At 41.5% G+C, this 43,146-nt stretch carries 44 protein-coding genes; 30 read left to right on the forward strand and 14 right to left on the reverse strand.

Annotated elements, in window-relative coordinates; translation table 11 throughout:
- The first annotated feature begins 70 nt into the window (after positions 1–70).
- The gene (locus tag J7E32_RS20060; RefSeq protein ID WP_214911092.1) at positions 71–952 is read left to right on the forward strand and encodes an NAD(P)-dependent oxidoreductase; all 882 of its coding nucleotides are present in this window, start codon (positions 71–73) and stop codon (positions 950–952) included.
- A gap of 62 nt (positions 953–1,014) precedes the next feature.
- Positions 1,015–1,191: a hypothetical protein gene (locus J7E32_RS20065; protein WP_214911094.1), complete on the forward strand. Its 177-nt coding sequence runs from the start codon at positions 1,015–1,017 to the stop codon at positions 1,189–1,191.
- 40 nt (positions 1,192–1,231) lie between these two features.
- Here the strand turns inward: J7E32_RS20065 and J7E32_RS20070 are convergent, their stop codons facing one another.
- Entirely contained in the window at positions 1,232–2,377 is a 1,146-nt protein-coding gene (locus J7E32_RS20070) for an aminotransferase A (protein WP_214911096.1), read from the reverse strand.
- A gap of 141 nt (positions 2,378–2,518) precedes the next feature.
- Between J7E32_RS20070 and J7E32_RS20075 the strand changes: the two genes are divergently transcribed.
- Together J7E32_RS20075 and J7E32_RS20080 are read left to right on the forward strand one after the other, a co-directional pair.
- A complete protein-coding gene (locus J7E32_RS20075) occupies positions 2,519–2,989 on the forward strand; it encodes a DinB family protein (RefSeq protein ID WP_214911098.1) in 471 nt (156 codons plus the stop codon).
- A 204-nt stretch (positions 2,990–3,193) separates the two neighbouring features.
- Positions 3,194–4,096 (forward strand): chemotaxis protein, encoded by a 903-nt coding sequence (locus J7E32_RS20080; RefSeq protein WP_214911100.1) that lies wholly within the window; start codon positions 3,194–3,196, stop codon positions 4,094–4,096.
- A gap of 72 nt (positions 4,097–4,168) precedes the next feature.
- Here J7E32_RS20080 and J7E32_RS20085 read toward each other — a convergent pair whose 3' ends face one another.
- A complete protein-coding gene (locus J7E32_RS20085) occupies positions 4,169–4,639 on the reverse strand; it encodes a YkyB family protein (RefSeq protein WP_214911102.1) in 471 nt (156 codons plus the stop codon).
- Between the two features lie 292 nt (positions 4,640–4,931).
- The gene (locus J7E32_RS20090) at positions 4,932–5,429 is read right to left on the reverse strand and encodes a L,D-transpeptidase family protein (protein ID WP_214911104.1); all 498 of its coding nucleotides are present in this window, start codon (positions 5,427–5,429) and stop codon (positions 4,932–4,934) included.
- 161 nt (positions 5,430–5,590) lie between these two features.
- Here J7E32_RS20090 and J7E32_RS20095 point away from each other — a divergent pair, with 161 nt between their 5' ends.
- A complete protein-coding gene (locus tag J7E32_RS20095) occupies positions 5,591–7,750 on the forward strand; it encodes an EAL domain-containing protein (protein ID WP_286183621.1) in 2,160 nt (719 codons plus the stop codon).
- On the opposite strand, the gene J7E32_RS20100 is transcribed toward J7E32_RS20095, so the two are convergent.
- Positions 7,751–8,632, reverse strand: a complete 882-nt coding sequence (locus J7E32_RS20100) for a metallophosphoesterase (RefSeq protein ID WP_214911106.1) — start codon at positions 8,630–8,632, stop codon at positions 7,751–7,753.
- A 175-nt stretch (positions 8,633–8,807) separates the two neighbouring features.
- On the opposite strand from J7E32_RS20100, the gene J7E32_RS20105 reads away from it, so the two are divergent.
- On the forward strand, positions 8,808–9,032 hold the full coding sequence (locus J7E32_RS20105) for a hypothetical protein (protein ID WP_214911108.1): 225 nt from the start codon (positions 8,808–8,810) through the stop codon (positions 9,030–9,032).
- A 118-nt stretch (positions 9,033–9,150) separates the two neighbouring features.
- On the opposite strand, the gene J7E32_RS20110 is transcribed toward J7E32_RS20105, so the two are convergent.
- Positions 9,151–9,942, reverse strand: coding sequence for a C39 family peptidase (locus tag J7E32_RS20110; RefSeq protein WP_214911110.1), 792 nt, complete (start codon positions 9,940–9,942; stop codon positions 9,151–9,153).
- Between the two features lie 179 nt (positions 9,943–10,121).
- On the opposite strand from J7E32_RS20110, the gene J7E32_RS20115 reads away from it, so the two are divergent.
- The 3 genes from J7E32_RS20115 (at position 10,122) to J7E32_RS20125 (ending at position 12,545) form a co-directional block, all read left to right on the forward strand.
- Entirely contained in the window at positions 10,122–11,330 is a 1,209-nt protein-coding gene (locus J7E32_RS20115) for an EAL domain-containing protein (protein ID WP_214911112.1), read from the forward strand.
- 73 nt (positions 11,331–11,403) lie between these two features.
- Positions 11,404–11,649, forward strand: coding sequence for a hypothetical protein (locus tag J7E32_RS20120; protein WP_214911114.1), 246 nt, complete (start codon positions 11,404–11,406; stop codon positions 11,647–11,649).
- Between the two features lie 224 nt (positions 11,650–11,873).
- Positions 11,874–12,545, forward strand: a complete 672-nt coding sequence (locus J7E32_RS20125; protein WP_214911116.1) for a DUF3993 domain-containing protein — start codon at positions 11,874–11,876, stop codon at positions 12,543–12,545.
- A 45-nt stretch (positions 12,546–12,590) separates the two neighbouring features.
- Here the strand turns inward: J7E32_RS20125 and J7E32_RS20130 are convergent, their stop codons facing one another.
- Both J7E32_RS20130 and J7E32_RS20135 read right to left on the reverse strand, forming a co-directional pair.
- Positions 12,591–12,830, reverse strand: a complete 240-nt coding sequence (locus J7E32_RS20130; RefSeq protein ID WP_214911118.1) for a glutaredoxin family protein — start codon at positions 12,828–12,830, stop codon at positions 12,591–12,593.
- 1 nt (position 12,831) lies between these two features.
- Positions 12,832–13,794 carry an MBL fold metallo-hydrolase gene (locus tag J7E32_RS20135; RefSeq protein ID WP_286183623.1) on the reverse strand — a complete coding sequence of 321 codons (963 nt, stop codon included), beginning with the start codon at positions 13,792–13,794 and terminating at the stop codon, positions 12,832–12,834.
- A 183-nt stretch (positions 13,795–13,977) separates the two neighbouring features.
- Between J7E32_RS20135 and J7E32_RS20140 the strand changes: the two genes are divergently transcribed.
- From J7E32_RS20140 to J7E32_RS20185, 10 genes are all read left to right on the forward strand, one after another.
- Positions 13,978–14,214: a YkuJ family protein gene (locus J7E32_RS20140; RefSeq protein WP_041965604.1), complete on the forward strand. Its 237-nt coding sequence runs from the start codon at positions 13,978–13,980 to the stop codon at positions 14,212–14,214.
- A gap of 161 nt (positions 14,215–14,375) precedes the next feature.
- Complete coding sequence (gene cbpB / locus J7E32_RS20145; RefSeq protein WP_214911122.1) at positions 14,376–14,822, forward strand: cyclic-di-AMP-binding protein CbpB; 447 nt, start codon at positions 14,376–14,378, stop codon at positions 14,820–14,822.
- A gap of 138 nt (positions 14,823–14,960) precedes the next feature.
- Positions 14,961–16,466, forward strand: coding sequence for an MDR family MFS transporter (locus J7E32_RS20150; protein WP_214911124.1), 1,506 nt, complete (start codon positions 14,961–14,963; stop codon positions 16,464–16,466).
- A gap of 70 nt (positions 16,467–16,536) precedes the next feature.
- Positions 16,537–17,430, forward strand: coding sequence for a transcriptional regulator CcpC (locus J7E32_RS20155; protein ID WP_214911126.1), 894 nt, complete (start codon positions 16,537–16,539; stop codon positions 17,428–17,430).
- A 148-nt stretch (positions 17,431–17,578) separates the two neighbouring features.
- Positions 17,579–18,289, forward strand: a complete 711-nt coding sequence (gene dapD / locus J7E32_RS20160; RefSeq protein ID WP_214911128.1) for a 2,3,4,5-tetrahydropyridine-2,6-dicarboxylate N-acetyltransferase — start codon at positions 17,579–17,581, stop codon at positions 18,287–18,289.
- 61 nt (positions 18,290–18,350) lie between these two features.
- Positions 18,351–19,475, forward strand: coding sequence for an N-acetyldiaminopimelate deacetylase (locus J7E32_RS20165; RefSeq protein WP_214911130.1), 1,125 nt, complete (start codon positions 18,351–18,353; stop codon positions 19,473–19,475).
- 69 nt (positions 19,476–19,544) lie between these two features.
- The gene (locus J7E32_RS20170; RefSeq protein ID WP_214911132.1) at positions 19,545–20,000 is read left to right on the forward strand and encodes a TlpA family protein disulfide reductase; all 456 of its coding nucleotides are present in this window, start codon (positions 19,545–19,547) and stop codon (positions 19,998–20,000) included.
- A gap of 411 nt (positions 20,001–20,411) precedes the next feature.
- Entirely contained in the window at positions 20,412–22,160 is a 1,749-nt protein-coding gene (locus J7E32_RS20175) for an ABC transporter ATP-binding protein (protein WP_214911134.1), read from the forward strand.
- 75 nt (positions 22,161–22,235) lie between these two features.
- The gene (locus J7E32_RS20180; RefSeq protein WP_214911136.1) at positions 22,236–24,053 is read left to right on the forward strand and encodes an ABC transporter ATP-binding protein; all 1,818 of its coding nucleotides are present in this window, start codon (positions 22,236–22,238) and stop codon (positions 24,051–24,053) included.
- Between the two features lie 185 nt (positions 24,054–24,238).
- Positions 24,239–25,189, forward strand: coding sequence for a DUF4349 domain-containing protein (locus J7E32_RS20185; protein WP_286183626.1), 951 nt, complete (start codon positions 24,239–24,241; stop codon positions 25,187–25,189).
- A 36-nt stretch (positions 25,190–25,225) separates the two neighbouring features.
- On the opposite strand, the gene rnjA is transcribed toward J7E32_RS20185, so the two are convergent.
- Both rnjA and J7E32_RS20195 read right to left on the reverse strand, forming a co-directional pair.
- Positions 25,226–26,893, reverse strand: a complete 1,668-nt coding sequence (rnjA, locus tag J7E32_RS20190) for a ribonuclease J1 (RefSeq protein ID WP_214911138.1) — start codon at positions 26,891–26,893, stop codon at positions 25,226–25,228.
- Positions 26,894–26,896: 3 nt separating this feature from the next.
- The gene (locus J7E32_RS20195; RefSeq protein WP_214911139.1) at positions 26,897–27,109 is read right to left on the reverse strand and encodes a DNA-dependent RNA polymerase subunit epsilon; all 213 of its coding nucleotides are present in this window, start codon (positions 27,107–27,109) and stop codon (positions 26,897–26,899) included.
- Between the two features lie 696 nt (positions 27,110–27,805).
- Here J7E32_RS20195 and J7E32_RS20200 point away from each other — a divergent pair.
- Entirely contained in the window at positions 27,806–28,576 is a 771-nt protein-coding gene (locus J7E32_RS20200) for a Cof-type HAD-IIB family hydrolase (RefSeq protein ID WP_214911141.1), read from the forward strand.
- A gap of 716 nt (positions 28,577–29,292) precedes the next feature.
- Here J7E32_RS20200 and def read toward each other — a convergent pair.
- Positions 29,293–29,847, reverse strand: a complete 555-nt coding sequence (gene def, locus J7E32_RS20205; protein WP_214911143.1) for a peptide deformylase — start codon at positions 29,845–29,847, stop codon at positions 29,293–29,295.
- 258 nt (positions 29,848–30,105) lie between these two features.
- Positions 30,106–30,231: a YjcZ family sporulation protein gene (locus tag J7E32_RS20210; protein WP_167831891.1), complete on the reverse strand. Its 126-nt coding sequence runs from the start codon at positions 30,229–30,231 to the stop codon at positions 30,106–30,108.
- Between the two features lie 250 nt (positions 30,232–30,481).
- Between J7E32_RS20210 and J7E32_RS20215 the strand changes: the two genes are divergently transcribed.
- From J7E32_RS20215 to lpdA, 5 genes are all read left to right on the forward strand, one after another.
- A complete protein-coding gene (locus J7E32_RS20215) occupies positions 30,482–31,156 on the forward strand; it encodes a YkyA family protein (RefSeq protein WP_286183627.1) in 675 nt (224 codons plus the stop codon).
- Between the two features lie 604 nt (positions 31,157–31,760).
- Positions 31,761–32,876, forward strand: coding sequence for a pyruvate dehydrogenase (acetyl-transferring) E1 component subunit alpha (gene pdhA, locus J7E32_RS20220; protein ID WP_214911145.1), 1,116 nt, complete (start codon positions 31,761–31,763; stop codon positions 32,874–32,876).
- Between the two features lie 3 nt (positions 32,877–32,879).
- The gene (locus tag J7E32_RS20225; RefSeq protein WP_041965621.1) at positions 32,880–33,857 is read left to right on the forward strand and encodes an alpha-ketoacid dehydrogenase subunit beta; all 978 of its coding nucleotides are present in this window, start codon (positions 32,880–32,882) and stop codon (positions 33,855–33,857) included.
- Between the two features lie 51 nt (positions 33,858–33,908).
- Entirely contained in the window at positions 33,909–35,285 is a 1,377-nt protein-coding gene (locus tag J7E32_RS20230) for a dihydrolipoamide acetyltransferase family protein (RefSeq protein WP_214911147.1), read from the forward strand.
- Between the two features lie 3 nt (positions 35,286–35,288).
- Positions 35,289–36,698 carry a dihydrolipoyl dehydrogenase gene (lpdA, locus tag J7E32_RS20235; RefSeq protein ID WP_214911149.1) on the forward strand — a complete coding sequence of 470 codons (1,410 nt, stop codon included), beginning with the start codon at positions 35,289–35,291 and terminating at the stop codon, positions 36,696–36,698.
- Positions 36,699–36,827: 129 nt separating this feature from the next.
- On the opposite strand, the gene J7E32_RS20240 is transcribed toward lpdA, so the two are convergent.
- Positions 36,828–37,205: a small peptidoglycan-associated lipoprotein gene (locus tag J7E32_RS20240; protein ID WP_214911151.1), complete on the reverse strand. Its 378-nt coding sequence runs from the start codon at positions 37,203–37,205 to the stop codon at positions 36,828–36,830.
- 540 nt (positions 37,206–37,745) lie between these two features.
- Here J7E32_RS20240 and J7E32_RS20245 point away from each other — a divergent pair.
- Complete coding sequence (locus J7E32_RS20245) at positions 37,746–38,615, forward strand: polysaccharide deacetylase family protein (RefSeq protein ID WP_286183630.1); 870 nt, start codon at positions 37,746–37,748, stop codon at positions 38,613–38,615.
- 74 nt (positions 38,616–38,689) lie between these two features.
- Here J7E32_RS20245 and J7E32_RS20250 read toward each other — a convergent pair whose 3' ends face one another.
- Complete coding sequence (locus J7E32_RS20250; protein ID WP_214911153.1) at positions 38,690–39,124, reverse strand: DUF1885 family protein; 435 nt, start codon at positions 39,122–39,124, stop codon at positions 38,690–38,692.
- A 159-nt stretch (positions 39,125–39,283) separates the two neighbouring features.
- Here J7E32_RS20250 and J7E32_RS20255 point away from each other — a divergent pair, with 159 nt between their 5' ends.
- On the forward strand, positions 39,284–39,583 hold the full coding sequence (locus J7E32_RS20255) for a DUF3055 domain-containing protein (RefSeq protein WP_041966361.1): 300 nt from the start codon (positions 39,284–39,286) through the stop codon (positions 39,581–39,583).
- Positions 39,584–39,847: 264 nt separating this feature from the next.
- Positions 39,848–39,970 carry a GapA-binding peptide SR1P gene (locus tag J7E32_RS20260; protein WP_079508283.1) on the forward strand — a complete coding sequence of 41 codons (123 nt, stop codon included), beginning with the start codon at positions 39,848–39,850 and terminating at the stop codon, positions 39,968–39,970.
- Between the two features lie 92 nt (positions 39,971–40,062).
- Here J7E32_RS20260 and J7E32_RS20265 read toward each other — a convergent pair whose 3' ends face one another.
- A complete protein-coding gene (locus J7E32_RS20265) occupies positions 40,063–41,532 on the reverse strand; it encodes an aminotransferase class I/II-fold pyridoxal phosphate-dependent enzyme (RefSeq protein ID WP_214911155.1) in 1,470 nt (489 codons plus the stop codon).
- A 222-nt stretch (positions 41,533–41,754) separates the two neighbouring features.
- On the opposite strand from J7E32_RS20265, the gene J7E32_RS20270 reads away from it, so the two are divergent.
- Together J7E32_RS20270 and J7E32_RS20275 are read left to right on the forward strand one after the other, a co-directional pair.
- Positions 41,755–42,714 (forward strand): NAD(P)H-dependent flavin oxidoreductase, encoded by a 960-nt coding sequence (locus J7E32_RS20270; RefSeq protein WP_214911157.1) that lies wholly within the window; start codon positions 41,755–41,757, stop codon positions 42,712–42,714.
- Between the two features lie 108 nt (positions 42,715–42,822).
- The gene (locus tag J7E32_RS20275; RefSeq protein ID WP_214911159.1) at positions 42,823–43,110 is read left to right on the forward strand and encodes a UPF0223 family protein; all 288 of its coding nucleotides are present in this window, start codon (positions 42,823–42,825) and stop codon (positions 43,108–43,110) included.
- Positions 43,111–43,146 lie beyond the last annotated feature (36 nt).

Consider the following 43,146-nt stretch of genomic DNA (forward strand, 5'->3'; position numbering starts at 1 on the left):
GCGCTTGCGCTTTTTGTTCTGTCTAATGTTAAAATATAACTAAAATTTAAAAAGGGAAGAAGGAGTACATATGCTTTCTAAAGAAGATACGGTAATCGGCTTTATTGGTACAGGAGTTATGGGGAAAAGCATGGCAGGCCATCTGCTTGATGCGGGTTATCAGCTCGCCGTATATACCAGAACAAAGGAAAAGGCTGCTGACCTGCTTGAAAAAGGAGCGGTATGGTCCGAATCGCCGCGTGATGTAGCACAGAAGGCAGATGTTGTTTTTACGATTGTTGGCTATCCATCAGACGTAAAAGAAGTTTATTTGGGGGAGAACGGTCTGATTGACCATGCCAAGCCAGGAAGTTATTTAATTGATATGACAACCTCGACTCCTTCCCTTGCAAAAGAAATACATGAAAAGGCAAAAGAGAAGGGAATTCATGCAATTGATGCGCCAGTTTCCGGCGGGGACATCGGTGCCCGTGAAGCAAGGCTTGCTGTCATGGCGGGTGGCGATGATGAGGCTTTTCTTCAGGTAGAGCCCTTGCTAAATATCCTGGGCACTAATATTGTTTATCAGGGGCAGGCTGGTGCAGGTCAGCACACAAAGATGTGCAACCAAATTGCGATTGCTTCCAATATGATTGGTGTATGTGAAGCGATTATCTATGCTGAAAAATCTGGCCTTGACCCAGAAACCGTTTTGAAAAGCATATCGACCGGAGCAGCAGGCAGCTGGTCGCTTTCCAATCTGGCACCAAGAATAATTGACGGCAATTTCGAGCCGGGGTTTTACATCAAGCACTTTATCAAGGATATGAAAATCGCCCTGGATGAAGCGAAGCGTATGGACATGCAAGTGCCAGGACTTTCTTTGGCGTTGTCGCTATATGAGCAAATCGCGGAAAAAGGCGAAGAAAACAGCGGTACACAGGCACTATATAAGTACTGGAAACAATCATAATATTTTCTAGTCATAGTCCCCTCCTCAGGTAAAGATACTAAAACCTAAAGGAGGGGATTATTATGGCTAAAAGGACGAAAAAGAACGACACGCAGCAAAAGAACAAAAAGGGTTTTGACTCTGCTGTAATTGATTCTGAGTTTTCACATGAAATTGGCAGTGCTGCAACCAATAAGATCCATAAGGACAAGGCGAAAAAAGAGAAAGCTTCTAAGAATAACGGGAAATACAAGGCATAATGAAAAGCCGTTCCTGCCGATTTAGGAACGGCTTTCCACTTTACTTCCGCAAATAACTTTCCAAACGATGCAGCCCTTCTTTTAGCGTATCCATTGAGTACGCGTAGGAAAGTCTGAAATACCCTTCTCCTAATTCAGAGAATGCACTCCCGGGAACCACTGCCAGCTTCGCTTCATTGACCAATTCCATACAAAAATCAAATGATGAAATATTGGATGCCGGAATTTTGACAAAAAAGTAAAACGCGCCATCAGGCTTGATTACATTAAGACCCATAGATTGAAGCCTGTTGAATACATAATCTCGCCTTGAAGCATACTCCTGCTTCATTGGCAATGCGTCATCCACCCCGGCTGTCAATGCCTCTAAAGCAGCCATTTGTGAAATCGAAGTCGCACATGTCACATTATATTGATGCACTTTCAGAATGTGTTTTGCAAGATATTCAGGCGCAAATAGCATGCCTATTCGCCAGCCGGTCATCGAGTGGGATTTGGATAGTCCATTGATCACAATGGTTTTTTCTTTCATGAACTGGGCAATTGAAACATGCTGCTGTTCATAAACAAGCTCACTGTAGATTTCATCTGCCAGGACAAAGATTTCCCTGTCTTTTAGCAGCTGTGCGATTTCTTTCAGTTCCTCTTCATTCAAGCTGACCCCGGTCGGATTTGACGGATATGGGAGGACGATACACCTTGTTTTGTCGGTGATCAGGCTATCAATCAACTCGGCAGTCATCCTGAATTGTGTATTCCTGATATCCGCATAGACCGGTATGGCACCGCAAAGTTTGATAATTGGTTCATACCCTGGGTAAACAGGTCCCGGGATGATGACTTCACATCCTTCTTCAAGAATGGTCCTGAAAGTTATATCAATGGCTTCACTTGCTCCTGCAGTAATAATTGCTTCATGTTCTGCTGAATAATCGACATTATATTTTTTACGGTAAAAGTCCGCCGCTGCCTCCCTTAGCTGGATTAGTCCAGCGTTATGGGTATATGTAGTGATGTTATCATCTATCGCTTTCTTGCCAGCTTCTTTGACATGTCCAGGTGTCGGAAAGTCAGGCTGGCCTATGGTCAAGGAAACCATGTCTTTCACATCTGCAACCATATTAAAGAATTTCCTGATTCCTGAGATTTCTATATTTTTCACCCTATTGTTAATTAAATGTTCCACGTCTTTCATCCCTCCGATTGAATATCACTATTTTACCATGATGAATGAGAAAGATGTAAAATTCGTCATTACGGTCAAAAAGGTTATTTAGATTGAGCGGCGAATATTATTTTTAAGTAATAACTAAAAGGAGAGATTCAAGTGAATTTGGAAGAGATAAGACAACATTATAAAGAATTTAATGGATGGATCCATTCGCTCAAGGGCCTGTCAGAGGCTGAATGGAATAAGCCTTTAGGGGATGGAAAATGGTCGGTTGCTGCGGTTGTGTCGCATCTGCTTTTCTGGGATCAATACTCATTAAAGGAAAGGTTCCCTTATTTCATTGAAGGAGCTGAATTGCCTTCCTACCCTGATTTTCAAAGTGTCAACGAACGAGCACGCGAATACGCAGAAAGTACCACAAAAGAAGAGATTCTCAGTGGCCTTCTTACTGTTCGAGGAGAATTCCATAAGATGCTTGAAGCAATGGACAATGACAAGTTGGCTGTGTCATTTAAAATTTCCGATCACCACATGACGGTTGGCGCATATCTGGTCGATTTTATCCAGCACGACCTTCATCATCAAAAGCAAGTAGATGCAGCATTAGGCAGGACATTAGTGAATTGATTCAGAGGGCAAACCGAGCTTTCGGTTTGCTTTTTATTTAATCTCAAAACCTGGTTTGTATAAAGTAATCTTGCCGTTTTTGTGACAATAGAACATTTTTTCGTTTCAAGCACCTTGTTTCTCAAGTCTTTGACTAAACAGTTTAAATAGTCGTGCCGATAAGAGGTATATAGTACTAATTTTATATAGAGAAGGAAGAACAATATGAATGATAGCAGTATTTTATTAGAATCAGGCACGAATGAACTGGAAATTGTCGAGTTCGGCATTGGCCAGAATAAATTTGCGATAAATGTCATGAAAGTTAAAGAAATCCTCAATCCTGTACCTGTAGTGGCAATTCCGAACGCCCATCCATTTGTGGAGGGAATCATGGAACTTAGGGGAGAAGTGCTGCCGGTCATCAATGTCGCTGCTGCGCTGGGCCTAAAGGAGTCAACAAATCCACAGCAGGACAAGTTGATTGTCGCCGAATTCAATCAGATGAAGACAGTCTTCCATGTCCATACCGTTTCGCAAATTCACCGCATTTCCTGGGCTCAAATAGAGAAGCCGTCAGAAATGTATCAGGGACAGGAGAGCCAAATAATCGGAGTAATCAAGTTAGGCGGAGAAATGGTGCTTTTCCTGGACTTTGAGAAAATCCTTCTTGAAATCAATCCTGATTCTGGAATCAAGGTCAGCGATGTCAAGAAACTTGGTCCGAGGGAGCGATCATTGAAGAAAATTGTGATTGCAGAAGACTCTGCGATGTTAAGAAAAATGCTTCATGATACTTTGAGTGAAGCTGGATTCCAATACCTTGAATTTTTTGAGAATGGACAAGATGCCATTACATATCTTGAACACCTGGCAGAGAATGCTGATGATTTTTCAGAGGCAGTACAGCTTGTGATCACAGACATAGAAATGCCGCAAATGGATGGACATCACCTGACAAAAAGGATAAAAGAACATCCGGTTCTGGAAAAACTTCCTGTTATCATTTTTTCATCATTAATCACGAATGAATTGCGCCATAAGGGTAGTGTCGTCGGAGCAGATGCCCAGATCAGCAAGCCGGAGATAAGTGAATTAGTTCTTAAAATAGATGAATTGATTTTATAATCAAAAAGAGAAAGCTGGTTTTCAGCTTTCTCTTATGAAAAAAGGTCAATGTCCGGATCCAGCACTTGTCGGTTAAGGGTACCGTTCTCCAAGCTTCTTGAATACAGGTTTCGCATATTTCCTTGTCTTGCCTGCTCCGGCTGTTTCGGTGGATTCTTTCAACCCTGTGTAGGCTGACAATAACCTTTTCGCTGTAGTCAAGGAAATGGTGGCCTTCGGGTTCCTCACTGACTGATCCAGCTTACCTAAGTGGGGAAGGTGCTCGAAATCCTGTTTGGTCGGCGGGATATGGAATGTGTAATCACCGCAAACCACTAGTACGTCTGATTGCTGCTGGCTGTTTCTCGGGTTGTTTGAAAAATGGAGTCCTGTTTTTTTTGCTTTGCCTTCACGCAGCATTTTTTTAATCGCATCATGTTTTAACTGATATAAATACTTTGGATTGGGAGCAGTCTTGGCATGACGATTCACAGTGAAGATTGCTTGTGAGAGGTTCTCAATCGTTGGACGGAGTGAGGGGATCTTGTTCCTTTCATTATTCAATGGGTTAGGCTCCTTTCATTTTTGTTAAGCATGTCTTTTTTTACTATTTTTATTATACCCTTTATTTGGCTGATTGAGAAATAGAAGCCATTTAAGAGTGCTCTTTTCTCAAACTTTGTTGCTATTGAATACAAATAGGATTTCAAGATCTGTTTTTTTCGTAAAGTTGACTCTTTTTATGAGAAAAGAGCATTCAAACTTAGTGCCGACCTGCAAAATGGCTTTTTATTACGTTAAAATCGGCTTTAGGATCTTAACAACAATCTTTACGAAAACAGCGTTTAATAGAGAACTATCGGGTGATTCTGACTCTAGTTCCATTTGGAACTTGCCGAGCCAGCTCAAGAACATCTTTGTTATGCATCCGTATACATCCTTTCGAAACGGCTTTGCTAATCGAAGCAGGATTATTTGTTCCATGAATACCATACCCAAGTTTTGATAACGACAACCACATGGAGCCGTATGGGCCGCCGGGATTAGGTTCTCTGTTCACAATCACATATTCGCCAACCGGAGTTTGCGTCAGCATTTTTCCGATGCCAACGGGGTAGGATTTTATCAGCGTGCCTGAACGGAAAAGTGAAAGCCTTTTGTTGCCCAGTGAAACGGAAATCGAATAAGGAATAGAAGCTGGGTCTGGAAGTCCCGGAATTGCAATTCGCTGTCCAGGATAGATTAGTGCGGGATTCGTGATACCGGGATTGGCCGCAAGGAGTTGTTGAAGCGTCCTGCGATAATTAGCGGCAATCACCGCTAGCGTTTCTCCTCTTTTAACAATGTGATACATGGAATCTCCTCCTCTAATGCAGTCTATGCTGGATGATTGGAGAGGGCACCTTTCGAGAATCTTTTGTCGTTTTTTAGCGAAAGATTGTAAATTTTTAAAAAATAGTATCGTTTTTCCTTATTTTAAAGAGTAAAATAGGAATATAAAACTAGTTCGCAATCATGGACCAGGTACTATTGTACTTCTGGAATGAGGATGGTTTGATGAATCAGATGAAGCAATCAAGAATAACTAAAAGAAGAGGCATTTCTGCTTCGACAAAAATAGAACAGATGATTTTAGATATCATCTTTAAACATGTAAAAGATCTTGTTTTTATCATGCAGATCGAACCGGGTTACCAATTCCGTTATTTATTCGCCAATGAGAATGGTCTTCACCATGCAGGGATGACTGTTAGTGATATCGGCAGGACGATGGATGAGGTCCTATCTCTAAACCATCTGAATCCGTTAAAAACACAATATATTAAGGCAGTAAAAGAGGGCGTGGAAGTCGTTTTCCATGATGAAGTAGACATGGATAACGACAATCAGGTTCTTGGAGAGACGCTTTTGACTCCCATCAAGGATGAAGACGGAGAAGTAAAATATGTTGTAGCCGTAACCAGGGATATAACAGAGAATTTTAAAGAAAAAAATAGATTGATTGATAGCGAACAACGATATCGTTCGCTTATTGACCATAATCTGGATGCTGTTTTTTCAATTGATTTAAAGGGGAAGATCCTTGATGTCAATCCGGCCGCTCAATTATTGACAGGCTATACGGTCAAACAGCTTAAATCGAAGAGAATCACGAGCTTAATATGTGAAAGTGACCTGCATCCCTTTAAGGAAGTGTTATCCGATACGAAAATGGGTAATTCAAAGGAATCCCTCGATTGTCGGTTCATGCACCGAAAAGGAAAATTCCTGACGGTCCATTTAAAGACAATTCCGATCGTGATTCATTCTGAAATTAAGGGCATGTATATCATAATCAGAGATCTTTCCGAGCAGGCAAAAAGCACAGAACTGATTAAATACATGGCATTTCATGACCAGCTGACTGGATTGCGCAACAGGCGCGCCCTCCTTGATCAACTGGATAGTCTTGTCAAAAATAAAAAAAAGCAAAAGACCGAATTTGCCCTTCTGTTTCTGGATATAGATCGTTTCAAGTATTTGAATGATACACTTGGACATTTTGTTGGTGACCAGATTTTGAAGCAAGTTGCCGATCGATTGATTGACATCCAAAAAGAAAACTGTACTGTTTACAGACAGGGCGGCGATGAATTTATCATCGTACTAGAAAGAACAGGCAGAAAAGCTGCTGGGGAATTTGCGCAGAAAGTATTATGCAGATTCAATGAATCTTTTTATTTTAATTCCCAAGAGTACTATATTACACCGAGTATTGGAATCAGTCTTTTCCCGAATGACGGGAAGGATGCTGAAACACTGATTAAACATGCCGATGAAGCTTTATATAGCGTAAAAGAAAAAGGAAAGGCCCATTTTCAATTTTATCGCTCAGACATGCAGTCTACCGGGGTAAATATCATAGCGCTCGAGGCTCATTTGCGAAAAGCTATCGAACGGGACGAACTTGAACTCTATTATCAGCCGCAGATCAATCTGCTTACCAATGAAATATCAAGCTTCGAAGCATTGCTGCGCTGGAACAACAGTGAATTCGGCTTTATTTCACCAGCTGAATTCATCCCTCTTGCAGAGGACACAGGTTTGATTATACCTATTGGAAACTGGGTAATCGACCGGGCATGCCGGCAAGTCAAGGAATGGACGGAGAAGGCGGGAAAGCCAATCAGGATTGCTATCAATATATCTCCTAAGCAATTCATGCAGCTGGATTTAGTGCGGATCATCAAGAGTTCGATAGAGAAGTACAATATTGAGCCATCTCTTCTTGAAATCGAAATTACCGAGGGAGCAATGCAGGATACAAAGGAGACGATCCCAATTCTTAAGCGGTTGAAGGATTTGGGAATCAAAATTTCGGTTGATGATTTTGGAACTGGGTATTCGTCGCTTAGTTATTTGAAACAGTTTCCGATCGATGTATTGAAAATTGACCAAAGTTTTATAAGAGATATAAAGTATAACGGCAAGGATGCCGCAATCATAACAACGATCATCCACTTGGGCAACAGCCTTGGAATGGAAGTGATTGCCGAGGGTGTCGAGGAGCAGAGCCAGGTTGATTTCCTGACAAATGCCGATTGTGAAAAAGCGCAGGGTTTCTTTTTTGCAAGACCATTAAAAGCACAGGAAGCTGAGGAAAAGTTTATCCTGAAACAAAAAACAAGCAGCTGATCAGCTGCTTGTTTTTTCACTTTTCAATGTGAAAATCGCAAGTTCAGGCTGGGACAAAAACCTGAACGGGAGCCTGGTCGTTCCAAGACCGCGGTTCACATATAGAGTCAGACCGTCGTTGGGGCCAATAGTATAAAAACCCTCCACATATTTTTCGGCAAAAGGCGGGGTAACCAATGGCCCGTAGAAAGGAATCTGGATTTGTCCTCCATGGCTATGTCCGCTCATCTGCATTTGGATTGGATGTTGTGCAGCTTCTTCTGCCTTGTCTGGAGCATGGGATAAGAGGATTGTATATGAGTTTGCAGGTATTTTGGCCATGGACGCGTTCAGATCCGGTTTACCGAGCATAGCATCATCAATTCCGGCAATCCATATTGAACTGCCATCGAGAAGCTTAATGTTAGCTGAGGTGTTCAATAATAATGTGAATCCTGATTGATCCATTATTTGTTTATATAGATCTGACCCGTATCCCCCATGGTCATGGTTACCATACACCGCAAACTTTCCTAACGGGGCATCCAGGCTGCTCAAAATGGAAATAAGCTTGTTTTTTTCAGTGAAGTGTCGGGGATCGTCAAGTAAATCCCCAGTAAAAACAATCAGGTCAGGCTTCTGGTTATTGATCTTGGTAATCAATTGATTCAGCTGTTCCATTGTATACTGGAATCCAATATGGGTATCGCTGAACTGAATGACCCTGACTCCATCAAACCCGGATGGCAACGCGGCATTTTTAATAGTATGCCGGGTAATATCAAGCATGCGGGGTTCAACTTCACGGGCATAAAAATAGCTCCCTGTGCCGAGTCCTGCAGCAGTCAACAAGGTTCCGACTGCCCTTTTTATAAAAGTCCTCCGAGTGATTTGTTCAGACATGAAAAATACCAACCTATTCCCGAATTTTCTCTACTATACTAGCAAACAAACAAGGAAATTAGAAGTGCCATTTTAGGGAAGGGCCTGATTCATGATGTTTTTAATTAATTCTAGAAGGGAAGAGGAAGGAAATATGACAGGTCCTTAATAGGTAAATGTATTCGAGGTGTTGTTGATGGATGATTATGATAATAGGATGGAAATGATATTTATTCCCGCAAAAAATGGACATATAAAGGTTTTTGTATATGGTTTTAATCGTTTAGGAACATGGGGGAATTCAGTAGCTGTCTTTAATGGCGAGAGTGCTGTCGCGAAAGGTTTTAATAAAAAAAGGACGATCGTCCATTCGCTTGTAAAGCTTCACAGGTCACTTGAAAAAAAGAGGAGAGAAAATTAAAAGTCACTGTTATTGTTCCCATGCTTTCCGCCTGAATCGGCTTTCCTCCGGGCAATTCATTAGAAAAGATCCTATAAAAAAGACAAGGCCGGAATTAATTCCAGCCTTATCCCATATTTTAACGGTAACTGACTGCTCTTGATTGCATCGCTTTCCATGATGCAATAAAGCGATCTTTGTTTACTGACACTTGCTTTCTGCCAGATAGGGGGTCGTTCAGATAGACCGATGTTTCATTGAACCCGACCAGGACTACTGCGTGAAGGTCTAGTGGCGTTTTGATGACCTCATTGCCATGGTTCCAGGATTCCCACCGATCTGGCAGCCGATAATCACCGGTAGTCCAAACAACTGCTGGATAGCCATCGGATACATGCTCAAGTACTTCGCTAAAATCTTTGCCTGTCAAATTGACGGCTCTGCCTGGTAAATACCGATTAATTAAATCAACCATTGGTTTATCGAAGACCGCGTAACCTGCCTGCTTTCCGGTCATATCTCCAACAAAACCTTCCGCAGGATTCCCCCAGCTCAAAATATCACCGTTAGCTGATCTCTTTAGAGGATCATTATCTTTCTTTATCTCATTGAAAAGCTTCATTTTATCTGTATCAGCTCCGGCATATTTCAGCATCATCGCCAGGCTGGTTACTTCACAACCGTATTTCAACTCCGGATTTTGTTTGATCAAGGGTACATTCATTAACGCTTTACTTTTTTGTTGTTGCTCTTGTTTTTCTTGATTTTGAATAGGGTTTGGGACCGCAATATCCTGAATTGGCTCAGGATTTTCATTCGAGATGATTGGTTCATTCAAGGTTTTCTGCATTTGTGTTTCATTTTCGGCGGGCGAGCCGTGGCTGCATCCAAGCAATGGAAGAAGAATGCCGATGAAATGCCACGTTTTCATGTCATCATCCTTCCATAAGCCTATATTTATTTTTGGTTTAAAAGATGATTTTATGACATGAGGAAAATGGAAACAGTGTAACTGAGGGAATACTCATATTATGGTAAAATCATTCATATCACATTAGTGGGTTGTAATTTCTCAAGCAGTTGCATTTTGAAGGGAGGTTTCCGTTTTAATTGGACGCTCTGGATATCTTAACCAACCTTGAACATGTCGTTCCTTTTTTTCAGCCGATTTTTAATGCGGATGAGCATAAAATCATAGGGTATGAAGTTTTGGGCCGGTATATTGACGGAAAAGATGATATAAGTCTCGGGTCTTTTTTTCAGGATGATTCCATCCCGGAAGAGTATCGGCTCGAAGTTGAAAATGTTGTTTTTAACAAAGCGATGGAAGTTGCCTCTCACACCGTGGAGCAGGAGCTTTTATGGTTTGTAAACAGGGATGCAGGTTTACTAATGATGGATGATGGAGAAGGATTTTTGCAATTGATTCTTTCTTACCAGGAAAAGGGGATCAAACCTGAGCAAATTGTACTTGAAATTTCCGTCTCCAACGAACAAGGTCATATACAGCATCTAATCAACTATTACAAAACCTTTGGGATTAAAATAGCTATGGATAAAGTTGGAAATGAAAGCGGCTATTTTGAGCGCATTGCAGGGATTGAACCTGAAATCCTAAAAGTTGATATGTCCTCTCTTAGGTCCAATAACTCTGGTCCTGCTTATCTCGATGTCCTCCATTCTTTATCAATTCTCGCGCGCAAGATTGGCGCAACCCTATTGTTTGAAAACATCGAAACCCCTTACCAGCTGCAGTTTGCCTGGAAGAACGGAGGCAGGTTATATCAAGGGTTTTATCTGATTAAACCTCAAAGGGAATTAGTTAAAAAAGATATTCTCAGGGAAAAATTAAAGGCTGAAATTCATGGGTTTATTCTATCCGAGAAGAAAAGGCTTCATGCTTTTTTTGATTTGAGAATCGAGTTGCATACAAAGTTCCAGGATCTGATAAACCGCCATAAAAAATGGCCAAATCCAAGCGAGTTCCTCATGTCCCTTGGAGACAGCCTTGATGGAATTGCCTTCCGGATGTATATATGTGACGAAGATGGTTTCCAGCTATCGCCAAACCTTTATAAAACAGGAGATCAGTGGCTGCTGCAGCCAAAATACGAGGGTAAGAACTGGAGTTGGAGGCCTTACTTCCTCGAGAATATCATTAGAATGAGGACAGGAAAAAAAGGAATCCTGTCAGACCGCTACAGTGACATTGAAACGGGGGACGTCATTCGGACGTTTTCACTGCCTTTAAATGAAACAGAGTTTTTATTTGTTGATTTGAGCGCTTCCTTTCTTAATCAACGTGAAGGGTTATTTTAACAAGCCGAAAAGAGCATAGTAAAACGGAATATGCACAATTTATATATACAGCCTTCTATAAGGGGGAGATTAATTGAGCATATATACGACCATGCTTTTACTGGCAGGTGCAGGGATACTGGTTGCTGGCCTTTTCTATACCTGGACTTTCGGAAAGGGACAGAAAAGGGCTCAAGGCAATCTGGATTCCCAGATTCCTGGTGCTGTCCAGGAACACGCTTATATCCGCAACCCGATTTTTTTGACATATATAATTGTTCTCTCCATTGCCCTGTTGTTCGTCGTTTATTTTGCAGTGACTACTGGAACAGGGTATTAACCTCCAAATGGGGGTTATTTTTTTGGTTAAAATGAAATGTCACCTGATAAAACTACAATTTTTTTGACATATGCGTTAGTTCGAGTCATATGAGGGTAAATTGATAGTGTGAAACAGATTTTTCTGTCAGATGCTGATGTTATTTTACGAATGAATTTCGTAATCAAATAGGGTAAATGTTGGTAAAATTGTATTTACTAGTCATCACGGAGGAGGGGGAGAAAATGGACAAGCAATTCAAGCTATTATTTTTGATTTTATCGTTTTTATTATTTATGGTTCCCGCCAACGCATTTGCAAATTCAGATTTGGATGGCAGAGAAGAAGTTTTCGCATTCCTCGGTAAGGCGTTTGATTCACAGGTAACCTTAAGTGAAAAAAGCCGGAGTATGGAGGAAATTGAAGAAGTACTGGATCCTTATTTTACAGAGGACTATAAGTCCCGATTCATAGAAGAGAATGTGGTTGGACAGGAAAATGATTACCAGACTTACGGAACAGACTTCGCTCTATATTATATTCCGTTTTATGCCTTTTCAGAAAAAACAAAAGTCGTCGAAATGGAGAATGAAATTTATGTCATCGAGTTTTTCCCTGGCAACACGGAAGGACCTGTAGGCTATAAAGATCATTATGAAGGCTTGAAGCTCGTTAAAGAGACTGGTAAATGGAAGGTAGCAGATTACTTGTATGATGAGGTTCCACAGGGAGTAATCAATAAAGCCTATCCGGAAAAAGCGAAGGAGCAGGATCAGGCTGCAAACACTGAGAACGAAGAAAAGCCGACGATCGAAAAATTGGTGTTTGGACCGAATTTCTCAACGCTGAAGACGTTCATGGAGTTAGGAGTAATCTTCAAAAATGAGAGCAGGACATTGTTATTCGGTTTATTATAGAAATTATTAAGCGTGAAATCTGATAATAGATTTCACGCTTAATTTTTATTCTTGTATATCCAAGACCTTTTTCAACTTCTCAAGGTCAAAGCCTGTGATGATTTCTTCCTCAATCACGATCGTAGGTGTGGAATAGGAGTTGTAGATTTCAGTAAGTTCTTTCCTGCATTGTTCATCTTGGTTGATATTTTTTTCAGTATAGGCAAAACCGAATTCATTTAGGAACATTTTAATGATTTTACAGGGAGGGCAATCGTTCTGGGTGTAAACAATGATTTCGGTCATGTTAATGGGTTCCTCCAGGATTCTTGTTTAAATAATGAGCCAGCCCCATGGCGCTGACATTTACATCGAGATATAGCAGTTCGTATATCGGATGCTGATCTGACAGTCCCAGCTGGGTTAAGTGAGTTTTAATTTTATCATAAAGTTTCTGTGTAATGTACTCAACTTGTTTTTCTGGATGCTTTTCCTCTTGAACTGCCTGTTTTGCTTCTGTAACGAAAATTTCAAGCCAACTCTCCACTTGCCTGAAAGCTTCAGATGGTTTTTCTGACATGCCATAATGTCCAAAATAAATTCGCTCTAGCCCGAGGTCCTTAAAACGGCTTATGGAATGAAGCATTTTTTCCGGATCAAACTGGTTGGGTGAGGTCGTAGGCAGGTAAAATTCTATGCCTTCGCGATCAAGCTGCGGATAAAAAATCCCGGCGGTGTCACCAGAGAAAATCCCGTTTGTTAGCGGGTGATAGATACTGAAGTGGTGGTTTGCATGGCCTGGCGTATCTAAAAATTCAAGTGTCAGTGTCTCACTTATTTTTAGAGTGTCGCCGTCGCCTTTCACCACCAGGCGCTCTTTGGGAATCTCAACGATCGGGTCAAATAGCTGCGAAAACTTTTCACCATATACAGCCTTTGCTCCCATTATCAATCTTGAAGGGTCAGCTAGATGCCTGGCGCCCTTTGGATGAACGATTACTTTAGCATTAGGGCAATGCTGGAGCATCAATCCTGCTCCCCCTGCATGGTCTAGGTGTATATGTGTCACAATTATGTAGGAGATATCGGCTGGAGTTACACCTAGTGCTTGCAAGCCTTCAAGGATATAGGGAATGGAGGGACTTGCGGATGTTTCAATAAGCGTCACCTTTTCTTCGGTCAAAACATATGTACCTGTGCGTTCCGCCATATTTAAATCAAAATCATCAATCAGAAAGACATTTGCGGATAGTTTCAATGGTTTTTTCAAAAAATCACTCCTTTTCAAAGCTTTTACTTGTACATCGTCTGACATTATTTTATTCTGTTAATATTGACATGTAAAGAATTGTGTATAGAAAATTCTGAAATCATTTTACATGGATATAAATAGGCCAATTGCAAAATCTATTTATAAGTTATTGGTTTTTGTTTTGAAAGGAGAGGAAGCATAATGTCACAGCTTCAGGGAATAGTCACTCGTTTAAAGAATCTGCAGGAGCAGTCCAATGGAGGAGAACCTGCTCAACGCTTTTTTGAAGTTAATGGAGAGCGCAAATGCCAGGTTACATATCATCCAAAAACGGAAACATACGAATTGGAAGTATACACTGACAAAGAAAAGCCGAAGAAATATCAATTCGACAACATTGATATGATTACAATCGAGATTTTTGATCTTATTCAATAATCTGTAATCTTCAATAACAATGGGACCCATCTGTGGTCCTTTTTTGTTTTGAATTCTGTATTTAATATCCTCTTTTTCTTGAGGTAAACTAAATAAAAGCGCCTCCATTCGTTTTGTGATAAAATGTAATGGAAAGAAATCCATATTAGGGAGTTTTCGCCATGATTAGTCTTTACAGCGGTGAGTTTTTAGAAGTGTCAATTAGAGACGTGATGATACCTTCTGAACGCGTAGCCCATGTCCAAGTCGGCAATAGCCTTGAGCATGCTCTTCTTGTTTTAACCAAGAGTGGGTATACTGCGATTCCTGTCCTTGACCCTCATTATCGACTGATGGGTTTAATCAGTACACCTATTATAATGGATTCAATTCTCGGCCTGGAGAGAATCGAGTTTGAGCAGCTTGAGAAAAAACGAGTCGAAGAAGCTATGAATTCGAAAATACCAAGAATCAACATCCACTCAACTCTTCAATCCTCCTTAGACCTTCTTGTAGATCACCCTTTTCTCTGTATAGAAGATGATTCAGGAATTTTTGAAGGTATTCTGACAAGACGGACCGTATTGTTGAAATTAAGCAAGCAAGTTAAAAGGTATAATAAGAAATAGACCATAAGGCAGCTCCCGGATACGGGAGCTGAATTTTTTACTTTTTAAGAAATAATAACTTTACTTTAAATACTCGCCAGCTTCAGTACTTGTCTGGGCTGAGCAAGGCGCTTGCGCTTTTCTTTAAGAGGTGTGTAAATGGGACAAGCTGAACAAAAAATGAACAAGAAGGAAACAAAACGCCCTTTTGTACTGGCAACTGTCATGCTTGCCATGTTCATGGGTGCTGTTGAAGGCACAATCGTTTCTACGGCAATGCCGGCAATCGTCGGCGATCTGGGCGGTTTTGCGTTATATAGCTGGGTTTTCTCTGCGTACTTGCTTATGAATGCAGTTACTGTTCTTATCTATGGAAAATTATCCGATTTATTCGGCAGGAAACCAATTTTAACATTTGGGATTATCATTTTCTTGATTGGTTCGATTCTTTCCGGAACCGCCGAAACGATGGAGATGCTAATTTTATACAGGTTCATCCAGGGTTTTGGAGCCGGTGCGGTCATGCCGATTGCAACCACAATTGTAGGGGATATCTATTCAAGGGAAGAAAGGGCGAAGATACAAGGGTATCTTTCCAGTGTATGGGGAATTTCAGCAGTTTCGGGACCGGCGCTTGGAGGCTTGCTAGTGGAATATGCCAGCTGGAGATATGTTTTCTGGATCAATGTCCCACTCGGTATCCTTGCCATCGCTGGTCTCTGGCTTTATCTTCATGAAGATATTGAGAAAAAGAAACATAAGATTGATTATCCTGGAGCAGTGCTCCTTACTGTGGCGATAAGTTCACTGATGATTGTCCTGGTCGAAGCGGGAGCAAATTGGGCCTGGACATCCCCACAAACGATCGGCCTGATCGGCTTGAGTGTTCTGACCTTGATCCTCTTTATTATTCAAGAGAGAAGGGCAGAAGAGCCGATGATGCCATTTAATATTTGGCGTGAACGGTCTATATTCATTGCGAATATGACCTCCTTGACAACTGGTGTCATGCTGATTGGTATTTCAAGCTTTTTGCCTGCCTTTGTACAGGGGGTCATGGAGAGGTCGCCGATTGTAGCTGGCTTCACCTTGACGGCCATGTCAATTGGTTGGCCAATTGCAGCGGCGGTTAGCGGTCGCCTGCTCTTGAGTATAGGCTATCGCAAGACTTCTCTATTTGGTGGTGCAGCATTGATTTTTGGCAGTATCCTGTTTGTCACCCTAAAGCCTGAAGCAGGTCCATTATGGGCTGCGGCAGGGTCGTTTTTCGTTGGAGTGGGGATGGGTCTTACTAGTACGGCATTCATTGTTTTCATCCAAAGTACAGTTGCCTGGCAGCAAAGAGGCATCGCAACGGCAGCCAATATGTTCATGAGAAACCTTGGCAATACAGTGGGAGCTGCCTTGCTGGGTGGAGTTCTTAATAGCAGCATCTTGAGCTACATGAAAAAGAATGGAGCAGAAGATCAGGATCTGACGATCGATACAGCCAATGTTCTGCTCAATGAATCAGAACGGATGAAGCTCCCTGAAGGATTGAAGACAATCCTTCAGGATGCGCTGACAAATGCCCTTCATTCGGTTTACATTGTTGTATTTATTTTTGCTATTGTCAGTTTACTGTTCATCTTATTCCTGCCTAAAAAAGAGAAAACTGCAGAGTGATCTGCAGTTTTCTCTGTAAATGTAAAAAGTTCATTTATAATATAAGAAAATCTTATCAAGAGGTTCAGTTATGTCATCTATTTCAGAGTTTCACCTGTTATCTGTGCTTGCACAGGAAATGAATATGAGGAAGGCCGCGGAGAGATTATTCGTATCACAGCCAGCTTTGTCACAGCGACTCCAATCGCTTGAGAAGGATTGGGGTACTAAGCTTTTCCTCCGGTCTCAAAAAGGGCTGACTTTAACTCCTGCGGGAGAGATCGTCATCCAATTCGTCAATGAGACAATTGCCAGAGAGGAAAAGGCCAGGGAATCAATCCATGCATTAAATTCAGAGGTGTATGGAACCCTTAAAATAGCTGTAGCTTCGATTGTTGGTCAAAATTGGCTGCCGCAGGTACTGAAGAAATATGTAAACCGTTACCCTCAGGCAAAAATTTCGCTTGTTACTGGGTGGAGCAGTGAAATTTCAAAGGCACTTTATGAAGATCAGGTGCACATTGGAATCATCAGGGGCACACCAGACTGGAAGGGTGTCAAAATCCATTTATTCAAGGACAGTCTGTATTTGGTGGACACGGAAATTACGAGTCCTGAACAAGTATTGGAAACAGACCGTCCGTTTATCCAATTCAAAAGTGATTCAAATTACTACCAGGAAATCCAGGATTGGTGGTTAAGGCAATTCCAGACTGCGCCAAAAAGGACAATTATTGTAGACCAGATTGAAACCTGTAAACAAATGACTTTTAACGGCATTGGCTACGCAATCCTTCCCGCAATAACACTTAATGGGGCGGAGAAGGACATTTTCAAAGTCCCGCTGCACGACGAAAACAATCAACCATTGGGAAGGGACACCTGGCTTCTTGGCTATGAATCAGCCTTCCGGTTAAAGCAGGTCCAAGCCTTCATTGATATCGTCAAAGAACATATTGTTGAGTCCAAGAAAACAGATAAATAGTTTTTCTTGTTTTAAAAACTTTTGTTTGTTAAAGTAATTTTTAGAAAAGGCTGTTTTCGCGCTGTTGCTTTATCACATTAATTCTGTGTAAGAGCAACTTGTTAATGGGAATAGGCTGAGAATACATACATAATTGGAGGAATAATTTATGAAAATGATGGATGCTAATGAAATTATTTCGTTTATTCAAAATAGCAAAAAAGCCACACCGGTAAAGGTATATATTAAAGGCGACCTGGAAGGGATCGACTTTGGCGAGAATTCCAAGACGTTCATTACTGGCAACACTGGTGTAGTATTCGGAGAGTGGTCTGAAATCAATCCGGCAATCGAAGCAAATCAGGCAAAGGTTGAAGATTATGTCGTTGAAAACGACCGCAGAAATTCAGCTATTCCATTGCTGGACATGAAGAATATCAAAGCTCGTATTGAACCAGGTGCGATCATCAGGGACCAGGTGGAAATCGGTGATAATGCCGTTATTATGATGGGTGCTTCAATTAATATCGGCGCTGTTGTAGGCGAAGGTACTATGATCGATATGAACGTTGTACTCGGCGGCCGTGCAACAGTCGGCAAGAACTGCCACATTGGTGCAGGTACTGTGCTTGCTGGTGTGATCGAGCCACCTTCAGCGAAGCCAGTCATAGTTGAAGATGATGTAGTAATCGGAGCCAATGCTGTTGTCCTTGAGGGCGTAACAGTGGGCAAGGGTGCAGTTGTTGCTGCAGGCGCAATAGTTATCGACGATGTTCCTCCTTATACGGTTGTAGCTGGAACACCGGCACGCGTCATCAAGGAAATCGATGAAAAAACGAAATCAAAAACTGAAATCAAGCAGGAGCTTCGCCAGCTTTAATAGGAAGCAAGAAAGCGTGGATAAATGGTCCGCGCTTTCTTTTATAAGGGGAGAGAACTCTATGGATACTACTACTTTCGTAAAAATTAGAAGAGATTTGCATCAAATTCCTGAGCTGGGTTTCAAGGAATTCAAAACTCAGGCGTATCTCCTTAATTTTTTAAGCAGTCTCTCTCAGGACTCCTTGGAAATTAAGACATGGAAGACTGGAATCTTTGTAAGGATCAAAGGAAGAAATCCAAAGAAGACGATTGGTTACAGAGCTGATATCGATGGTCTTCCGATTTCAGAAGCAACCGGTTTGGAATTCAAATCCCTTCATGAAGGGCAAATGCATGCATGCGGGCATGACTTCCACATGTCCATAGCCCTTGGGCTGATATCCTACTTTGTTGCTCATCCAATTGATGACAATTTGCTGTTCATTTTCCAGCCTGCCGAAGAAGGACCGGGTGGGGCTGAGCCGATGCTTAATACTGAGATCATGCAGGAATGGAAGCCTGATATGATTATAGCTTTGCATATTGCACCCGAATATCCGGTTGGCACGATAGCAACTAGGGAAGGTCTGCTTTTTGCCAATACTTCCGAACTGTTCATTGACCTTGCGGGGAAGGGCGGGCATGCTGCTTATCCGCACCAGACTAATGATATGGTCGTGGCAGCATGTGCTCTTGTGAACCAGCTTCAGTCTGTTGTTTCCAGGAATGTTGATCCACTTGACAGTGCTGTTGTAACTATCGGCAAAATCACCGGCGGCACAGTGCAAAATATCATCGCTGAAACTGCGAGGCTTGAAGGTACAATCCGCACACTGTCTGTAGAATCTATGGCTAGAGTGAAGGAAAGGATTGAAGCACTCGTAAAAGGTATCGAAGTAGGCTATCAATGCAAGACTTCAATTGACTATGGAGCCATGTATCATCAAGTTTATAATCATGAAGAATTGGCACGTGAATTTATCGCCTTTGCTGAGGAAAGTGAAAATATCGACGTGATTGTTTGTAAAGAAGCAATGACTGGAGAGGACTTTGGTTATATGCTCAAACAGATTCCTGGCTTCATGTTCTGGCTCGGTGTTAATTCGGACCATGGACTTCATCATGCCAGACTGGATCCGAATGAGGACGCCATCGGGACAGCTATTAACTTGCTGACAAAGTATATTGAGTATAAAAGCAACTAAACTGATGATTTGTCAAACCCGGCTTTAAAGTGTCAGTTAAATAGATATATCAAAAAAGAGGTGTTCGATATGAGATTGCGTCAGCCTATGCCTGAGATATCTGGAGCTACTGAATGGTTAAACGGCGAGTTTACCAGGGAACAGCTGGTTGGTGAAAAGCCGACATTGATTCATTTTTGGTCGATCAGCTGCCATCTATGCAAGGTAGCGATGCCATCGGTGAATGAACTTCGTGAAAATTATAAAGATAGATTGAATGTAATGTCTGTCCATATGCCAAGATCTGATAAAGACATGAATATGGAAGAAATCAAACAAGTAGCAGCAGAACATCAGATTTCACATCCCACCTTCATTGATGGTGAACATAAATTGACAGCAGCCTTTGAAAACCAGTACGTCCCTGCTTACTATCTTTTTGACAGAAACGGTCTATTAAGGCATTTTCAGGCTGGAGGCAGCGGACTGAAAATGCTAGAAAAGCGCGTGGACAGAGTACTCGAAGAAATGGAAAAGGAAGAATAAAAGGGAGAATCTGTAGCTAACGGACACATTTCTTCAGGAAGACCGCGAGTTTGTCCGATAGAGCCCCTCTAACGGACACATTTCATAATAAAAATCACCTTTTTGTCCGTTAGAGTAATTCTAACGGACTTTTTTCTTGCTCACCATTGATTCTTGCATCCAGAACCATTGGAACTCCTGTTTAGTCATTAATATCAGATAATTCACATATACAAAAAAATAAAAAAATTCTAACAAAGTACTGGAAATATATTTCGAAACTCGATATATTAATGTATACGTGCATTTTCTTTTTGTTAGCTTTTGTTAAGGTTTTTGTAAAGTATTGACTATTACAAGCCGCTATTCGGAAAATAAACAAAAGCATTCTAGCCAAAAAAGAATCTCTAATTTTCCAAAGGGGGGAAATGAATGGAGACATTCAAAAAATTAAAAGAATATTATTGGCCTTTTAGAAATTATTTTATATGGTCAATATTATTTATGTTGATTGTAACAGCGATTACCGTAGTTTATCCGATGATTCTGCAGCTTACAATTGATGAAGCTGTCATTGGAGGACGGTATGACCTGATTCCGCTCCTGGCTGCCGGGTTTGTCGGATCGATGGTCGTGAAAGGAATCTGTACTTACATTTATCAATATACAGGGGACCTGTTCGGGATTCACTCTGTCTATAAGCTGAGAAATTCTCTTTATGAAAAGCTCCAGTTCCTTTCGTTCCGGTATTACGACAATGCGAAGACAGGGGATTTGATGTCAAGGCTTACCGCGGATGTGGAAGGCTTCCGCTTTTTCCTAAGCTTTGGCTTCTCTGAGTTGATTCGTTTTGTTCTCTTAATCGGAATAAGTTTTTCTGTTATGTTCTATTATTCTATTTCATTGACTTTTGTGACACTTGCCACACTGCCTTTCCTTGCAGTAGTTGTATATAAGTTTGACAGAGCAGTCCATCCGGCGTTCAGGGGCATCAGAAAATCGTTTGGGAAACTGAATACAAAAGTCCAGGAGAATATTAGCGGAATTAACACGGTAAAATCACTTTCTCGCGAAGACTATGAGATTGGCAGATTCAATGCTTCGAATGGAAATTATAAAGATCAATACTTATTCACTTCGGAAATTTGGGCTAAGTATTTTCCGTTAATGGAGTTCCTGGGAAATTTGAGTGTTGTCCTGCTTTTAGGATATGGCGGATTCCTTGTTATGAATGATTCTTTGCTCCCAGGAGAGCTGGTGGCATTTTACAGCCTCGTTTGGTACATCATGTGGCCAATCATGAACCTCGGTTTCGTGGTGAATCTATTTTCCCAATCAAAAGCTTCGGGTGAAAGATTGTTAGAAATACTTGAGGCTGATGAGGAGATTGAAGAGAAGCGTGGGGCATTGAAAGTAGAAAAGCTTTCTGGTGATGTAGAATTCAATGATGTAACACTCAGGTATGGAGATGACGAAAACGAAGCTTTATACAATATAACGTTTAAAGCACGTCCGGGTCAGACAATTGGACTGATTGGTTCGACAGGTTCAGGAAAAACAAGCATTACCCAGCTGATGACAAGGTTTTACGAGCCAGTCGCTGGCCAGGTTCTCGTTGATGGCCTGGATATCAAGGATTATTCTCTCCGTTCACTTCGCAGCAATATAGGGATTGTCCTTCAGGAATCTTTTCTGTTTTCATCTTCGATCAAAGCCAATATTTCTTATGGCAATCCTGACGCTACAATGGAGGAAATCATTGCTGCAGCAAAACGTGCCCAGGCACATAGTTTCATTATGGAGCTTCCGGATGGATACGATACGATTTTGGGAGAACGAGGTATGGGGCTCTCAGGTGGCCAAAAGCAAAGAATCGCGATTGCAAGGGCGATTTGTGTCAATCCAAGTATTTTAATACTTGATGATGCCACAAGTGCAGTAGATATGGAAACAGAGTTCAAGATTCAACAAGCATTACTGGAAGTCATGAAGGGGCGGACGACGTTTATCATCGCACACCGTATTTCTTCCCTTAAGCATGCAGACGAAATCCTTGTGCTTGAAAATGGATCAATTGCTGAGCGAGGGACACATGAACAACTGATTAAGAATGGCGGAACATATCAAAAGATTTATGATATTCAATTCAAAGATCGTGAAAAGGTATCGCAAACTGGCTGAGATAAAACTCAAAAAGATTGATATCTGTCCGTCATTTTGTTCATCGCTTATTTACAAAGTACAGGGGGGAAGGTTTTGAGTAAGAAAAGAAACTCTCAAGTTTTGAAAAGGTTTCATTATTCTACTGACCAGGTTATAGATAAGCCTTTTAACTGGAAGCAGATGTCAAGGCTTTTCGGTTATATGCTGCCATACAAGAAGAATCTCGTCCCGCTTTCCATTGCTATGGTATTAATCACGACAGCGGTAAGGCTGGTTATTCCAATTTTGATCGGAATTTACACGCTTGACAGAGCTGTTAAAAACAAGGATGCAACTATGCTGTTGTGGCTGGTCGCTCTAATCGCAGGGCTATATTTGGCTTCCTATATAGCGAATATTTTCAGGATCCGCTGGATGAACCAATTGGGCCAAAATGTGATATATGATTTGCGCAAACACTTATTCACACATGTGCAAAATCTCTCCCATCGCTTTTTTGACCAGCGTTCAGCTGGATCCATTCTTGTGCGGATCATGAATGATATCAATTCTCTCCAGGAGTTGTTCACTAACGGTGTCATCAACTTATTGATGGACATCGTACTGCTGGTAGGTATTTTCTTTATTCTGTTCTCGTTAAGTCCGCAGCTTACACTGGCAATCATGGTTATTTTACCGATCATGTTCTTGATTTCAACAAAGTTGAGAAAAAATATCAGACGTTCCTGGCAGGATGTCCGCATGAAACAATCAAAGTTAAACTCCCACCTGAATGAAAGTATCCAGGGAATCAGGGTTACACAATCTTTTACTCAGGAAAAGGAAAACATGGCGTTTTTTGACGGAGTCAACGATGAGACCTTCCAAAGCTGGAAATCTGCTTCACAGAAAAATGCGATGTTCCGTCCGATGGTTGAACTGACCAACGCGCTTGGAACAGCTGTCCTGATTTGGTATGGAGCGAGTTTAATCCAAAATGGAACAATTACAATTGGTGTATTCGTCTCATTTGCCTTCTATCTCGGTATGTTTTGGGAACCAATCTCAAGATTGGGCCAGGTATATAACCAGTTATTGATGGGGATGGCTTCATCGGAACGTATATTTGAATTTCTTGATGAAAAGCCAATTGTTTCTGAGGCAGATTATCCGGTTGAACTTGAAGATATGCGCGGTGAAATTAAATTTGAAAAAGTGGTCTTTTCATACGATGATAAGCGAACAGCGCTTAAGGGGATCAGCCTCGAAATGAAGGCGGGACAGACCGTTGCTCTCGTAGGCCATACGGGGTCCGGGAAGACGACAATTGCCAATTTGATCAGCCGGTTTTATGATGCAACCTCTGGAAGGGTATTGATTGATGGTCATGACCTAAAGGAAGTTTCAATTGGCAGTCTCAGGAAGCATATCAGTAGTGTGTTACAGGATACGTTTATTTTTTCTGGGACGATTTACGATAATATTCTGTTCGGCAGGCCGGATGCAACAGAGGAAGAAGTAAGAGCTGCAGCGGAAGCGGTAGGGGCGTCCGAGTTCATCCAGAAGCTGCCGAATGGATATAAAACGGAAGTGGAAGAGAGGGGTAATATCCTTTCGGTTGGTGAAAGACAGCTCCTTTCATTCGCCAGGGCATTGCTAGCGAATCCAAGAATCTTGATCATGGATGAAGCGACGGCAAGCATCGACACAGAAACGGAAATGAAAATTCAAAAGGCATTGAAAACCCTGCTGAAAGGCAGAACGGCAATCATCATTGCTCACAGACTGTCGACAATCAGGGAAGCGGATAATATCTTCGTACTGGAAAATGGTATGATCATCGAGCGAGGCAATCATGCTCAACTTATGGAGCTTGAAGGAGAATATCATGACCTTGTCAAAGCACAATTCAATATGCTAGATGCAGTGTAAATGTAGAAAGCCTTCATTGTGAAGGCTTTTTTTTTGATTAAAATTGGAAGCATTCTTTGTCGTTATGAACAGATAGGAGAACATGTGCCCGAGATGGGACGGGTCCAATTTCTTAGGTGAATTGTAACTTTTTAACAGAGTTACCGTCATATTCATAAATAGAAGTGTTTCAAGGGGGCTTTTCATTGTTAAAGAAGATGTCTTTTATGGGTCTTGTGTTTGTTTTGCTACTTGCCGGATGCAGTGGGGGGATGTCAGAAGAGAATAGTAAGATGAGTTCTGAAGGTGATATGAATTCTGCATCTGACATGGAAAATGTGAGTCAGGATATTGGTTTTTCGGAAGATGAAAAACAAGTTGCAGATGCTGGAGAGAAATCGAAAGCAGAGGGCCAAGCCAGTCAAGGGACAGATGAAGTGGCTGCTCAGCGGATGGTCATCTTTAATGCGGAAATGGATATAAGAGTGGACAACTTCGAAAAAGCGCGCAATGCTCTGGAACAGAAAGCGCAATCGTATAATGGATATATTGTACAGTCCAATTCAAATCGTTATGATGGCGAACAGCAAAGCGGTACGATGACGTTCAGGATTCCCCAGGAGCATTTTAATGCGTTCCTGAACGATGCTGAGGGACTTTCAGTACAAGTGAATAATCGCCACGTAAGCGGGCAGGACGTTACAGAGGAGTACGTTGACCTGGAATCTCGGCTGAAATCAAAGAAGGCCGTTGAAGCAAGGCTGCTTGACTTCATGAAGCAAGCGCAAAAAACTGAGGATCTTTTAAAGATTTCATCCGACTTAGCAGATGTCCAGGAACAGATTGAACAAATAGCGGGCAGAAAGAAGTTCCTCGAAAACCAGACTGCACTTTCGACTGTAACTATCACTCTGCAAGAAAACGAAGTGGCAGTTCCAAAAATAGATAATGACAGCCTGAACACCTGGCAGAAAATAAAAAAGCAGTTTGCTGATAATATTAACATCTTGCTGGCAGCAGGTTCTGGAATCGTTGTATTCCTGATTGGAAACCTACCAATCCTTTTAATAGTAGGAGTAATTGTTGCCGTTATCATATTCTTTATTCGAAGGAAGGCAGGTACAAAACAAAACAGCAATATTGATTCAAATAGCTAACAAAAAAACCGTTGCGACATTCGCAACGGTTTTTGCTTAAACTTCCATGATGATCGGCAGGATCATTGGACGACGTTTTGTTTTTTCATAAAGGAAAGGTGCAAGAGTATCAGTGATTTCATTTTTAATTTCTGACCACTGAGTCGTTTTTCTTTCCATCACTTTATTCAAATGCTTATTGATTAGGCTCTGGGCATCATTGATCAAGTCACCGGACTCTCTCATGTAGACAAATCCACGTGAAATCAGGTCTGGACCTGCTGCAATTTTGAATTCCTTCATATTGATGCTTACCACAACAACGACAAGGCCTTCCTCGGAAAGGATTCGGCGGTCGCGAAGAACGATGTTTCCGATATCGCCAACCCCGCTTCCATCAATGTAAACATTGCCGGAAGGAATTTTGCCTGCGACGCTGACTTCATTATCGCCAAGAGCAAGTACTTCACCGTTATCCATAATGAAGCAGTTCTCTTCTGGAACTCCACAATCAGTAGCGAGTTTCGAATGCATCTTCTGCATGCGGTACTCACCATGGATTGGCATGAAGTATTTTGGTTTGATCAGGCGAAGCATCAATTTCTGTTCTTCCTGGCCACCATGACCTGAAGTATGAATGTCATTCAAAGAGCCGTGTATAACATCAGCACCTGCGCGGGAAAGCATGTTGATGGTCCTGTTAACACTGATGGTGTTACCTGGAATTGGTGAAGACGAGAATACAACAGTATCTCCAGGCTGAATTTGGATTTGGCGGTGTGTACCATTCGCAATCCTTGATAAAGCAGCCATTGGCTCGCCCTGGCTTCCAGTACAAAGGATTGTAACCTGGTTAGCAGGGAGCCTGTTGATTTGCTGCGCCTCAATGAATGTATCCTTTGGCGCAGTGATATAGCCTAGTTCTTGTCCGATATTAATAGCAGATTCCATGCTGCGCCCGAAAACGGCAACTTTCCTGCCATTAGCAACTGCTGCTTCTACAACCTGCTGCAATCGATGGATATTGGAAGCGAAAGTAGCGAAGATGATCCGCCCATCCACTTTTCGGAAAATATCATGAATACTTTCGCCAACACGGCGCTCAGACATTGTGAAATGAGGAACCTCGGCGTTCGTGCTGTCCGAAAGCAGGCAAAGGACACCTTCCTTGCCGATTTCAGCCATCTTAGTCAAATTCGCTGGTTCGCCTACAGGTGTAAAATCAAACTTAAAATCGCCAGTGTGGACGACTTGGCCAGGAGGAGTTTTCACGACAATGCCATATGAATCAGGGATACTGTGTGTAGTCCTGAAGAAAGTGACTGATGTCTTACGGAACTTGATGACATCGTCTTCTTTGATTTCAATCAGCTTTGCTTTTCGCAACAGACCATGTTCTTCAAGTTTGTTTCTGATCAGGCCAAGTGCAAGCTTTCCGCCATAGATTGGTACATTGATCTCACGCAAAAGATAAGGAATGCCGCCGATATGGTCTTCATGGCCATGGGTAATAAAAAGGCCCTTGATTTTGTCTTCATTTTTAACTAAGTAGGAATAGTCAGGAATTACATAATCGATGCCCAGCAATTCGTCCTCTGGGAATTTTATGCCAGCATCAATCAGGACGATTTCATCCTGGAACTGCACACCGTACGTATTCTTACCGATTTCGCCTAATCCACCGAGCGCGAAAACGGCTGTTTGGTCATTTTTAACGAATTTCATAAATTATTCGATCTCCAATACTTCAAAGTCTTCTTTTTGCTTCTCATACTCGAAATAGTTACCCTCAACTGCCTCGACATATTCAATATTATATTGACGGTCAGCAACTTTTGTCCGTACATCTCTTTCAGAGTCACCTTTTACATAAATGGTTTGCGTTTTCTCGCGAACTGGTACTTGCTTGTTTGATTCCTGGAAGTATACTTTAAAAATCATTAAAAATCTCTCTCCTTAAATTTACATTTTCTATTTTATAGGCAATTTTCGTTGAATGTTTCGCAGGTTTATGCGATACCGAGTCTGAAAATCTAAAGGTAGACGAACTCAAATAAGCAGGTAAAGCATAATTCTGTCAAAACACTATTCGAAATCAGCCATATATAAAAATTAACAATGTTACCATTGTTATGATCCATCCTGCCATGTTTTCCGCTATTAACCAATTTACAATAAGGAAGGAGCCCTTCGCAAGTTTGAAGGGCTCAAAAAGTTAAGCGATTGTTTTTTTTCGAAGCAAATCTTTCCACTGTTTTAAAAGCTTCTTTCTTAGCTTCTTTAACATAGTGGATCATCTCCTTAGTTCTTATTTTAAACTATCCTTGTCCAAAGTAAAGTAAACAAGGAAAAGTTTAGCAAAGATTATTTTTCAAATTCCTATCTTTTTGTTTATATTATATGATGAAATAGCAAAATTTTTCATGGTTATTGATGGGATGTCATAAATTGTCATTGTTTTGACACAGTTTATCATTTCTTATTTCTGTACACGCACCAGTGAATTTGATAGACTACCGTGATTACTGTATATAAATCAAAATGTTGGTTTCTTTTTGTTTTCAAAAAATATTATGAAAAGGGCCATTGGGAAAAAATAAGAAAATACTTTCAAGAAAAGCATCAAAGGAGAAGATCATGAGTAAAATTGTATTTTTTGATATTGATGGTACATTGCTGGACCATGATAAAAATTTGCCGGCCTCAGCTAAAGAGGCGATTGAAACATTGAAGGAAAATGGAGTTTTCGTGGCTATTGCTACTGGACGAGCTCCATTCATGTTCGAAAGTCTTAGAAAAGAGCTGGAGATCGATTCATTTGTTAGTTTTAACGGACAATATGTTGTATTTGAAGGAGAGGCAATCTACCAAAATCCTTTGAACAGTAAAAAGATTGAAGAAATATACCAAGAGGCTTCTGGGAAGGGACATCCAGTCGTATTTATGAACCACAAGACGATGAAGTCCTCAGTAAAGCACCACAACTACATTGAAACAAGCCTTGGAGGCCTAAAGTTCGCCCATCCAGAACATGATGACCGGTTTTATGTAGACCGAGAGCTCTATCAAACACTCTTGTTCTGTGAAGAAGGGCAGGAAGAGTATTACCGGGAAACTTATCCGGAATTTACATTTATCAGGTGGCATCCATTTTCAGTGGATATTCTCCCTGCTGGAGGATCGAAGGCGGAAGGTATAAAGAAAATGGTGGAGCGATTAGGCTTTAAGCCGGAAGATGTATACGCTTTTGGTGACGGACTCAATGACCTTGAAATGCTAAAGGCAGTTGGCACTGGGGTAGCCATGGGGAATGCCGTTCCAGAATTGAAGGGACTGGCGAATAAAGTAACCCGAGATGTAGATGACGACGGTATCTGGCATGGATTGAAAGAACTGAAGTTGATTTAGACCAGAGAAATTCGAGAGTAAGTGAAACAGGTTCGATGTCAGGTGTCTGATGATGTATTGGTGTGCTTTAGTTATTATGACAAGATGAAAAGGGAAAACGGAAAAGCTGTCAAGAAAAGGCTGTTATTCTGACAGGTTTGAGCCCACCAAGCGAAAAGCTGTCAAGAAAAGGCTGTTATTCTGACAGGTTTGAGCCCACCAAGCGAAAAGCTGTCAAGAAAAGGCCGTAATTCTGACAGGTTTGGACCCACCAAGCGAAAAGCTGTCAAGAAAAGGCCGTAATTCTGACAGGTTCCAGCCCATCAAGCGAAAAGCTGTCAAGAAAAGGCTGTTATTCTGACAGGTTCGAGCCCACCAAGCAAAAAGCTGTCAAGAAAAAGCATTTATTCTGACAGGTTTGGACTCACCAAGCAAAAAGCTGTCAAGAAAAAGCATTTATTCTGACAGGTTTGGACCAACCAAGCGAAAAGCTGTCAAGAAAAAGCCGTAATTCTGATAGGTTTGAACCCACCAAGAGAAAAGTTGTCAAGAAAAGGCCGTTATTCTGACAGGTTTGGACCCACCAAGCAAAAAGCTGTCAAAATAAGACCGTAATTCAGACAGATTTACATGGTGAATCTGGAAATTGTCACAACTAGACTCCTAAAAGGCTTTGGCCTTTATTTAATAGAAATAATTCAAGCCATAAAAAAGCCGAATCACTCAGGATTCGGCTTTTATCTTTCCACTGGCTTTGCATCAGGAACTTCGGCGTATGGATCTAGTTTATTAATGTGGTCGTAAAACATGATGCCATTTAAATGATCGATTTCATGCTGGAATACAATCGCTGGCAGGCCTTTCAGGCGAAGTTTGATTTCGTTTCCTTCAAGGTCTGTCCCTTTTACGGTTATTCTTGCATATCTAGGCACATATCCAGGAATCGACTCATCAACTGACAGGCAGCCTTCACCGGCTGAAAGGTAGGAGCGTTCCACCGAATGGCTGATGATTTTTGGGTTGAAGAGGGCATGGCTTAATACATTCTCTTTTTCATCTGTTACGTGAACAGCAATCATTCTTTTCGATACATTTATTTGTGGTGCGGCAAGACCGATTCCGGGACGGAGACCATGTTTTTGGGCAACTTCAGGGTCCTGGCTGTTTTTAACATATTCAATCAGGCTTTCAAGCATTGCCTTATCTTCCTGTGAAGGAGGCATAGGAACCTCTTCCGCGACTTTTCGGAGCACGGGATGTCCATCACGGACGATATCATTCATCGTCAACATTTACTTCACCTCTAGTATGTAATAATGTTTAGTCTAACAAATGAACAGTAAAAAGTTAACTAGAAATGTTAAAAGAGAGAGGGACTTGCCCTCCCTCTTATCTAACTGCATAAGAAAAGCATTGAGCACTAAGATTAGTACTTATCTCCAGTGCCTGCTTCATTGCTAGGCCCTCAGAAGCCTTACCCGCCAGCCACAGGACTGGCGATTTAGGCGGAAGCGCTTGTCGGGCTGACCAAGCCGTTTACGCTTTTCTAATTAAAACTTCCAGCAGGCGCAGCCAACAATGATCAGCAGGATGAACAACACGACAATCAAAGCGAATCCATTGCCATATCCTGCTCCTGCCACGGGATAACCACATCCATATCCGTAACCGTACATTAGGAAACCTCCTCAATTGTATTTTTCTCGCCCGTAAATCGGTCGATTGCTATAGCCTATGCACAAGAAAATATAAAGTGTAGGCTTAAGCCCAGAGCATAAACACACTGAGGAGTGAATATATTTAAGGGTAAGGACAAGCAGTTACCACTTCCAGGATGAACAATTATTCCCGCAAAATTTCATATCTATTGTCAAATCACGTCGCAATCGCTATAGTAAAATTGGTATCAATGAGGAGGTTATTATTTTGTCCATAATCAAAAAAATAAGTTTAGCTATTATAATGATGGCTGGAGTTTTAAGTCTAGCTGGGTGTTTGGACAAGCAATCACCAGAGGAAAAAATGTTTGAAGCGCTTGAGAAGGTCGTCTCGATTGAAAAAGGGTTTGAGGATCAGCAGGATCCGCTTGTAGAGTTGGAGAAGAAGGAAAAGGAAATTTACGAGCAAATCATTTCACTGGGAATGAAAGAATATGACAAGATTGTTAAGCTGGCAGACGAGGCATTGGCTATAGCTGACAAACGTGCAGAACATATTGATAAAGAAAAAGAAAGTATAGATGAATCTGAAAAAGAGTTTGGCAATGTAGACCAAATCATCGACGAAATAGATGATTCAAACCTGAAAAAACAGGCAACTGAACTGCAGTCGACTATGAAAGAAAGATATGAAATTCATGATAAGTTATATGAAAACTACAAACAAGGACTTCAATATGACAAAGAGCTTTATGAAATGCTTAAGGATAAAGAATTAAGCTTTGAGAAACTCGAAGAACAAATCAATAAAGTGAATGAAGTATATGAAATTGTCTTGAATAACAATCAAGAGTTCAATGAAAAGACTGACCAGTATAACCAAGAAAAAATGGATTTTTACAAAAAAGCTGGAATAGAAGTTAGCACGGATAAGGAAAAGTAATAAGGGAAATGTAAAGCCGCTTTTTATTAGCGGCTTTTTGTTTTGTACTTGATGAGGAGGTGCATTGCAGATTAAGGACGGGACCTGCGTATGGAATGGCTGCAACTGAGATTATAAGCCATTTACCCCCAACACCACATGACTAATACAGTTTGAATCAGAAGTAATTTATTATAGTACAGTAACTGATTAACAGTAATACAGTTAGTTTTTTGAGATAATAACATACCGATGGTGAATAAAATTAAAAAAGATGAAACATAGTATTTGACGGACTTATTTTCGTGTTGTAAACTAAAAAACGAATGAGCGGATTGTATTAATTCAATTTCATTTTTCACTAATACAGCATTTTTTGCATAGGAATGGTGAAATAAAAGTTTTTTTACAGTAAATCTGTGGAAAACTATAGAATGGTGTGTTCAAGTGGTGTTCCAAGCAAAAGTTGATGAAAAAACTGCTTGATTCATTATTGGTCAGCCTAGAAAACAATTCTGCTCTGACATGTATTTAGAAACCCGGGGAAGTTTATCCTGATATTGGGTAACCTATTTTTGTATATTCAATTAAAATTCATGAAGTATGAAAGGAAGAGGTGGCTCTGATGGCATCTAAAACAAAAAATAACAATTTTGATGCAGTGAAGCAGCTCGAAAATGTTGAAAGCCAATTTGAAATGTTCCAGATTTTGAATGAAGAGGGCGAAGTCGTAAATGAAGCGGCAATGCCTGAGCTTTCAGACGAGCAATTACAAGAATTAATGAAGCGTATGGTTTATACAAGGATTCTGGACCAGCGTTCAATTTCATTGAACCGCCAGGGACGCCTAGGATTCTATGCTCCTACAGCAGGACAGGAAGCTTCCCAGCTTGCTTCACAATTTGCACTTGAGAAAGAAGACTTTATTCTTCCAGGATATCGCGATGTTCCTCAAATGATCTGGCATGGACTTCCGCTAACACAAGCGTTCTTATTCTCACGCGGCCACTTCAAGGGTAATCAAATACCTGAAGGTGTAAATGTCATTTCACCACAAATCATCATTGGTGCACAATACATCCAGGCAGCTGGTGTTGCTCTTGGAATGAAGAAACGTGGATCAAAAGCAGTTGCCGTAACTTACACAGGTGATGGCGGTTCATCTCAAGGTGATTTCTACGAAGGAATCAACTTTGCAGGTGCGTACAAAGCGCCAGCAATCTTCTTCGTTCAAAACAACCGTTTCGCGATTTCTACTCCAGTTGAAAAGCAGACTGCTGCACAGACAATTGCTCAAAAAGCTGTTGCTGCTGGTATCCCTGGTATCCAGGTTGACGGAATGGACCCGCTTGCAGTTTACGCGGTTACTCTTGAAGCACGTAAGCGCGCTGTAAACGGAGAAGGTCCTACATTGATCGAAACAATGACTTACCGTTACGGTCCACATACAATGGCTGGTGATGATCCAACTCGATACCGTACATCTGATCTGGACAATGAATGGGAAAAGAAAGATCCATTAGTACGTTTCCGTAAGTTCCTGGAAAAGAAAAACCTATGGACTGAAGATATGGAAAACGAAACAATCGAACAAGCAAAAGAAGAAATCAAAAACGCTATTAAAGAAGCGGATGATACTCCTAAGCAGAAAGTAACTGACCTTATGGAAATCATGTATGAAGAAATGCCAGACTACTTAAAAGAACAATATGAAATATATAAAGAGAAGGAGTCGAAGTAAGCCATGGCTCAAATGACAATGATTCAAGCAATTACAGACGCTCTTCGCGTAGAGATGAAGAACGATCCAAACGTACTTGTATTCGGGGAAGACGTAGGCGTTAACGGCGGTGTATTCCGTGCGACTGAAGGCCTTCAAAATGAATTTGGAGAAGATCGTGTATTTGATACACCACTAGCAGAATCCGGAATTGGCGGTTTGGCGATCGGACTTGCGCTTCAAGGTTACCGTCCTGTTCCTGAAATCCAGTTCTTCGGCTTTGTTTTCGAAGTTATGGATTCTATTGCAGGGCAAATGGCGCGTATGCGTTACCGCTCAGGCGGCCGCTACAGCTCGCCGGTAACAATCCGTTCACCATTTGGCGGTGGCGTACATACTCCAGAGATGCACGCTGACAGCCTTGAAGGAATGGTTGCACAGCAGCCTGGCCTAAAAGTCGTGATCCCATCAACTCCATATGATGCAAAAGGATTGTTGATTTCATCTATCCGTGATAACGACCCAGTCATTTTCCTTGAGCACATGAAGCTGTACCGTTCTTTCCGTCAGGAAGTTCCTGAAGAAGAATACACAATTCCACTAGGAAAAGCAGATGTTAAGCGTGAAGGAAAAGACCTTTCAATTATCACTTATGGTGCAATGGTTCATGAATCACTAAAGGCAGCTGAAGAGCTTGAAAAAGAAGGTTACTCTGTAGAAGTAATCGACTTAAGAACAGTAATGCCTTTCGATATTGAGACAATCATCGCTTCTGTTGAAAAAACCGGAAGAGCGATTGTCGTTCAGGAAGCACAAAAACAGGCTGGTATGGCTGGACAGATTGTTGCAGAAATCAATGATCGTGCAATCCTTAGCCTTGAGGCACCTGTGCTGCGTGTAACAGCTCCAGATACAGTTTTCGCATTCTCTCAAGCAGAATCTGTTTGGCTGCCTAACTACAAAGATGTAATTGCAACGGCTAAAAAAGTACTTACATTCTAATTAAACACTGAAATTATAAAGGTTTGAAAAAACTTAGGAGGGTGAATTCCATTGGCATTCCAATTTAAGCTGCCAGACATCGGTGAAGGTATTCACGAAGGTGAAATCGTCAAATGGTTCGTAAAACCAGGCGATAAAGTTCAGGAAGACGATGTACTTTGCGAAGTACAGAATGACAAAGCAGTTGTAGAAATTCCTTCACCTGTCGCTGGTACAGTCGAAGAAGTATTAGTAGAAGAAGGAACAGTAGCAACAGTAGGACAGGTTCTTGTAACGTTCGATGCTCCAGGCTATGAGCACCTTAAGTTTAAAGGTGAAGACGAAGATGCACCTGCTGAACAGCCAAAACAGGAAAAGACGGAAGCTCAGGTTCAGTCTACATTAGAAGCTGGACAAAAAATTGAAAAAGAAGCGGCAGATACATTTGCTCCTGCAGGTCAAACTGGTGCTGGCGCAGCAGCTGCACCACAAGCAGAGGTTGACCCTAACCGCCGCATCGTCGCTATGCCATCAGTCCGTAAATATGCACGTGAAAAAGGTGTTGATATTCGTCAGGTTGCTGGCTCAGGAAAGAATGGCCGCATCGTGAAGGATGATATCGACAGCTTCCTAAACGGAGGCGCTGCTGCAGCAGCTGCACCTGCACCGCAAGCAGATCAAGCACAGGCAGCACAAGCTGAGGAAGCACCAAAAGCTGCAGCGGCTCAGGCTATCCCAGAAGGACAATACCCTGAGACACGCGAAAAGATGAGCGGAATCAGAAAAGCGATTGCTAAGGCAATGGTTAATTCCAAGCATACAGCTCCACACGTTACATTAATGGACGAAGTTGATGTAGCAAAGCTTGTCGCGCATCGCAAACAGTTCAAAGAAGTGGCTGCAGAAAAAGGAATCAAGCTTACATTCCTTCCTTATGTGGTAAAAGCATTAACAAGTGCATTGCGTGAATATCCAGCTTTAAACACATCATTAGATGATGCGACAAGCGAAATCGTTCACAAGCACTATTACAATATCGGTATTGCAGCAGACACTGATAAAGGATTGCTTGTTCCAGTCGTGAAGGACGCTGACCGCAAATCTGTATTCACTATCTCTAATGAGATCAATGAACTTGCTGGAAAAGCTCGTGACGGCAAGCTTGCTCCAGATGAAATGAAAGGTGCTTCTTGCACAATCACTAACATCGGATCTGCTGGCGGACAATGGTTCACACCAGTTATCAACCATCCAGAAGTTGCGATCCTTGGAATCGGCCGTATTGCAGAAAAGCCAGTGGTCAAGGATGGAGAGATTGTGGCTGCTCCTGTACTAGCGCTTTCCCTAAGCTTCGATCACCGTATGATTGACGGCGCTACTGCACAGCACGCTTTGAATCACATTAAGCGCCTATTGAACGATCCAGAACTATTGTTAATGGAGGGGTAATAAATGGTAGTAGGAGATTTTCCAATCGAAACTGATACTCTTGTCATTGGTGCCGGCCCCGGCGGATATGTGGCAGCGATTCGCGCTGCCCAGCTGGGCCAAAAAGTAACAATCGTAGAAAAAGCAACACTTGGCGGCGTGTGCCTGAACGTAGGATGTATTCCTTCGAAAGCTTTAATTTCTGCAGGCCACAGATTCGAAAACGCTAAGCATTCTGAAGACATGGGAATCAAAGCGGAAAACGTAACGCTTGATTTCTCTAAAGTTCAGGAATTTAAAGCTGGAGTAGTCAAAAAACTAACTGGCGGAGTCGAAGGTCTATTGAAGGGCAACAAAATCGATATCGTAAGTGGTGAAGCATATTTCGTCGATTCGAATACAATCCGTGTAATGGATGAAAATTCAGCCCAGACATATACTTTCAAAAATGCGATCATCGCTACAGGATCTCGTCCAATCGAGATTCCAGCTTTCAAATACTCTAAGCGTGTCCTGGATTCAACTGGAGCACTTAATCTTCAGGAGCTTCCAGAGAGCATCGTCGTTATTGGCGGTGGCTACATTGGAACTGAGCTAGGCGGAGCATACGCAAGCTTTGGCACTAAGGTGACGATTCTTGAAGGCGCAGACGAAATCCTTAATGGATTCGAAAAGCAAATGTCAGCTCTAGTAAAACGCAACCTGAAAAAGAAGGGTGCAGAAATCATCACTAAGGCACTTGCAAAGGGTGTTGAGGAAACTGAGACTGGCGTAACAGTTGCGTATGAAGCAAACGGAGAAGAGAAGAAGATCGAAGCAGACTACGTGTTTGTCATGGTAGGAAGAAAGCCTAACACTGACGAACTAGGACTTGAGCAAGTTGGCATCGAGATGTCTGACCGTGGTGTTATCAAAATCGACAAACAGTGCCGCACAAGTGTAAGCAACATCTATGCGATTGGTGACATTGTCGAAGGACCGCCACTTGCACACAAAGCATCTTATGAGGGTAAAATTGCTGCTGAAGCAATCGCTGGACATCCTTCAGAGATCGACTACCTGGCAATCCCGGCAGTTGTATTCTCTGATCCAGAATTAGCATCAGTAGGTTATTCTGAAAAGGAAGCGAAAGATGCAGGCATCAATATTACGGCATCTAAATTCCCATTTGCTGCAAATGGCCGTGCGCTTTCCCTTAATCAGACAGACGGCTTCTTGAAGCTGATCACTCGTAAAGAAGATGACATTGTCATCGGTGCTCAAATCGCTGGTCCGAATGCTTCTGACATGATCGCAGAGCTTGGTCTAGCTATTGAAGCAGGTATGACTGCTGAAGACCTCGCAATGACAATCCATGCTCACCCGACTCTAGGTGAGATTACCATGGAAGCTGCAGAAGTAGCACTTGGGAATCCGATTCATATCGTAAAATAAACATAAAAAAATCCTTTCCAGATACGATGGAAAGGATTTTTTTTTTGCTGTTTTCGCACTTACTATCAGCAGCATTTTGAAGGGCTTAGGGGACTTTAATTAACTGGCAATAAACTCGAAACAAGAGCATTATTCATTATTCAGGACAGCTGATAGAGGTTCGATAATCTGATCCTTAGTTACATTGCCATTCACATTGGCAAGTACTTGATCCTGATGGACGACCAGAATTGCCGGGAACTTTTTTACCTTGAATAGATCATAGTATCTATTGGCGTTTGCTGCGGAAATGACAACAATCTTATCGAATTCGGCAGGATATTCTTTCTTTAATTCAATAATAGCATCATAATAGGATGCTTCTTGTTTATAGTTCTCATCATCGGAAAAGAAAACGATTTGTTTTATATCTTTATTTAGCTCCAATTGATCTGAATCGTTGACTGGGTTGCATGAAGCCGTAAGAAATAGGAACGTAGCGACAAAAACAAAAGACAAACTTTTCATTTATCTTTGCCTCACTTTTTTCGGATTATTGTTTCACACGGGTAACTGGTTGTCCATATTCTATCACAGCAATTTCCAAAAGAATGGAATGTTATTGAATTGTTACATAAATGAAAAATATCCACACCAACCGGACATATACTAGTAAAAAGATCTGGATGTTTATCTTAAAGTGGCTTGGGAAAAAGATATTTAGACATGGTGGTGGAGGTTTTGAAGGTGTATACAGCAATGCTGCTTCAATTAATGATCTGGAGTGGCTATACCTTAATAGAATGGCTATCCAAACACGATCATCCGATTTATAATGGTATTATGTTCTTGGTGTTTTTCTATTTAGCAATAATAATAGGCAATAATATAGTGAAATCGGCAAGAAAAACCTTTTTCATAACGGTCTTGAGCCTTGCCATTTATGTATCGTTTCATATGACAATGTCTTTTATTTCTTCTATCTAGATCCCTGATAATACCGAACAGTGAAAAACAGCTAATCCATCAGCTCTGGCAGCAATGAGTTACTAGCAGGAGGGGAAAGTCTTGAAAAGAACATTTTTATTAGCAATTTCAGCTTCGATTATTTTGGCTGGATGCGGAGCCGCAGAAGAAGCGCAGAAGTCAGCCGGTACAACCGAAAAAGAAGAACAAGTCCAAAAAGAAGAAAAAGCCGCAGTGGAAAAGACAGAAACAGAAGGTACAGTAGCAGCTGAAGGCACTTCTGAAGACGTTTCACAGACCGAAGAAGTAATACAAGCTGCACCTCAGTATGAAATGAAGAGCAATTTTTCTATTCAAAATATCGCTAACCCTGATGAACAAATAGTTTTATTGACAATTGACGATGCGCCAGACAAAAATGCCCTCGAGATGGCTAAAACGTTAAAGGATTTGAATGTAAAAGCCATCTTTTTTGTAAATGGCCATTTCCTTGACACTCCTGAAGAAGGGGAAGTCCTGAAACAGATTCATCAAATGGGCTTTCCGATTGGGAACCATACATATAACCATAAATCGTTGAGAGATTTACCAGAGGAACAACAAAGGAAGGAAATTGTAGACCTTAATGACAGGGTCGAGGAACTCATTGGCGAAAGGCCGCAATTTTTCAGGGCTCCGTTTGGAATGAATACGGATTATAGCAAGCAGGTAGCTGCTGATGAAAAAATGCTGCTTATGAATTGGACCTACGGATATGACTGGGAAAAGGATTATCAATCAAAGGAAGCTCTTGCGGATATTATGGTTAATACACCATTGCTCCTGAATGGCGCAAATTTGCTGATGCATGACCGGAAGTGGACAAGCGAGGCCCTTGGTGATATCGTAAAAGGCCTGCAAAATAAAGGGTATAAGGTCGTTGATCCAACTCAGATTGAAACACCAGCAAACAAAGAAAATGCTGCTCAATAGCAGCATTTTCAGTTTGTCTCCAAAAGGGGTTCGGAATGATCTCATTCCGAACCCCTTTTGGGTTTTAATCCGATTTATTTCCGTGGATAGAAGTACATGACTCTTCCGTTGAATAAATGGAGCTCTCCCTGTAATTTTTTACCAATAAATTTACTGAATTCATTTGCTTTTCCCTTATCCCCAGCAGTTGCTGTCGGCGGCAAGGTAATTTGTATGTATGATTGCTCACGTTCTGTCCCGTTTTCGTCGACAACGTTTTCTTTATCAACACCAATCAAGATTGCATTATAACGGTCCTGGGAAGATTGCAGATAGAACCATGTGCCTTTCCCATCCTCTTTTTCCTTCAAATCATAAGGGAATGCGGAATGTTCATAATTCCAATCAACCTGGTCGCCTGTTTTAGCGGTTATTTCCTTATAGTAATTAAATAAATCCTTCAGTTCTTCGGTGGAAATGGCTTGCTGAGATGATGATGGAACAAGTTTTATATACGCATTACTAGACATCGTCCAATCCCCTTTTCCTATCTATTCTCCATCATTTTATCACTCCTGAAAAACCGTTGACAATAGAATTGCAGCTTTTTAGCTTCCTAGGCACTTGCCTTTTTGTCAAAAATAAATTATAATAATATTCTAAATATTTAATTAAAAAGGAGGAGGCATATGGAACTATTCGATAAGCTTTATGATGAGCACGAAAAGGTTCACGTCAGGTTTGTGGGGTTCACTACTTATGATACTCGTTATGACTTTGGGATTGTGTATACCAATATGTTTTTCGGGAAACCTCTTGTAGTTTGCATGCAGACGGGGCGTTCAGCACTCCTCGACCCTAAGGACATTGAAGACGTAGAATACTTACAGAAAGCATTCCATATTACAGAAGTCCGGCAGGCTGAGGACCTTGCATTATTTTTCAATGAAGAATTGCCGACAGCCCCGTTCCAGACTCAATATGAATAAGCAGGGGAGAAGAGCAGGCCAAGTAGGCCTGTTTTTAGTTTGTCATGGATTGAGGATAAAATAATCAAGCCTTTATTTTGGCTAAAAAATGTCATACTAATTATTAGTATCACATATATTTAGGGTACATATAACAAAATGCACATAATAAAAAATAAAAGTGTTATACAATTTAGGCTTGAATTCTTAATAGTGTTATATTATTATATATTTAGAGGCTGATAAAGCGCTTTCAAAATTCAAAATGAAAAGGAGTTTGAAAAGATGGGCACAATCGTTTGTCAAACTTGCAATTCTACAATTGACCATTTCGAAGATGAGAAAGTAACGGTGTTATATTCAAAAAAATGCAACTGCTGCGACCATGAAGGTGCAGAGGAAAGATAAGAATAGACAAAAGGGCATGCATGCTGCATGCCCTTCTTTTTTTAGTTTAGCTCCTTCGTTTAACGGAGCTGAACAAGGTGCTTCCTCATTTATTATCTGATCGCTTTGTGTTCCTTGATTACCCTGAATGATTTAAGTTCATCATCTTCTGGGCCTTGTACTGGAAGTCCGGCTTCCATATTGGTCTTGATATATTTAAGGTTTTCTTCGGTGATGATTTCTCCCGGGATGAAAATTGGAATTCCAGGTGGATATACCATAACGAATTCGGCAATGATCCGTCCTTCCGATTCCTCTACAGGCACCACTTCGGTATCTGCGTAGAACGCATCGCGAGGTGTCAACGCTAATAATGGAATGTCAGGAAGCATTACTTCTGCATGCACTTTTTCAGCAAGATAGTGGAATTCTTTTGAAAGTTCACGTAATGCCTGGACCAGAATATCAGCTTCTTTTTGAGTGTCTCCAGGGGTAATGATGCAAAGAATATTGTACAAGTCTGAAAGTTCAACTTCAATATTGTACTTTTCCCGAAGCCATTTTTCGACCTCATACCCTGTAATATTTAGATCTTTTATGCTGATGAGTACTTTGGTTGGATCAAAGTCGTAAGTAGCGTTCGTACCAAGCAAGTCTTCTCCCGGACAGTAAAGGTGCTCAATGCCATTAACCTGTTCCCGGATCCACTGTGCTAATTTAATCGTGGTGTCAATGATTTCTCTTCCTTCAATGGCAAGCCTTCTTCTCGCCGTATCCAGGGATGCGAGCAAGAGGTAAGAAGTAGAGGTAGTCGTCAGCATGCTGATGATGGATTGAACGCGCTTTGACGATACCAACCCTTCTTTTACATTCAGAATCGAGCTTTGTGTCATTGATCCGCCTAGCTTATGGACGCTGGTTGCTGCCATGTCCGCACCTGCTTGCATAGCTGAGAGCGGCAGGTCTTCATGGAAGTGAATATGGACGCCATGAGCTTCATCCACTAGAACCGGGACATCGTAAGAATGGGCTATCTCAACAATTTTTTTCAGGTCAGCTGCAAAGCCGAAATAGGTCGGGTTGATCACAAGCAGACCTTTTGCATCAGGATGTTGTTCAAGCGCCTTTTCAACTGAATCAGTTGAAATTCCGTGTGAAATTCCGAGCTTCTTATCTATTTCAGGGTGGATGAAGATTGGAATCGCACCGGAAAAAACGATAGCGGACATAATCGATTTATGCACGTTTCTCGGTACGATGATCTTATCTCCAGGTCCACAGACTGTCATGATCATGGTCATGATAGCGCCGCTTGTTCCCTGTACTGAAAAGAAAGTATGGTCAGCACCGAATGCTTCAGCGGCCAGCTCCTGAGCCTGTTTGATGATGCCTTTAGGAGAATGCAGATCATCAAGAGGCCCGATATTAATCAAATCGATAGAAAGTGCATTATCACCAATGAATTCTCTGAACTCCGGGTCAATCCCGCTTCCTTTTTTATGACCGGGAATATGGAACTGAATCGGATTATTTTTTGCGTGTTTTAATAGGCTGGTAAACAACGGTGTCTCTTTTTGTGACAATTGATGATCACACCTCTTTATTTTATTGGATTTCCTTATTTATAGGGTTATGAATAGGTTTTGCTTTTAAAAAAATAAAACACATGCATTATAGCACTAATCAAGGTGTTTGCAAAGAATTTCAGAATATCAAGGAAGTCCTGAACCAATAAATTTAAAAACAGGAAAAACAGCTGTGAAAATAGAAGTTATATCGTACCAAGACTGAGAGGGAGAGAGAGTATGAACTGGAATACTGATGTAACGAACCTATTAGGCATCCAATATCCAATTGTCCAGGGAGGTCTTGCTTATCTGGCTTATTCAGAATTGGCCGCAGCTGTATCGAATGCTGGGGGATTAGGTCAGATAACAGCAATGTCCCTTCCAGATCCTGATGCTTTAAGGAATGAAATTCATAAAGTGAGAAAGCTGACTGACAAGCCGTTTGGAGTCAATTTTGCGATTGGGCAGCATGGCAGGCCATTTTCACATTTTCTTGATGTAGCTATAGAAGAAGATGTTCCTGTTATCTCAATGACGGGGGGAAACCCGGCACCCATCTTTGAACAGTTAAAAGGAACAAATGTTAAAAAGCTTGTTCTTGTGGCTGCGAAAAGGCAGGCTCAGAAAGCAGAGGAGTTGGGAGCAGACGCAGTCATGGTTGTCGGCCAGGAAGGTGGCGGGCATCTGGGAAAGAGCGATATCGGAACGATGGTGCTTATTCCATCCGTTGTTGATGCAGTTAACATCCCTGTAATCGCCTCAGGAGGGATTGGAGATGGCCGGGGTCTAATGGCGGCATTAAGTCTTGGGGCTCAGGGCATAGAAATGGGCACCCGCTTTATTGCTACTCAAGAATGTGTCCATGCGAATGAGCTGTATAAGCAAAAGCTTGTTGAAGGTACCGAAAATGATACTACTGTAATAAAAAGATCCCTGGGGATGCCAGCAAGAGCGATTGCCAACCCATTGACGCAAAAAATCCTCGAAATTGAGAAACAAGGCGGAGGTTATGAAGAATTAAAAGAGCTGATCAGCGGAACAGCAAACCGCAAGTATATCTATGAAGGCGATGATGAAAGCGGGTTCGGCTGGGCAGGCCAGGTGATGGGATTAATCAAGGATTCTCCTACAGTAGCTGAGCTATTTGCCAGAATGATCAACGAAGCAGAAGAAATTAGAATCAAATGGGGAAGCTGAACCTGCGATATCCTTGCGCTCTAAATTAAATAAAGGTAAAATCGATTAACATACAAGGAATGCATTGGAGCAGATGCTCCTGTCATTGCACAAAAAGCAGGTGAAATAATGGAATACCAATATCCAATTGATTACACATGGTCCACAGATGAAATTGTTGATGTCATCCACTTTTATGAATGTATTGAAAAAGCATATGAAAAAGGAATCGACCGGGATGCATTGCTTAAGGCTTACAGACGTTTTAAAGAAATCGTACCAGGAAAAGCCCATGAGAAAACACTTTTCAAAGAATTTGAAGAAGTAAGCGGCTACGTGCCATACCAGGCAGTAAAAGGGTTAAAAGAGGCAGGAACTGGTGAAAAGATCATGGTCGTTCAAAAAAGAAAAAACTAAGTTATTAGGGAGAGCCTGAACTATACCCCGGATAGC

The sequence above is a fragment of the Bacillus sp. ISL-55 genome, assembly GCF_018613155.1.
In the GTDB taxonomy this organism is placed as follows: Bacteria; Bacillota; Bacilli; order Bacillales; family Cytobacillaceae; genus Mesobacillus.

What these genes read in the sequence shown, in the direction of transcription:
- J7E32_RS20060 (WP_214911092.1), top strand. Translation starts at nt 71, where the DNA reads ATGCTTTCTAAAGAAGATACGGTAATCGGCTTTATTGGTACAGGAGTT.
- J7E32_RS20065 (WP_214911094.1), top strand. Translation starts at nt 1,015, where the DNA reads ATGGCTAAAAGGACGAAAAAGAACGACACGCAGCAAAAGAACAAAAAG.
- J7E32_RS20080 (WP_214911100.1), top strand. Translation starts at nt 3,194, where the DNA reads ATGAATGATAGCAGTATTTTATTAGAATCAGGCACGAATGAACTGGAA.
- J7E32_RS20090 (WP_214911104.1), bottom strand. Translation starts at nt 5,429, where the DNA reads ATGTATCACATTGTTAAAAGAGGAGAAACGCTAGCGGTGATTGCCGCT.
- J7E32_RS20095 (WP_286183621.1), top strand. Translation starts at nt 5,591, where the DNA reads ATGGACCAGGTACTATTGTACTTCTGGAATGAGGATGGTTTGATGAAT.
- J7E32_RS20100 (WP_214911106.1), bottom strand. Translation starts at nt 8,632, where the DNA reads ATGTCTGAACAAATCACTCGGAGGACTTTTATAAAAAGGGCAGTCGGA.
- J7E32_RS20105 (WP_214911108.1), top strand. Translation starts at nt 8,808, where the DNA reads ATGGATGATTATGATAATAGGATGGAAATGATATTTATTCCCGCAAAA.
- J7E32_RS20110 (WP_214911110.1), bottom strand. Translation starts at nt 9,942, where the DNA reads ATGAAAACGTGGCATTTCATCGGCATTCTTCTTCCATTGCTTGGATGC.
- J7E32_RS20125 (WP_214911116.1), top strand. Translation starts at nt 11,874, where the DNA reads ATGGACAAGCAATTCAAGCTATTATTTTTGATTTTATCGTTTTTATTA.
- J7E32_RS20130 (WP_214911118.1), bottom strand. Translation starts at nt 12,830, where the DNA reads ATGACCGAAATCATTGTTTACACCCAGAACGATTGCCCTCCCTGTAAA.
- J7E32_RS20140 (WP_041965604.1), top strand. Translation starts at nt 13,978, where the DNA reads ATGTCACAGCTTCAGGGAATAGTCACTCGTTTAAAGAATCTGCAGGAG.
- cbpB (WP_214911122.1), top strand. Translation starts at nt 14,376, where the DNA reads ATGATTAGTCTTTACAGCGGTGAGTTTTTAGAAGTGTCAATTAGAGAC.
- J7E32_RS20150 (WP_214911124.1), top strand. Translation starts at nt 14,961, where the DNA reads ATGGGACAAGCTGAACAAAAAATGAACAAGAAGGAAACAAAACGCCCT.
- J7E32_RS20155 (WP_214911126.1), top strand. Translation starts at nt 16,537, where the DNA reads ATGTCATCTATTTCAGAGTTTCACCTGTTATCTGTGCTTGCACAGGAA.
- dapD (WP_214911128.1), top strand. Translation starts at nt 17,579, where the DNA reads ATGAAAATGATGGATGCTAATGAAATTATTTCGTTTATTCAAAATAGC.
- J7E32_RS20165 (WP_214911130.1), top strand. Translation starts at nt 18,351, where the DNA reads ATGGATACTACTACTTTCGTAAAAATTAGAAGAGATTTGCATCAAATT.
- J7E32_RS20170 (WP_214911132.1), top strand. Translation starts at nt 19,545, where the DNA reads ATGAGATTGCGTCAGCCTATGCCTGAGATATCTGGAGCTACTGAATGG.
- J7E32_RS20175 (WP_214911134.1), top strand. Translation starts at nt 20,412, where the DNA reads ATGGAGACATTCAAAAAATTAAAAGAATATTATTGGCCTTTTAGAAAT.
- rnjA (WP_214911138.1), bottom strand. Translation starts at nt 26,893, where the DNA reads ATGAAATTCGTTAAAAATGACCAAACAGCCGTTTTCGCGCTCGGTGGA.
- J7E32_RS20195 (WP_214911139.1), bottom strand. Translation starts at nt 27,109, where the DNA reads ATGATTTTTAAAGTATACTTCCAGGAATCAAACAAGCAAGTACCAGTT.
- J7E32_RS20200 (WP_214911141.1), top strand. Translation starts at nt 27,806, where the DNA reads ATGAGTAAAATTGTATTTTTTGATATTGATGGTACATTGCTGGACCAT.
- def (WP_214911143.1), bottom strand. Translation starts at nt 29,847, where the DNA reads ATGTTGACGATGAATGATATCGTCCGTGATGGACATCCCGTGCTCCGA.
- J7E32_RS20210 (WP_167831891.1), bottom strand. Translation starts at nt 30,231, where the DNA reads ATGTACGGTTACGGATATGGATGTGGTTATCCCGTGGCAGGAGCAGGA.
- pdhA (WP_214911145.1), top strand. Translation starts at nt 31,761, where the DNA reads ATGGCATCTAAAACAAAAAATAACAATTTTGATGCAGTGAAGCAGCTC.
- J7E32_RS20225 (WP_041965621.1), top strand. Translation starts at nt 32,880, where the DNA reads ATGGCTCAAATGACAATGATTCAAGCAATTACAGACGCTCTTCGCGTA.
- lpdA (WP_214911149.1), top strand. Translation starts at nt 35,289, where the DNA reads ATGGTAGTAGGAGATTTTCCAATCGAAACTGATACTCTTGTCATTGGT.
- J7E32_RS20240 (WP_214911151.1), bottom strand. Translation starts at nt 37,205, where the DNA reads ATGAAAAGTTTGTCTTTTGTTTTTGTCGCTACGTTCCTATTTCTTACG.
- J7E32_RS20250 (WP_214911153.1), bottom strand. Translation starts at nt 39,124, where the DNA reads ATGTCTAGTAATGCGTATATAAAACTTGTTCCATCATCATCTCAGCAA.
- J7E32_RS20255 (WP_041966361.1), top strand. Translation starts at nt 39,284, where the DNA reads ATGGAACTATTCGATAAGCTTTATGATGAGCACGAAAAGGTTCACGTC.
- J7E32_RS20260 (WP_079508283.1), top strand. Translation starts at nt 39,848, where the DNA reads ATGGGCACAATCGTTTGTCAAACTTGCAATTCTACAATTGACCATTTC.
- J7E32_RS20270 (WP_214911157.1), top strand. Translation starts at nt 41,755, where the DNA reads ATGAACTGGAATACTGATGTAACGAACCTATTAGGCATCCAATATCCA.
- J7E32_RS20275 (WP_214911159.1), top strand. Translation starts at nt 42,823, where the DNA reads ATGGAATACCAATATCCAATTGATTACACATGGTCCACAGATGAAATT.